This is a genomic window from Comamonas sp. 7D-2 (assembly GCF_022749555.1).
In the GTDB taxonomy this organism is placed as follows: Bacteria; Pseudomonadota; Gammaproteobacteria; order Burkholderiales; family Burkholderiaceae_C; genus Comamonas; species Comamonas thiooxydans.
Window position 1 is genome coordinate 4621873 of record NZ_CP094238.1, and the last position, 56565, is coordinate 4678437.

General features: G+C 62.5%; 51 protein-coding genes (1 of these 51 only partly in view). 30 read left to right on the top strand and 21 right to left on the bottom strand.

From position 1 onward, the window contains the following. Nucleotides 1–482, top strand: the final stretch of a protein-coding gene (locus tag MPZ60_RS21260) for an MFS transporter (RefSeq protein WP_034381291.1). It extends 688 nt beyond the left edge of the window; 482 of the gene's 1170 nt are visible here — the last part of the coding sequence; its start codon lies beyond the left edge, outside the window; it ends in the stop codon at nt 480–482. Between the two features lie 156 nt (nt 483–638). On the opposite strand, the gene MPZ60_RS21265 is transcribed toward MPZ60_RS21260, so the two are convergent. After that, nucleotides 639–1544 carry a LysR family transcriptional regulator gene (locus MPZ60_RS21265; RefSeq protein ID WP_034357779.1) on the bottom strand — a complete coding sequence of 302 codons (906 nt, stop codon included), beginning with the start codon at nt 1542–1544 and terminating at the stop codon, nt 639–641. Nucleotides 1545–1655: 111 nt separating this feature from the next. On the opposite strand from MPZ60_RS21265, the gene mdlC reads away from it, so the two are divergent. The 4 genes from mdlC to MPZ60_RS21285 all read left to right on the top strand — a co-directional run bounded on the left by mdlC (nt 1656) and on the right by MPZ60_RS21285 (nt 6364). Then, nucleotides 1656–3272, top strand: coding sequence for a benzoylformate decarboxylase (gene mdlC / locus MPZ60_RS21270; RefSeq protein ID WP_034357781.1), 1617 nt, complete (start codon nt 1656–1658; stop codon nt 3270–3272). 28 nt (nt 3273–3300) lie between these two features. Then, nucleotides 3301–4242 carry a ketopantoate reductase family protein gene (locus tag MPZ60_RS21275; protein WP_034357783.1) on the top strand — a complete coding sequence of 314 codons (942 nt, stop codon included), beginning with the start codon at nt 3301–3303 and terminating at the stop codon, nt 4240–4242. Nucleotides 4243–4345: 103 nt separating this feature from the next. Then, complete coding sequence (locus tag MPZ60_RS21280; RefSeq protein WP_034357785.1) at nt 4346–5317, top strand: tripartite tricarboxylate transporter substrate binding protein; 972 nt, start codon at nt 4346–4348, stop codon at nt 5315–5317. A gap of 30 nt (nt 5318–5347) precedes the next feature. Continuing rightward, nucleotides 5348–6364: a tripartite tricarboxylate transporter substrate binding protein gene (locus MPZ60_RS21285; RefSeq protein ID WP_034357787.1), complete on the top strand. Its 1017-nt coding sequence runs from the start codon at nt 5348–5350 to the stop codon at nt 6362–6364. 165 nt (nt 6365–6529) lie between these two features. On the opposite strand, the gene MPZ60_RS21290 is transcribed toward MPZ60_RS21285, so the two are convergent. After that, the gene (locus MPZ60_RS21290) at nt 6530–7402 is read right to left on the bottom strand and encodes a TOBE domain-containing protein (RefSeq protein WP_080745855.1); all 873 of its coding nucleotides are present in this window, start codon (nt 7400–7402) and stop codon (nt 6530–6532) included. A gap of 97 nt (nt 7403–7499) precedes the next feature. On the opposite strand from MPZ60_RS21290, the gene modA reads away from it, so the two are divergent. From modA to MPZ60_RS21335, 9 genes are all read left to right on the top strand, one after another. Further along, the gene (modA, locus tag MPZ60_RS21295; RefSeq protein WP_003075262.1) at nt 7500–8294 is read left to right on the top strand and encodes a molybdate ABC transporter substrate-binding protein; all 795 of its coding nucleotides are present in this window, start codon (nt 7500–7502) and stop codon (nt 8292–8294) included. A gap of 181 nt (nt 8295–8475) precedes the next feature. Next, nucleotides 8476–9156 carry a molybdate ABC transporter permease subunit gene (modB, locus tag MPZ60_RS21300; protein ID WP_003075261.1) on the top strand — a complete coding sequence of 227 codons (681 nt, stop codon included), beginning with the start codon at nt 8476–8478 and terminating at the stop codon, nt 9154–9156. Further along, entirely contained in the window at nt 9153–10238 is a 1086-nt protein-coding gene (gene modC, locus MPZ60_RS21305; RefSeq protein WP_034357789.1) for a molybdenum ABC transporter ATP-binding protein, read from the top strand. The genes modB and modC overlap by 4 nt, the downstream gene beginning before the upstream one ends. Before the next feature lie 57 nt (nt 10239–10295). After that, entirely contained in the window at nt 10296–11159 is an 864-nt protein-coding gene (gene fdhD, locus MPZ60_RS21310) for a formate dehydrogenase accessory sulfurtransferase FdhD (protein WP_034357791.1), read from the top strand. A 96-nt stretch (nt 11160–11255) separates the two neighbouring features. Then, nucleotides 11256–11660: a hypothetical protein gene (locus tag MPZ60_RS21315; protein WP_034357793.1), complete on the top strand. Its 405-nt coding sequence runs from the start codon at nt 11256–11258 to the stop codon at nt 11658–11660. Between the two features lie 157 nt (nt 11661–11817). Further along, nucleotides 11818–13146, top strand: a complete 1329-nt coding sequence (gene miaB / locus MPZ60_RS21320) for a tRNA (N6-isopentenyl adenosine(37)-C2)-methylthiotransferase MiaB (RefSeq protein ID WP_003071003.1) — start codon at nt 11818–11820, stop codon at nt 13144–13146. A 188-nt stretch (nt 13147–13334) separates the two neighbouring features. Beyond that, nucleotides 13335–15647: a hypothetical protein gene (locus MPZ60_RS21325; protein ID WP_034357795.1), complete on the top strand. Its 2313-nt coding sequence runs from the start codon at nt 13335–13337 to the stop codon at nt 15645–15647. Beyond that, complete coding sequence (locus MPZ60_RS21330; RefSeq protein WP_034357797.1) at nt 15629–16831, top strand: hypothetical protein; 1203 nt, start codon at nt 15629–15631, stop codon at nt 16829–16831. The genes MPZ60_RS21325 and MPZ60_RS21330 overlap by 19 nt, the downstream gene beginning before the upstream one ends. Continuing rightward, complete coding sequence (locus tag MPZ60_RS21335) at nt 16828–17535, top strand: DUF1266 domain-containing protein (protein WP_034357799.1); 708 nt, start codon at nt 16828–16830, stop codon at nt 17533–17535. Before MPZ60_RS21330 ends, MPZ60_RS21335 begins: the two co-directional genes overlap by 4 nt. Nucleotides 17536–17602: 67 nt before the next feature. Here MPZ60_RS21335 and MPZ60_RS21340 read toward each other — a convergent pair whose 3' ends face one another. Continuing rightward, the gene (locus MPZ60_RS21340; protein ID WP_034357801.1) at nt 17603–18181 is read right to left on the bottom strand and encodes a C40 family peptidase; all 579 of its coding nucleotides are present in this window, start codon (nt 18179–18181) and stop codon (nt 17603–17605) included. 308 nt (nt 18182–18489) lie between these two features. Next, on the bottom strand, nt 18490–19881 hold the full coding sequence (gene ffh / locus MPZ60_RS21345) for a signal recognition particle protein (protein ID WP_003070990.1): 1392 nt from the start codon (nt 19879–19881) through the stop codon (nt 18490–18492). Between the two features lie 493 nt (nt 19882–20374). Between ffh and MPZ60_RS21350 the strand changes: the two genes are divergently transcribed. The 8 genes from MPZ60_RS21350 (at nt 20375) to MPZ60_RS21385 (ending at nt 31357) form a co-directional block, all read left to right on the top strand. Then, the gene (locus MPZ60_RS21350; protein ID WP_034357803.1) at nt 20375–21181 is read left to right on the top strand and encodes an inner membrane protein YpjD; all 807 of its coding nucleotides are present in this window, start codon (nt 20375–20377) and stop codon (nt 21179–21181) included. After that, on the top strand, nt 21178–21423 hold the full coding sequence (locus tag MPZ60_RS21355) for a PP0621 family protein (RefSeq protein WP_034357805.1): 246 nt from the start codon (nt 21178–21180) through the stop codon (nt 21421–21423). Before MPZ60_RS21350 ends, MPZ60_RS21355 begins: the two co-directional genes overlap by 4 nt. 4 nt (nt 21424–21427) lie before the next feature. Next, complete coding sequence (locus MPZ60_RS21360) at nt 21428–23233, top strand: PAS domain-containing sensor histidine kinase (RefSeq protein WP_034357807.1); 1806 nt, start codon at nt 21428–21430, stop codon at nt 23231–23233. Nucleotides 23234–23280: 47 nt separating this feature from the next. Beyond that, a complete protein-coding gene (locus MPZ60_RS21365; protein ID WP_080746073.1) occupies nt 23281–24747 on the top strand; it encodes a sigma-54 dependent transcriptional regulator in 1467 nt (488 codons plus the stop codon). Continuing rightward, entirely contained in the window at nt 24740–25369 is a 630-nt protein-coding gene (gene ampD / locus MPZ60_RS21370; RefSeq protein ID WP_034357811.1) for a 1,6-anhydro-N-acetylmuramyl-L-alanine amidase AmpD, read from the top strand. Before MPZ60_RS21365 ends, ampD begins: the two co-directional genes overlap by 8 nt. 505 nt (nt 25370–25874) lie before the next feature. After that, on the top strand, nt 25875–28784 hold the full coding sequence (locus tag MPZ60_RS21375; protein WP_034357813.1) for a ribonucleoside-diphosphate reductase subunit alpha: 2910 nt from the start codon (nt 25875–25877) through the stop codon (nt 28782–28784). A gap of 228 nt (nt 28785–29012) precedes the next feature. After that, a complete protein-coding gene (locus MPZ60_RS21380) occupies nt 29013–30104 on the top strand; it encodes a ribonucleotide-diphosphate reductase subunit beta (RefSeq protein WP_034357815.1) in 1092 nt (363 codons plus the stop codon). Between the two features lie 179 nt (nt 30105–30283). After that, the gene (locus MPZ60_RS21385) at nt 30284–31357 is read left to right on the top strand and encodes a hypothetical protein (RefSeq protein ID WP_242899882.1); all 1074 of its coding nucleotides are present in this window, start codon (nt 30284–30286) and stop codon (nt 31355–31357) included. Nucleotides 31358–31460: 103 nt separating this feature from the next. Here MPZ60_RS21385 and MPZ60_RS21390 read toward each other — a convergent pair whose 3' ends face one another. From MPZ60_RS21390 to MPZ60_RS21425, 8 genes are all read right to left on the bottom strand, one after another. Further along, the gene (locus MPZ60_RS21390; protein WP_034354288.1) at nt 31461–32360 is read right to left on the bottom strand and encodes a carbohydrate kinase family protein; all 900 of its coding nucleotides are present in this window, start codon (nt 32358–32360) and stop codon (nt 31461–31463) included. 111 nt (nt 32361–32471) lie between these two features. Continuing rightward, complete coding sequence (locus MPZ60_RS21395; RefSeq protein WP_080746138.1) at nt 32472–33752, bottom strand: DUF3426 domain-containing protein; 1281 nt, start codon at nt 33750–33752, stop codon at nt 32472–32474. Between the two features lie 61 nt (nt 33753–33813). Then, a complete protein-coding gene (prmA, locus tag MPZ60_RS21400) occupies nt 33814–34704 on the bottom strand; it encodes a 50S ribosomal protein L11 methyltransferase (RefSeq protein WP_034355260.1) in 891 nt (296 codons plus the stop codon). A gap of 142 nt (nt 34705–34846) precedes the next feature. Beyond that, nucleotides 34847–36205 (bottom strand): acetyl-CoA carboxylase biotin carboxylase subunit, encoded by a 1359-nt coding sequence (gene accC / locus MPZ60_RS21405; protein WP_003068932.1) that lies wholly within the window; start codon nt 36203–36205, stop codon nt 34847–34849. A gap of 124 nt (nt 36206–36329) precedes the next feature. Then, nucleotides 36330–36791, bottom strand: coding sequence for an acetyl-CoA carboxylase biotin carboxyl carrier protein (gene accB, locus MPZ60_RS21410; RefSeq protein ID WP_003068934.1), 462 nt, complete (start codon nt 36789–36791; stop codon nt 36330–36332). A gap of 147 nt (nt 36792–36938) precedes the next feature. After that, nucleotides 36939–37490, bottom strand: a complete 552-nt coding sequence (locus MPZ60_RS21415) for a TlpA disulfide reductase family protein (protein WP_034354295.1) — start codon at nt 37488–37490, stop codon at nt 36939–36941. Next, entirely contained in the window at nt 37483–38085 is a 603-nt protein-coding gene (locus tag MPZ60_RS21420; RefSeq protein ID WP_003068937.1) for a hypothetical protein, read from the bottom strand. Before MPZ60_RS21420 ends, MPZ60_RS21415 begins: the two co-directional genes overlap by 8 nt. Continuing rightward, nucleotides 38082–38315 (bottom strand): hypothetical protein, encoded by a 234-nt coding sequence (locus tag MPZ60_RS21425; RefSeq protein ID WP_131324646.1) that lies wholly within the window; start codon nt 38313–38315, stop codon nt 38082–38084. Before MPZ60_RS21425 ends, MPZ60_RS21420 begins: the two co-directional genes overlap by 4 nt. Before the next feature lie 43 nt (nt 38316–38358). On the opposite strand from MPZ60_RS21425, the gene mpl reads away from it, so the two are divergent. Then, entirely contained in the window at nt 38359–39777 is a 1419-nt protein-coding gene (gene mpl / locus MPZ60_RS21430) for a UDP-N-acetylmuramate:L-alanyl-gamma-D-glutamyl-meso-diaminopimelate ligase (protein ID WP_034354299.1), read from the top strand. A gap of 144 nt (nt 39778–39921) precedes the next feature. Here the strand turns inward: mpl and MPZ60_RS21435 are convergent, their stop codons facing one another. Then, nucleotides 39922–40239 (bottom strand): hypothetical protein, encoded by a 318-nt coding sequence (locus MPZ60_RS21435; RefSeq protein WP_012839818.1) that lies wholly within the window; start codon nt 40237–40239, stop codon nt 39922–39924. 395 nt (nt 40240–40634) lie between these two features. Between MPZ60_RS21435 and MPZ60_RS21440 the strand changes: the two genes are divergently transcribed. Continuing rightward, nucleotides 40635–41006 (top strand): YqcC family protein, encoded by a 372-nt coding sequence (locus tag MPZ60_RS21440; RefSeq protein WP_012839819.1) that lies wholly within the window; start codon nt 40635–40637, stop codon nt 41004–41006. Between the two features lie 94 nt (nt 41007–41100). On the opposite strand, the gene MPZ60_RS21445 is transcribed toward MPZ60_RS21440, so the two are convergent. From MPZ60_RS21445 to rodA, 3 genes are all read right to left on the bottom strand, one after another. Next, complete coding sequence (locus MPZ60_RS21445) at nt 41101–42261, bottom strand: 3-deoxy-7-phosphoheptulonate synthase (protein ID WP_003068944.1); 1161 nt, start codon at nt 42259–42261, stop codon at nt 41101–41103. 590 nt (nt 42262–42851) lie between these two features. Then, nucleotides 42852–44312: a metalloprotease TldD gene (gene tldD, locus MPZ60_RS21450; protein ID WP_034354302.1), complete on the bottom strand. Its 1461-nt coding sequence runs from the start codon at nt 44310–44312 to the stop codon at nt 42852–42854. Between the two features lie 384 nt (nt 44313–44696). After that, nucleotides 44697–45878, bottom strand: coding sequence for a rod shape-determining protein RodA (gene rodA / locus MPZ60_RS21455; protein WP_003068946.1), 1182 nt, complete (start codon nt 45876–45878; stop codon nt 44697–44699). 178 nt (nt 45879–46056) lie between these two features. Here rodA and MPZ60_RS21460 point away from each other — a divergent pair, with 178 nt between their 5' ends. The 6 genes from MPZ60_RS21460 (at nt 46057) to ruvC (ending at nt 52223) form a co-directional block, all read left to right on the top strand. Continuing rightward, nucleotides 46057–46641, top strand: a complete 585-nt coding sequence (locus MPZ60_RS21460; RefSeq protein ID WP_034354305.1) for a YqiA/YcfP family alpha/beta fold hydrolase — start codon at nt 46057–46059, stop codon at nt 46639–46641. Nucleotides 46642–46811: 170 nt separating this feature from the next. Next, entirely contained in the window at nt 46812–48881 is a 2070-nt protein-coding gene (locus MPZ60_RS21465) for a ribonuclease catalytic domain-containing protein (RefSeq protein WP_034354308.1), read from the top strand. A gap of 29 nt (nt 48882–48910) precedes the next feature. Next, nucleotides 48911–49771 carry an energy transducer TonB gene (locus MPZ60_RS21470; protein ID WP_003068949.1) on the top strand — a complete coding sequence of 287 codons (861 nt, stop codon included), beginning with the start codon at nt 48911–48913 and terminating at the stop codon, nt 49769–49771. Between the two features lie 181 nt (nt 49772–49952). Further along, nucleotides 49953–50819 carry a shikimate dehydrogenase gene (gene aroE / locus MPZ60_RS21475; protein WP_034354311.1) on the top strand — a complete coding sequence of 289 codons (867 nt, stop codon included), beginning with the start codon at nt 49953–49955 and terminating at the stop codon, nt 50817–50819. A 14-nt stretch (nt 50820–50833) separates the two neighbouring features. Then, on the top strand, nt 50834–51562 hold the full coding sequence (mtgA, locus tag MPZ60_RS21480; RefSeq protein WP_034354314.1) for a monofunctional biosynthetic peptidoglycan transglycosylase: 729 nt from the start codon (nt 50834–50836) through the stop codon (nt 51560–51562). Between the two features lie 112 nt (nt 51563–51674). Continuing rightward, nucleotides 51675–52223: a crossover junction endodeoxyribonuclease RuvC gene (gene ruvC, locus MPZ60_RS21485; RefSeq protein ID WP_034354317.1), complete on the top strand. Its 549-nt coding sequence runs from the start codon at nt 51675–51677 to the stop codon at nt 52221–52223. On the opposite strand, the gene MPZ60_RS21490 is transcribed toward ruvC, so the two are convergent. The 5 genes from MPZ60_RS21490 to ftsZ form a co-directional block, all read right to left on the bottom strand. Further along, entirely contained in the window at nt 52217–53068 is an 852-nt protein-coding gene (locus MPZ60_RS21490) for an alpha/beta fold hydrolase (RefSeq protein ID WP_034355266.1), read from the bottom strand. The genes ruvC and MPZ60_RS21490 overlap by 7 nt on opposite strands. A gap of 174 nt (nt 53069–53242) precedes the next feature. Beyond that, nucleotides 53243–53671 (bottom strand): RcnB family protein, encoded by a 429-nt coding sequence (locus MPZ60_RS21495; protein WP_034354321.1) that lies wholly within the window; start codon nt 53669–53671, stop codon nt 53243–53245. A 202-nt stretch (nt 53672–53873) separates the two neighbouring features. Then, nucleotides 53874–54050: a hypothetical protein gene (locus tag MPZ60_RS21500; RefSeq protein WP_003068960.1), complete on the bottom strand. Its 177-nt coding sequence runs from the start codon at nt 54048–54050 to the stop codon at nt 53874–53876. Nucleotides 54051–54061: 11 nt separating this feature from the next. Then, on the bottom strand, nt 54062–54985 hold the full coding sequence (gene lpxC, locus MPZ60_RS21505) for a UDP-3-O-acyl-N-acetylglucosamine deacetylase (RefSeq protein ID WP_034354325.1): 924 nt from the start codon (nt 54983–54985) through the stop codon (nt 54062–54064). A gap of 248 nt (nt 54986–55233) precedes the next feature. Beyond that, nucleotides 55234–56427 (bottom strand): cell division protein FtsZ, encoded by a 1194-nt coding sequence (ftsZ, locus tag MPZ60_RS21510; protein WP_003068965.1) that lies wholly within the window; start codon nt 56425–56427, stop codon nt 55234–55236. Nucleotides 56428–56565 lie beyond the last annotated feature (138 nt).

Below are 56565 nucleotides of genomic sequence, written 5' to 3' on the forward strand. Positions count from 1 at the left end.
TTCTGTCCAAGCAGATGGGCTTCAGCCTGACCAAGTCGTCCATGTGGACGGCCGTCACCATCGTCGGCATGTCGCTAGGTATCTGGGTCTTCGGTCAACTGGCCGACCGCATCGGCCGCAAGCCCACTTTCCTGATCTTCCAGGTCGGCTCCGTGATCTCCGTGCTGGCCTATTCCCAGCTCACCGATGCCACGGCCATGCTGTGGGTGGGAGCCATCATGGGCCTGTGCGTCAACGGCATGATGGGCGGCTATGGCGCCGTCATCAGCGAAGCCTACCCCACCGAGGCCCGCGCCACGGCTCAGAACGTGCTGTTCAACATCGGCCGCGCCGTCGGCGGCCTGGGCCCGGTCGTCATCGGTGCGCTGGCCATGGCCTACTCTTTCCAGGTGGCCATTGCGCTGCTGGCTGCCATCTATGTGCTGGACATGCTGGCCACGGTCTTTCTGATTCCCGAGCTCAAGGGCAAGGAGCTTCATTAAAGATAGCTGCCATCGCAGACCCATCAAGCGCCAGAGCCTTAAAGCCTGGCGCTTTTTCATTGCCGCCGGGCTGTCCCAAGACAACAAGCCCCCACATGGGCGCCCGGCGCAGGGGCAGCGGCCGCACGAAGCAGGCATGTGTAGGGGCCGAGCACCTTATCTGCGCTGCCCGAACACTTCGCTGACCAGGTCCCGCAGCCACTGGTTCGCGGGCTCCTGCGCAAAGCGCCAGCTCCAGTGCAAAGAGACATCGAAAGCACTCTCTGGCAGATCGGCCTGCAGCACCAGATATCCGCCCTGTGCTTCAAAGGTCTCGGCAATCTCGGCGGGCATGATGACGGCCAGATCCGTCTGATGCACGATGGAAGGCACGGCCATGAAGTGGGCCGCCGACAGCCTCACCTGATCCTGCAACTCGAGCTTGCGCAGAATGCGCAGCGTCTCGGAATGCGAGCGCACGGCCACATAGTCGAGCCCGCGCAAATGTTCAGCGCTCAGCCTCTCGGCCTTCAAACCCCTGAGCACCGGATGCCCCTGACGCAGCAACAGGGCGTAGTGATCGGACAGCAGCACCTTCTGCTGGGTGCCCGTCACACCAGGCAGAAAGCCGATGGCGATATCCAGCGAGCCGCGATCCAGCGCATCGGCAATCTCGCCCATGGGCATGGGCAGGGTTTCGAGCTGCACATTCGGGGCCTTCTCACGCAAGGCCTGCATCAGCGGTGGCAGGAAGCGCGCCTCGCCGATGTCGCTGAGGTGAATGCGAAAGCACTGATTCGCCTGCAAGGGATCAAAACTGTGTGCCTCTGCCAAGGCCACCTCCAGCGTTGCCAGCGCAGTTCTTACCGCCTGAGCCAGCCGCTCGGCACGCGGCGTGGGGCGTACGCCCCCATGCATGCGTTCGAACAGCGGATCGCCCAGCAAATGGCGCAGCCGCGTCACCGCCTGACTGGCTGCGGGCTGGGAAAGACCCAGCTCCTGCGAAGCGCGGCTGACGCTGCCATGGCGGAACACCGCATCGAAAACACGCAATAGATTGAGATCCAGACCTGATATATCCATTAAACGAATATCTCTTAGATGATTTATTCAATTGCTGGAAATTATCTCCAAAGGCAGGATTGATGCCAACAGTGCCAAGGCCCAGTGCCTGCCCGATCCAAGGAGAATTTTTTGCCCGCCAACACCGCCCCCAATGCCCAGGCCACCGAGGTCTTCACCGTACGCCACGCCGTCATCAACATGCTGCGCGAGCTGGGCATGACGCGCATCTTCGGCAACCCGGGCTCTACCGAGCTGCCCTTGTTTCGCGACTATCCCGAAGACTTCTCATACATCCTCGGCCTGCAGGAAACCGTGGTCGTGGGCATGGCAGACGGCTATGCCCAGGCCACGCGCAATGCCAGCTTCGTGAACCTGCATTCGGCCGCCGGCGTGGGCCACGCCATGGCCAATATCTTCACGGCCTTCAAGAACCGCACGCCCATGGTCATCACTGCCGGCCAGCAGACGCGCTCGCTGCTGCAGTTCGACCCCTTCCTGCATTCCAACCAGGCCGCCGAGCTGCCCAAGCCCTATGTGAAGTGGAGCTGCGAGCCCGCGCGCGCCGAGGACGTGCCCCAGGCCCTGGCGCGCGCCTACTACATCGCCATGCAGGAGCCGCGCGGCCCGGTCTTCGTCTCCATTCCCGCCGATGACTGGGATGTGCCCTGCGAACCCATCACGCTGCGCAAAGTCGGCTTCGAGACCCGACCCGACCCACGCCTGCTGGACAGCATAGGCCAGGCGCTGGAGGATGCGCGCGCACCGGCCTTCGTGGTCGGAGCGGCCGTGGACCGCAGCCAGGCCTTCGAGGCCGTCCAGGCCCTGGCCGAGCGCCACCAGGCGCGCGTCTATGTGGCGCCCATGAGCGGGCGCTGCGGCTTCCCCGAGGACCATGCGCTGTTCGGCGGTTTCCTGCCCGCCATGCGCGAGCGCATCGTGGACAGGCTTTCGGGCCATGACGTGGTCTTCGTCATCGGCGCACCTGCCTTCACCTACCACGTCGAAGGCCACGGCCCCTTCATCGCCGAAGGCACGCAACTCTTCCAGCTCATCGAGGACCCCGCCATCGCCGCCTGGGCCCCTGTTGGCGACGCGGCCGTGGGCAATATCCGCATGGGCGTGCAGGAGCTGCTGGCCCGCCCCCTGACGCATCCGCGCCCCGCGCTCCAGCCCCGGCCCGCCATACCGGCGCCGGCGGCACCCGAGCCAGGCGAGCTGATGAGCGATGCCTTCCTCATGCACACACTGGCCCAGGTGCGATCACGCGACAGCATCATCGTCGAGGAGGCGCCTGGCTCGCGCTCCATCATCCAGGCCCATCTGCCCATCTACGCTGCCGAGACCTTCTTCACCATGTGCAGCGGCGGGCTGGGCCACAGCCTGCCTGCTTCCGTAGGCATCGCGCTGGCCAAGCCCGACAAGAAGGTCATAGGCGTCATCGGCGACGGCTCGGCCATGTACGCCATCCAGGCACTGTGGAGCGCAGCCCATCTGAAGCTGCCTCTCACCTACATCATTGTCAAGAACCGCCGCTACGCTGCCCTGCAGGATTTCTCCAGGGTGTTCGGCTACCGCGAGGGCGAGAAGGTCGAGGGAACGGACCTGCCCGACATCGACTTCGTGGCCCTGGCCAAGGGCCAGGGCTGCGACGGCGTGCGCGTCACCGAAGCCGCCCAGTTGCCCCTGGTTCTGCGGGACGCCCTGCGCAGCCCGCGTGCCACTCTGGTCGAAGTCGAGGTCGCCTGACCCGGCCCCGAGCTCTCGGAGACAAGACATGCACAACACACAAGAGTCGCGAGCGGCCACCGTCGGCATCCTGGGAGCGGGGGCCATGGGCACCCTGTTCGGCACCCGGCTGGCCCGGGCCGGCATCCCCGTCACGCTGGTGGATGTCAACGCGCAGCTGCTCCAGGCCATACGCGAGCACGGCGTGCACTGCGAGACCGACCAGGGTCCGCTGCACGCCGGCGTTCAGGCCCTGCAGGCCCATGAGCTGACGCAACCGCCCGCGCGCTGGCTGATCTTCACCAAGGCCGCCCATACCCAGGCCGCGCTGCAAAGCATTGCCCACCTGATAGGGCCCGGGACCCTGCTGCTCAGCCTGCAAAACGGCATAGGACATATCGAGACCCTGCACGGATTTGCCGATTCCCAGCAGATCGCCGTGGGTGTGACGACATGGCCGGCCCGGTTGCTGGCTCCCGGAAAAGTGAGTTCGCTAGGCAGCGGCAAGATCCGCTTCATGCCGCGCACCGGGCAGGTGGACGCCAGGTTCCAGGACTTCTGCGACGACCTCAACCGCGCCGGACTGCATTGCGAGATCGATCCCGAGGTCGAGACCGCCATCTGGGAGAAGCTGGCCTTCAATGCAGCCTTCAACGGCCTGTGCGGCATCACTCGCCAGAGCGTTGACGGACTGGCCAGCCCCCTTGGCCGCAGCCTGATCCGCGAAGTCCTGAACGAGGTCGTTGCCGTAGCTGCGGCCAATGGCATCGCCGTAGACGCTCTGCGCATCCAGGCCACGGTGGAGGACGCCCTGAACCATCATGTGGGACACCAGCCATCGCTGCTGCAGGACCTGCTGGCGGGGCGCCCCACCGAGACCGACTCCATCCACGGCGCGGTGGTGCGCGCGGGCGAGCGGCATGGCATTGCCACGCCCATGACACGCACCCTGCACCAGCTCATCAGCATGACACAGCAGCGCACGCCATAGACCCCGGACTCGGCGAAGACGCATCGAAGGCTCGGTAAAGACAGCAAAGTAAAGAAAAAGACAGCAGGGACCGAGCCCACGGATTCAATAACAAGGAGACAACATGCGCAGAACCTTTCTCAAAGCCGGCGCTGCTTGCGGTGTGCAGCTCGTGCTGGGTGCGGCCCACGCCCAGCAGGCGTCCGCCAGGCCCGTGGAATGGGTGGTCGGCTTTGCCGCAGGCGGCGGCTCGGATGCCGTGGCTCGCGGCGTAGCCGAGGCCTGGGCCAAGCCCATCCATCGCAACATCGTGGTGATCAACAAGCCGGGCGCCGGCACCAACATCGCCGCAGAATATGCGGCGCGCTCGCGCGACTATGGCAACCTGGTCTTCACCGCCGACTTCGCCACCCTGGCCGCCAACCCGTATCTGTTCCCCAAGCTGGCCTACAACGCCGAACAGGACTTCGTCCCCATCAGCCTGCTGGCGCGCTTTCCGCTGCTGCTGGTCGTCAACAACGAATTGCCGGTGCGCAGCTTCCAGGAGTTCTCGGCCTGGGCCAAGGCCAACCCCGACAAGCTCAGCTATGGATCTCCCGGGCTGGGCACCCCGCATCACCTGGCCACCGAACTGCTGGCCCAGAAGATGGGCGTGAAGATGACCCACGCGCCCTATCGCGGCGCCGGCCCGGCCATGCTGGATGTGATCGGCGGCCAGATTCCCTTCATGCTGGTGGACAGCGCCGCAGGCCTGCCCCACATCAACACGGGAAAGGTCCGCGCCATCGGCGTGGCCAGCGCGCAGCGGCTCAAGAGCCTGCCCCGCACGCCCACGCTCATCGAGCAGGGCGTGGCCGGCTTCGAGGCCTTCGCCTGGCAGGGCCTGGTCGCCCCCAGGGGTACGGATGACGCCACCATCCAGATGTGGTCCAGGACGCTGCAGGAGACCCTGAAGACGCCGGCCGTGCAGGCCCGCTTCGAAGCTCTGGCCCTGGAGCCCCTGCCCAGCACTCCCGAGCAGATGCGCGAGTTCTGGCTCTCCGAGAAGAAGCGCTGGGGAGAGGTCATCAAGACCGCAGGCATCAAGCTGGACTAATCGATATCAATGACAAGCAGGAAAACGCATATGGAGACTCCCATCACTCAACGCCCCTTTGCGCACAGGAAGCTGCGCGCCCTGATCACCAAGGGCTGGGCCAGCCTGGGCATGGCGCTTTGTCTGGCACCGGCCGCCCAGGCACAGACATGGCCGGATCGCCCCATCCGCCTGATCGTGAACTTCGCCCCTGGCGGCGCCGCCGATGTGATGGGACGCGCGATCTCGCCCACCATGAGCCAGGCGCTGGGCCAGTCCGTGGTGGTGGACAACAAGCCCGGAGCCAACGGCAATATCGGTATCAGCGAAACCGTGCGCTCTGCCAAGGACGGCTATACGCTGCTGCTGAGCAGCGGCGGCGGCATCAGCATCAATCCGCTGATCTACAGCAAGCTGCCGTTCAACCCTGAAAAGGACTTGATCCCCGTGGCGGCCGTGGCACGCGTGCATGTGTTTCTGGAAACCAACCCCAGCCTTCCTGTGAGCAATGTGCAGGACTTCATCAAGCACCTGCAGGCCAATCCGGGCAAGCTGTCCTACGGCTCGCCAGGCCCGGGCAGCTCGCCTCATCTGGCCGGTGAAATGTTCAAGCGCGCGGCCAAGGTCGATGCCAGCCATATTCCCTACAAGGGTGCCGGCCCTGCCTTGACCGATGTGCTCAGCGGTCAGCTGCAATACTGGTTCGATCCGGGCCCGGGACTCAAGCAGGTCGAGGCCGGCAAGCTCAAGCTGCTGGCCATAGGCAGCCCGCACCGCTCGCCTCTGTACCCCAAGGTACCCACGCTGGCCGAAAGCGGCCTGCCGGGCTTCGATGCCGACACACTGTTCGGCATCTACGCGCCGGCCGGCACGCCCGCACCCGTGGTGGATGCCGTGCGCGCCAGCGTGATCAAGGCACTGGAGCAAAAGAGCGTGGTCGATGTGATCCAGGGTCTGGGCGCCACGCCCGAGCCGCGCATGAGTCGCCAGGACTTCGTGGACCACCATGCCAAGGAGCGCGCCCGCTTTGCACCGCTGATCAAGGAAATCGGCTTGAAAGTGGACTAAGAAATTTCAGTTCAACGTGGGAGTCCGGTTACCCGAAAACTCCCTTTTGACCGCCCGTCTGAAAGGACCGGCGGTCTTTTTTTTGGTTTGCGCAAACAAGAATGCTCAACAGGCATGCCTGCCGACAAAGCACCGAGTCAGATCCGAACTTGCGCAAGTCGTATTTCAGTGGGAGGCCACCGCCACTACTACCGCAGACTCGGCCACCTCCAGCCAGACATTGTCATTGGCCACCAGCCCGCTCATGGCCGGCGCAAAGCCCACGATCTGAGCACCCCAGCTCAAACGACAGATGGCTTCGTCGGAAGCCAGGCTCTCTTCCGTCACCGTGGCCGCTCCATAGGTCGCGCGCTGCACCACGGCAGGCCAGATATTGATGGGCTGCGTGGACCCAGCAGGCCGCTCCTGCCCCAGCCAGACCTTGACGGCCGTGGCCTTGCACAGCGCCAGCACCTGCACACCGGGTGCCAGACCCAGCAGCTCATAGCTTTCGGGCGTGATACGCGCAGCAATCGTCCAGTCCGAGCCTGCATCGCTTGCGGCACGCAGCCAGACACGGATCTGCCCTCCTATGGACTCGACCTTGAGCACGCTGCAAGGCCACTGATTGCGCATGCTGGTCATCAGGCCCAGATTGGGTTGCCCGCCACCCGGCGTGCCGGCCTGCATGCGCTGCAGCAACTCGCTGCGCAAGCGCATCATGGCCTCGGCCGCATGCAGCAATTCCTCGCCCGCCGGCGTGATCTGTGCACCACCGCCCCCGGCGCCGCCCACGCTGCGCTCGACCAGCGGCACGCCAGCCAGATTGGTCAGGGTATCGATGGCCTGCCAGGCCGCCTTGTAGCTCACGCCCACATCGCGTGCGGCCTGAGAGATGGAGCCGCTTTGCGCAATCCCGCGCAGGATGGCAATGCGACGGTCGGCCATGTCATAGCCCAGCGCCTGGGAAACCGAGTCGGACGACAGTGCGCCACTCGGCACTACCTCGTCGCCGGCCATATCCAATTGTTCTTGTTCGAAATTTTCTGTGTCTGACATAGACCGCCATCATGCCCTGACAGCCAATTTCCCCGCTCGACCTCAGTTGTTCATTCACGTTACACTCGCTATTCCATTAATGAATAGCGAAATTTCAATGACTCAGATCACTGCCCGCTCCACCGGTTTTTCCTTTCAACTGGCTCGCTCTGCGGCCGTGATCGGCACAGTCGTGCTGGGCCTGTGGTCTGCGCAGGCGCAGGCCGCTGAAGTGGCGGTCGCCGTGGCAGCCAACTTCACCGCGCCCATGAAGAAGATTGCGGCCGAGTTCGAGAAGGATACAGGCCACAAGGCCGAGCTGTCGTTTGGCGCCACCGGCAAGTTCTACGCCCAGATCAACAACGGCGCGCCCTTCGGCATTCTGCTGGCCGCCGACGACACCACACCCGAGAAGCTGGCCAAGGAAGGCAAGGGCGTGACCGATTCGCGCTTTACCTACGCCATCGGTACGCTGGTGCTGTGGAGCCCCAAGGCCGGCTATGTGGACGACAAGGGCGATGTGCTCAAGAGCGGCGACTACAAGCACATCGCGATTGCCAATCCCAAGCTGGCCCCTTACGGAACAGCTGCCATGGAAGTGCTGAACAAGCTCGGCCTGAGCGCACAGGTGCAGCCCAAGGTGGTGATGGGCGAGAACATCGCCCAGACCTACCAGTTCGCTGCCACCGGCAATGCGCAGCTGGGTTTTGTGGCGCTGTCCCAGGTCATGGAGAACGGCAAGATCCGCGAGGGTTCGGCCTGGCAGGTGCCCGGCAACATGCATGAGCCCATCCGCCAGGACGCCATTGTGCTCAACAGCGCCAAGGACAACGAAGCCGCCGCGGCTTTGATGAAGTACCTGCGCAGCCCCAAGGCACATGACATCATCCGCTCCTATGGCTACAGCTTCTGACGCTTGACCGACAAATCCTGGAGCTCAAACCAATCCGCTCTACCCTTGGCGCTGCTCGGCTAAGCTGGGCGCTCCAAGGGTCTTTTTTTTCGACTTGCGCAAATTCGGATCGGACATGGTGCTTTGCCGATAGAAATGTCCGTTGTGCATGCTTGTTTGCGCAAGTCCTGTTTTTGATTCCATGCAACTGAATGCCGAAGACTACGCAGCCATCTGGCTCACGCTCAAGCTCGCGGGCGTGACTACCGTGCTGCTCATGCTGTTGTGCACACCGCTGGCCTGGTGGCTGGCCCATACCCGTTCGCGCTGGCGCGGCCCGATCGGTGCCGTGGTGGCGCTGCCGCTGGTACTGCCGCCCACCGTCATCGGCTTTTATCTGCTGGTCACCATGGGGCCCAACGGCCCCATAGGCAAGCTCACGCAGGCCATGGGCCTGGGCAATCTGCCGTTCACCTTTGCCGGCCTCGTGGTCGGCTCGCTGATCTACTCCATGCCATTCACCGTGCAGCCGCTGCAGCGTGCCTTCGAGGCATTGGGCCCGCGCCCCATGGAGGCTGCCGCCAGCCTGGGCGCCAGTCCGCTGGACCGCTTCCTGACCGTGGCCCTGCCGCTGGCGCGTCCCGGATTCATCACCGCCGCCGTGCTGACCTTTGCCCACACCGTGGGCGAATTCGGCGTGGTGCTGATGCTTGGCGGCAACATCCCCGGCGTCACGCGCGTGGTCTCGGTACAGATTTACGACCATGTGGAAGCCATGGAGTACGGCCACGCCCATATGCTGGCGGCCGGCATGGTGGTGTTCTCCTTCATCGTGCTGCTGGCTTTGAACTGGCTGCAACCCAAAGCGGAGCGCCGCGCATGACAGCCACCAATTTCATCGCCGCACAGCTCAGGCTGAGCCGGCCGGACTTTGAACTCGATGTGGATCTGCAGCTACCCGGCCAGGGGGTCACGGCCCTGTTCGGGCCTTCGGGCTGCGGCAAGACCAGCTGTCTGCGCAGTCTTGCCGGGCTTGAACGGGCGCAAGGTCGCGTCACCGTCAACCAGACCGTATGGCAGGACGATACCAGCCGACAATGGCTGCCCACGCACCAGCGCGCACTCGGTTATGTGTTTCAGGAGGCCAGCCTGTTTCCTCATCTGTCGGTGCAGCGCAATATCGACTACGGTCTCAAGCGCACGCCGCAGGAACGCCGCAAGGTCTCCAAGAAGCGGGCCGTGGAACTGCTGGGCATCAGCCATCTGATGGATCGCATGCCCGCCACGCTTTCGGGCGGCGAACGCCAGCGCGTGGCGATTGCAAGAGCGCTGGCCACCAGCCCCGAAGTGCTGCTCATGGACGAGCCCCTGGCCGCGCTCGACGCCCAGCGCAAGGCCGAGGTTCTGCCCTATCTGGAGCAGTTGCAGCGGCATCTGCGGATTCCCGTGATCTATGTGAGCCACTCCATGGACGAGGTTGCGCGCCTGGCCCAGCATATGGTGCTGCTCGGCGCGGGCAAGGTGCTGGCGCAGGGCTCCGTCACTGAACTGCTCTCCAGCCTCGATCTGCCGCTGGCCCATGGCGACGTGGCCTCCAGCGTGGTCCATGCCACGGTGCAGGCCCATGACGCTGCCGACCATCTGAGCACGCTGATCTTCGACGGCGGACAACTGCAGCTCGTCATGGCCAGACCGCGCGAGCCGGGCAGCACGGTGCCGCTGCGCGTGCAGGCACGCGATGTCAGCCTGAGTCTGCTCAGGCCCGAGGGCAGCAGCATTCTCAACATCCTTCCGGTGCAGGTGCTGGGCCTGCGCGAGGACGGGCCGGGGCAGGTCATGGTTTCGCTGCAGGCGGGCGGCACCCGGCTGCTGGCCAGAATCACCCGGCACTCGGCCAAGGCCTTGCAACTGCAGGCCGGCATGCCGGTGTATGCACAGATCAAGGGGATGGCACTGCTGGACTGAGCGCAGCGCATCCGCCCCTTGCCGGCAAGGGATGCGCCTGCTGACTATCATCAGCCCATGACCGAGTCCGCCTGCCCCATCCCTGCCCAGCCGATAGCACCGCTGCACACCCATGCCGTGAGCTTCTTCAACGCCGGGCAGCAGGAGCGGCAGGAGCGCGTGCTCGCGGCCGAGGTGCCGATCGCGCTGGTCTTCAACGGCATCTCGCATGCGGTGATGATGGGCTCACCCACCGATGTGGAGGACTTTGCGCTGGGCTTTGCGCTGACCGAGGGCATCATCGACAGCGCCACTGACTGCTACGGCATCGAAGCCCACCCCGTGTCTGCCGCGGCGGCCGGCCTGCCCGAAGGCATGGACGGCATGGAAGTGCAGCTCGACATCGCCTCGCGCTGCTTTGCGCGGCTCAAGGACAAACGCCGCAGCATGACGGGCCGCACGGGTTGCGGCGTCTGCGGAGTCGAGAGCTTTGCGGCGCTGGACCTGTCGTTTGATGCCCTGCCGCCCCAGGGCTGGCTGGAGCGGGTCGACGCAGCCACCGTGCTCAAGGCGATTGACGCCCTGCCGCCACACCAGATTCTCAATGCCGAGGCCGGCGCCATCCATGCCGCAGGCTGGGCCACGCTGGCGGGCGACATCACGGATGTGCTCGAAGACGTGGGCCGCCACAATGCGCTGGACAAGCTGGTCGGCCGGCTGGCGCGCACGGGCCGCCTCGGCGAACCCGGCTTTGTGCTGCTGTCCAGCCGCGGCAGCCATGAACTGGTGCGCAAATGCGCCAAGGTCGGCATCGCGGCGCTGGCCACGATTTCCGCGCCCACCGTCATGGGCGTGCGCATGGCGGAGCTGACGGGCCTGCGCTTCTGGGGGCTGTGCCGCCCGCCCAAGGCCGTGCTCTATGCCGCGGGCGGCAAAGCCTGAGCAAGCCCTGCTGCCAAGCGCCAGCCTCTAGAATCACGGCATTGCGGCCATGACTCCAGCTCTGACCGCCCCACGATCAGCCCCTGGATATACACCATGAACCGCTGCACCACCACCCGCTTCAGCCGCCGCCTTTGGGGCTGCGCCCTGTTGGTTGCTGCCGCCAGCGCCAGCCTGCCGGCCCTGACACAGGGCCTGCCCTCGGACGACACGCGCAACTTTCCGCCCACGGCGCAGTTCGGCGAACTGACGGTCACCAATTTCCCCGAAGTGGCCATTAACGGCACGACCATCCGCACCACGCCGGGCTTTCGCTTGTTCAGCCGCGAACGCAGCCTGGTTTTTGCCAGCAACTATGCAGGCCAGAAGCTGCTGGTGGGCTATGTGATCGAGCCGCAGACCCAGGGCCTGCACACGGCCTGGATTCTGACCTCGGCCGAAATCGAGAAATACAAGCCGATCCAGCCGCGCACCCTGCTGCAGCGCGTGTTCGGCAGCTGAGTCCGGTCCGCGCCGGCCGCTATTGATTGACGAGCTGCTTGCGCTTTTTCAGCAAGCTTTTCGAACTGTTTCCATATCCAAATCGAGTGATGGCAAGCGCCAGCCGCTATCACTTTGTGCTTGCAGACACTGCAGGCCCACCTGACAAGAGCGCCCCATGAGCAAGAAAGTCTTTATCAAAACCTTTGGCTGCCAGATGAACGAGTACGACTCGGACAAGATGGCCGATGTGCTGGGCGCGGCCCAGGGTTACGAGCCCACGCAGAACGTGGACGAGGCCGATCTGATCCTGTTCAACACCTGCTCGGTGCGCGAGAAGGCCCAGGAAAAAGTATTCAGCGATCTGGGCCGCATCCGCCATCTCAAGGAAAAAGGCGTGCTGATCGGCGTGGGCGGCTGCGTGGCCAGCCAGGAGGGTGCAGAGATCATCAAGCGCGCTCCGTTTGTCGATGTGGTCTTCGGTCCCCAGACCCTGCACCGCCTGCCCGAGCTGCTCAATCAGCGTGCGGCCAAGGCCAAGCCCCAGGTCGATATCTCCTTCCCCGAAATCGAGAAGTTCGACCACCTGCCGCCGGCCCGCGTGGAAGGCGCTTCGGCCTTTGTCTCCATCATGGAAGGCTGCTCCAAATATTGCAGCTACTGCGTCGTGCCCTACACACGCGGCGAGGAAGTCAGCCGCCCCTTCGAGGACGTACTGGTGGAAGTCGCGGGCCTGGCCGAGCAAGGCGTCAAGGAAATCACGCTGCTGGGCCAGAACGTCAACGCCTACCTGGGCAAGATGGGCGACAGCAGCGAGATGGCCGACTTCGCGCTGCTGCTGGAATATGTGGCCGAGATTCCCGGCATCGAGCGCATCCGCTACACCACCAGCCATCCCAACGAATTCACGCCGCGCCTGATCGAGGCCTACGCCAAGATTCCGCAGCTGGTCAGCCATCTGCATCTGCCCGTGCAGCATGGCAGCGACAAGATCCTCATGGCCATGAAGCGCGGCTACACGGCCATGGAGTACAAGAGCACCATCCGCAAGCTGCGCGCCATCCGTCCCGATCTGGCCATGAGCAGCGACTTCATCGTGGGCTTCCCCGGCGAGACCGAGGAAGACTTCCAGAAGATGATGAAGCTCATCCACGATGTGCGCTTCGACAACTCGTTCAGCTTCATCTTCAGCCCCCGCCCCGGCACGCCTGCAGCCAATCTGCACGACGACACGCCGCACGAAGTCAAGCTGCGCCGCCTGCAGGAGTTGCAGGCCGTGATCAACACCAACATCAAGGAGATCAGCGAAGAACGTGTCGGCACGGTGCAACGCCTGCTGGTCGAAGGCGTGAGCAAGCGCGACGGCAGCGAGCTGATGGGCCGCACCTATTGCAACCGCGTGGTCAACTTCCCCGGCAACGAGCGTTTGATCGGACAGATGGTGGATGTGAAGATTACCGAAGCCAAGGCCTACACCTTGCGCGGCGAAGTCCTGGTCAAGGATTGACAGCCCGACAGTCCCCAGCCTCATCCACAAAAAGCCTGCCTGCAATTCCAAGGCAGGCTTTTTTCATGACTGGTTATAAATTCTGTAACAAATGGTGATGCCTTGCCGGATGGCACACACCTCTTCAATCCGAAGCTAGGATGATGACCTATTGGGGCCAAGCTGCCTCGGATTGAACTCTGGACACCATGAACCAAACTGCCGCACTGCAGGGCGATGCCATCTACGCCCTGCTGGACCAAGCCCATGAGCTACTGAACGACTACAACGACGACAAGCCCGGCAGCATCAGCCGTCAGGACCGCATCGCTGCTGCGGTGGAGTTGATGGGGCAGCAGAACTTTGCCCCAGCCACCGTGCAGGAGCTCGAGCGCGTTCACGACTTCTGGCTCTACCTCGATCAGCCCGAAGCGGCCAACAAGCTGCTGCAGCAGCATCGCGACACCGCCCTGGCCGCTGCCGACGAACTGAGCCCCGCAGAGGCCGCGCTGCGCCTGAGCCTCAGCGACATCCAGAGCCGCATGGGTTTTGACCAGCCCTCCGCACAAGCACTGCTGAGTGCCGCAGCACAAGCCATTGCCCGGCTGCCCGAGGATGTGGACAGCGACAACTACTGGCATGGCTGGCACTGGATGGCCTCGCAGCTCCAGGCCTGGGAAGCTGCGGCCACGGGCCTTGAGCTGCAACGCGCCCAGGAGCGTCGCAACCCCGATCTGGCCGAAGATGCGGCCTACCTCGATGCCATCCTCTGCGTTCGCAAGGCGGAAATGGCTCAGAAAAGCGGCCACGCCAGCGAGTCAGCCAGCCTCGTGCAAAACGCCATCAATATATTGCGTGATGCCGCGCCCGATCAGCAGGTGGACTTTGACCGCTGGATGACGCTGGCCGACCATGTGCTGCCGCTGGCCCCGCAAAGCCTGCCCGCCCTGCTCATGGCCTGCGAGCAGCAACTGGCCGCTCTGGAGAATCCCCCGCCCTCGCAGGCCGTCAAGGCGCATCGCCAAGTCAAGATCGTGCGACTGCAAGCCCAGGCCTGTGCGCAGGCCGGTCAGCTGGAGGCAGCGCTGCAACTGGCGCCTCAGGGACACTTCGGCCTGACGGATGACTCGGGCGATCCCTTCAGCGCCTCCCAACTGGGTTGGCTGGTGCAGGCCGGCCGCTTGAAGGAGGCCGCCGATCTGGCGCTGGAAAGCGTGCTCCACGCCCGCCCCGTCTCGGCCGTGGCCGCTTTTCAACTGGCCAAGGAACAGTTCAGCAACGACCCGGCCAACGCCATCACCTGGGCGCTGGTTCTGGCCATTGGCCAGACTGACGAGGACATGCGCCAGCTGCTCGCGCAAGAAGAGATGCCACTGCATCCGGCTGATTTCTATCTGAACATGGTGCGCGCAGCCCAGCCGGCGCATCCGGTGCTGGCTCTGCTAGACGGCCTGCGTCTGGCACGCAAGCGCCAGATGGAGCAGGCTCTGCCGCTGCTGGAAATTGGCGTGGGCCAGCACCCCGAGATGGCCGACAGCGACAAGCTGCCCGCGCTCTGGGCTGCCCGCTTTGCCGCGCTGCCGCTGGAAGAAGCGCTGGCTCGGCCTTTTCCCCAGGGCCATGGCGCGCACTGGTGCTACGCCGCCGGCGTGGTCCTTGACGATGCAGACGATCTGGCTCCGCTGATGGGCGGCAAGAAGAAAGTGCCTGCGCAGGAGGTGCGCGAGCCTCTGGTCGTGCGCTACTACGAGGAGGGTCTCGCCCGCTTCGAGCATTTCTGGGCGACTGGCCAGGGCCGCTTCAAGGATGGCGACCTGCATGTGTACTCCATGCTCTGCAACAACCTGGCCATCAAGTACCGCTTCATGGACCGCTACGACGAAGCCGCCGAGCTGCACCACAAGGGCCTGGGCAGCAGCCCGTTTGCCGAGCATCACAACGGCCTGCTGTGGTGTGCCGTGGGCAAGGACGACGACGCGCAGACCGTGGTCGAGGCCGAGCGCCTGTGGCATTTCGCCCAGGAGCATGGCTACAGCCGCCATGAGCCCACACGTTACTTCTCCACCGTCGCCCTATCGCTCTACAAGCTCAACCGCGATGACGAGATCAGCATCTGGATGGAGCGTCTGGACCAATGGTTCCACGACCTGGATGAAGACGAGCAGCGCGACGTGCGCCGCAACTACCTGGCGTCCCTGATGTCCATGCTGGACTTTTTCTCCAGCACACGCCCCGAGCTGGTGCTGCCGCGCCTGCGCGCGCATCAGCAAGAAGTCATCGCGCTGCAGGACTGCTATCCGCTGCGCCGCCTGGCCTGTGCGCTGGAAGCCTACCCCGAGCTGCTGGAAGAATCCGTGGCACTGCACAAGCAGGCCAACAGCTATCTGGACAAGGATGACGACGAGGACGAGCGGCGCATGTCGCAGTCCGGCATAGAGCGCGCCGAGCGCAAGCTGGCCGAACGCGACGCCCAGGCCGGCGCTGAGGCATCGGGTCGCAAACCATGGTGGAAATTCTGGTGAATCAGGTCGTCGAAAAAGCCGCTGCCGCCAGTGCCTACAAGGCGCGCGATGTCGTCAACGCCCCGGCCATCAAGCAGCGCATCAAGGAGCGCAGCGCAGAGCGCGGCGACGCAGCCGATGTCGCTGCCTGGCTGGGCAACCACTTCTACCGCCATGTGGTGGGCAATCTGCAGGCCGACGAGCCTGACGTGCTGCGCATTGCCGACGTCCGGCAGTTGCAGGAGCTGGCCGGCCGTCAGCAGCCGCCGGCCTGGGCGCTGGAGCGGCTGGAGCGCAGGCAGGCCGGCTTCGAGCTGCCCGAGCTCTGGTGGGTGCAGCCCGACAGCGCCGCCCTGCTGGCGCTGGAGACACGGCTGGTGGAATTTCTCTCCACCCGCAAGGGCACCTCTCTCGAAGGCAAGCTGCAGCGCGTGAACTGCCCGCAGGCGCTGGCGCGCTGGACGCTGGAGCATCTGGCTTTCGAGAAAAAGCAGAACAGCGGCCGGGTCGAGCACAGCTCGAGCGCCGTGCACGGGCTGCTGCGCGGCCAGCACGGTACCTTTGTGGAGTTTGACGGCACAAGTGCGCAGATGCGCCAGGAAATGGCCTATGAAAGCCAGATGATGGGCCACTGCGTGGGCCAGTTTGCCAACCGCAAGTCCTTCAGCGGCGGCTATGGAGAACATTACGCCGAGGGTCTCGAGTCGGGGCGCATGCGGCTGTTCAGCTACCGCACGGGCACGGCCCAGCCCCGCATCACCGTCAATGCCTATGTGCAAAAGGACGGCAAGCTTCAGATCGAGCAGATCAAGGGCAAGCAGAACCGACCGCCGATTGCGCGCTATATGCCCGATGTGGTGACTCTGCTCAATCATCTGCCGCTCAATGACGAGGTGCCCGAGGACGCGCTGTCCATGGGCATTGTGCGCCGCCCGCCCGAGCTGCTGAAGTCCCATCCGGGGCTGGCGCCCTGGTGCTCGGTGCAGGAGCTGCAGACCGACGACGAGCAACTGTGGCTGATGCAGCAGCACCCCGCCCTGCTGCCCCGGCTCAATCTGCAGTCACCGCTGATGCAGTGGATGGTGGCGGCACGCAAGGACTCGCTGGACAGCGAAGTCATTGAACGCATGCCCAAATCCGCCGCACTGAAACAGAGCTTGCTGATGGCCAGAAAGCGTCCCGGTCGCCCAGGAGTTCGCACATGAGCGGATGGACGATCTTTCTACTCATCGTGGCCCTGGTCTACTGGGTGCTGCGCGGCGGCTTCAAGCGCCTCAAGGAGGCCAGGCAACGCGGCGACATCATCAGCTACCAGGCGGGCAGCCAGGAGCGCAACTGGGCCCTGGCCCTGGCCCACCCCATGGCCTACCACGCCATGCAAGGCGGCTTTGCCAGCGATCTGCATGGCGCTGACGATGCGCTGGCCAGGCAGCTGCGCCCCATGATCCTGCACCATCTTGGCCTGCGCACCGACCTCAGCGACGAACAGGTGCGCCAGCAACTGCCCGACGCACTGCGCCAGCGCTGGTTCATGCTGGATCTGCAGCGCCTGCAGCGCAGCGACGACGTGCGCGCCGCAATGGCGTTTGCCTGCGCGCGCGTGACCTTTTTTGTGCGCAGCGCCAGGCTGCTGGAATGGACGGACGAAGCCCTGCATTGGGATATCCTTCAGCTCAACGCCCAGCGCGCCCAGCAATGCTTCGACAGCTGGCTTGCTTTCGGTCAGGCCTATGCACAGGGCCGCGCACAATGGCTGGCACAAGGCCGCAGCGATGTACTGGGCAAGGCCTTCACGTCCGAAGAAGTGGCGCAATGGGTGACGCAGGAGCAGCACCCCTGGCATGCGATGAGCTGGAATCTGCCGCTGACCGGCGATGAGGCAAAGCCCGCCTCCGAGCCTGCGGCATAAGTGCGGGACACCCGCAAAAACCGAGGGACTGCCAGGCAGTCCCTTTTTACATCCGCGGCGCGGGCATTCAGGCAAAGATACTTCGGGCTTCCGTGAATCGCTTGGCGAAGTACACATTGTCCATGCGTACCCGCTGCACCGTTCCGCCGCTGGACGGCGCGTGCACGAACTGTCCGTTTCCCACAAAAATTCCCATATGGGAATAGCGCCCGCCCAGAGTGTTGAAGAACACGAAGTCGCCGCGCATCAGATCGCGTCCGTCCACCGGGTTGCTGGCCTGCGCCCATTGCGATGTGGTGCGGGGCAGGCGCATTTCCGTGATGCCCCCCACGGCCCACTGAATCAGACCGCTGCAGTCAAAACCGCCTTCAGGCGAGTTGCCGCCATAGGTGTAAGGCGTGTTGACCACCAGCATGGTTCGCGCCAGCAGCGACTCGCGCAGCTCTGCATCCAGACTCAGGGCATTGGCCGGGCGCACGGAAGATCCGCCTTGCGCAGCAGGCCGGGGCTTGTCTTTGGTGGTGGAACACCCGGCCAGCACCGCAAGCAGCGAGCCCGCCAGCATCAGCGCGCCGCGGCGCTCCAGACATTGAGGCAGAGGTTGCCGCTGACCCGCCTCCACGAAAGTCCTGTCTTGTAGCTTCATGGAAAGGCATGTTCTCAGAAAGCCGCCCATACAGCCACCTTCTACCCCCAATTACTGCGCTTCTTTACAAAAAAGTGAGCTGCTCTCGCTTGTCATTCCTTTGATTTAGATGCATTTCTCATCAAAACCCATAAACAACAAGCGCAAGCAGCTCACTTTTTATAGATCGCTGATCTCAAACCAAGCACCCCCCAACTCAGGGACAGCGAGCAAGCGCCTATGCCGGCCGCGCCGCCGCGCAGCGAGGCTGTCGTCCCCCTTGGGGGCGCCCGGCCAGGGGAAGCCGCGCAGCGGCTCAGGGGGAGCTATCAGAACGGCAGCTTGGGCATGCCGCCGCCGCCCATCATGCCCTTCATGGCCTTCATGCCGCCCATCTTCTTCATCATCTTCATCAGACCGCCGCCCTTGAACTTCTTCATCATGGTCTGCATCTGCTCGAACTCCTTGAGCAGGCGGTTGACTTCCTGCACCTGCACGCCGGCGCCGTCGGCAATACGCTTTTTGCGCGTGGCCTTGATCAGGGCGGGGTTCTTGCGTTCCTTGAAGGTCATGGAGCAGATGATGCCTTCCTTGCGCTTGATCTCGCGCTCGGCCTTGTCCATATCGACCTGACCGGCCTTGCCGGCCAGCTCGGCGGGCAGCTTGTCCATCAGGGTCGAGAGACCGCCCATCTGCTTCATCTGCTGCAGCTGGGCCAGAAAGTCGTTGAGGTCGAAGCCGTCGCCGCTCTTGAGCTTCTCGGCCATCTTCTGCGCGGCTTCCATGTCCACGCCCTTGGTGACCTGCTCGACCAGGGCCACGATGTCGCCCATGCCCAGCACGCGCTGTGCGTGGCGGTCGGCATCGAAGACTTCCAGGCCGTCGATCTTTTCCGAGACACCGGCGAACTTGATGGGCGCGCCCGTGATCTGGCGCACCGACAGCGCAGCTCCGCCGCGCGAATCGCCATCGAGCTTGGTCAGAACGATACCGGTCAGCGGCAGCGCTTCCTTGAAGGCCTTGGCCGTGTTGACCGCATCCTGGCCCTGCATGGCATCGACCACGAACAGGGTTTCGACGGGCTTGAGCGTGGCGTGCAAATCCTTGATTTCGGCCATCAGCAGCTCGTCGATGGCCAGACGGCCGGCCGTATCCACCAGCAGCACATCGAAGAAATGCTTTTTGGCGTAGTCGATCGCGGCCACGGCGATATCGTGGGGCTTCTGGTCGGGCGTGGAAGGGAACCACTCGGCGCCAGCCTGGGCCGTCACGGTCTTGAGCTGCTCGATGGCCGCGGGGCGATAGACGTCTCCCGAGACCGTGAGCACCTTTTTCTTGCGCTTTTCGATCAGATGCTTGGCCAGCTTGGCCGTGGTGGTGGTCTTGCCGGCCCCTTGCAGACCCGCCATCAGAATGACGGCGGGAGGCTGGGCATTGAGGTTGATGTCGGCCACGCCTTCGCCCATGGTCGCCGCCAACTCCTTGTTGACGATGGACACCAGCACCTGGCCGGGCTGCAGCGAGCTGATGACTTCCTGGCCCAGCGCCTTTTCCTTGACGCGGGCAATGAAGTCGCGCACCACGGGCAGGGCCACGTCGGCCTCCAGCAAGGCCATGCGCACTTCGCGCAGCATGTCCTGCACATTGGACTCGGTGATGCGGGCCTGGCCGCGCATCTCTTTGACAAGGCGCGAGAGTTTATCGGTGAGTGCGGAGGCCATAAGCAAAAAGCATTCGAAAGTTATGGATGGACGGGAGTCGTGCGCGAGCGCGCAGCACGGCTCCGGGCAGCTTGCGGACCCAGCCCAGGCGAGGCGAAGCTGCATGAACAGGCATTTTACCCGCTGCCCTTGATTGACGATGCCCCGCAGGCTTGTCCGTGATCTGCCTCAGGCGTGCAAGGTCGCTGCGCCCTGCCTCACAACTCCCTCGAAAGAGACCAGGCCGGTCCTGAATGGACCTTAATGGACCTGAATCGAGCTCTCCTGCAAGTCCTTGCTCGTGGCCCAAGACTGGCCGGCTGGGCGGGAAGACTGGAGACATCGCCCGGCTGAAGAAAATCATTGAAGAACGGGCTCAAAAGTCGACGATCTGCTCGCAAGCGCTCAAACCCACGCTCATGACCGGGTTCAGGCAGTGCTTTATGCACAAAATTGCCGGACGGCAGCGGCCTGCAAAAGATGAGTGCGGGCCAGCGGCACTATCATAGAAAGCATGCTCTCCCAACCGCTCACCGCAGCTGGCCCCATTGGCTGGATCCTGGCCATGGCCGCAGCCATTGCCTACGCCATTCCTGCACTTGCCACCCAGCACCTGCAAGAAGCCGGTGCCCGTCGCTGCCTGCGCCTGGCCTGGGCACTGCATGCCCTGCTGCTGGGCTGGGGTCTGCTTGGCGAGCTGCCGCACTTCGGCTTTGCTCCTGCACTCTCTATCACTGCCTGGCTGGTGCTGACCGTCTATGTGGTGGAGCAGCAGCTCTATCCGCAGCTGCGCTCGCGCTGGCCGCTGTCCATGCTGGGCAGCGTGGCCGTGCTTCTGGCCGTGGTGTTCCCCGGCACTCCGCTGCACGTCAACGCCTCGCCCTGGCTGCCGCTGCATCTGGCTCTGGGTATTGCTTCCTACGGCCTGTTTGCCGCAGCCGTCGTTCATGGCGCGCTGATGAGCCATGCCGAGCGGCAGATGCGCCAGGGCGGCGACCATGACAGCGGACTGCCGCTGCTGACGCTGGAGCGGCTGACCTTCCGTTTTGTCGGAGCGGGCTTTGTGCTGCTGACCGCCACACTGGCCGCAGGCTGGCTGTTTGGCGAGCAGCTCTACGGCAAGGCCTGGGTGTGGAATCACAAATCCATTTTCTCCCTGCTGTCCTGGCTGGCATTTGCCGTGCTGCTGTTCGGCCGCAAGCGATTCGGCTGGCGCGGCCAGAGCGCCGTACGTGTTCTTTATATCGGCGCCATCTTTTTGCTGCTGGCCTATGCCGGCTCGCGGTTTGTGATTGAAGTCCTGCTGGAGCGCGCAGCATGAAGTATTTGCTGGTCCTGCTGGTCGTGGTGGTGGCTGTCGGAATCTGGCGCAGCAAACGCCGCGCTGAAGTGGCCGATCAGACCAGGCCTGCCAGCACCCCCAAGCAGGCACAGACCATGGTAGCTTGTGCTCACTGCGGCCTTCACCTGCCGCAAGCAGATGCTGTCAACGACGCCTCGGGCAAGATCTTCTGCAGCGCGGAACACCGCCGCCTGGCCCAGCAAGACACTGCCCGCCACTGACCGCATGGTGAACTCCGCCTCGCCCTGGCAGCACACCGCCATCCCGCTCGATGAAGCCATCAGCCGGCGCGCGGACGCCAGTCTCAACGCCCCGTTCGTGCGCCTGTGGCAGGCCTTCCTCAGCGGCCGCGTGCTTCTGGCGCTGGCCCTGGTGCTGCTGCAGACGCTGAATCTGCAGCTGCAGAACATCAGCTCCCCCCTGGCCTGGCTGATCTGCTTCACCTATCTGACGCTGACCGTCGTGCTGCGCCTGGCTGCCGGACGTCATTTGCCGGCGCCTCGCGCAGCCCTGCAATGGCTGCCCGTGATCGGCGTCGACATTGCGGTGATCTTTCTGCTGCAGATCTTTCAGGTCGGCTCGCTCAACTACACCGCGCTGCTGGCCATTCCCGTCCTGATTTCCTCGGCGCTGGGCGGACTGATGCTGGCCTTTGGCACCACGGCCAGCATCACGCTGCTGACGCTGGCCTATACCTTCTGGCAATACCATGGCGGGCTCAACGACGGCGCCCAGTCTTACTACCAGACGGCTTTTTCCTGCGCCGGCTATTTCTGCGTGGCCTATCTCACGCACGAGCTGGCCAAGCGTGTCCGGCGCGAGCGTTCCCAGGCACTGTTCAACCGCTTGCGCACCCAGACCCAGGAGCAGGTCAACAGTCTGGTGATCAACCACTTCTCCGACGGCGTGCTGGTGGTCGACTCGAGCTTGCTGGTTCTGCAGGCCAACCCAGCTGCCTTGCAGCTGCTGGGCCTGCCCATAGATCACCCCCAGCCTTTTTCCCTGCAGGCCCACAGCTGGTGGGAGCCGCTGGCGCATTCAACACAAGCCAGCTTTGCCCATGCCCGCCCGCTGTCCGCCACGATTCACCTGCAGGCCCATGAACGACACGGCGCCACGGGCATGCATGTGCGCACACGCATCACCGAAGTTTCGGCGCCCTATCTGGACGAAGGGCCGCAGGCGCAAGCCAGCCATTCGCTTTGCGTCATGTTTCTTCACGACCTGCGCGAAATGGAAGCGCAGCTGCGCACCGAAAAGCTGGCCTCCATGGGCCGTATGTCGGCTGCCGTGGCCCATGAAATACGCAACCCGCTGGCCGCCATCACCCAGGCCAATGCGCTGCTGGCCGAAGACCTGGCGAGCCAGCCCGGCCCCCAACAGCTATGCCGGATCGTGGGGCAGAACGCCGACCGACTGGCCCGCATCGCCGAAGAAATCCTCAACCTGGCACGCGTGCAGCAGGGCGCAGAAACCCATCAGGGCCAGTCGCTGCCGCTGGACACCCTGCTGGCCCAGATCAGCCATGAATGGCGCATACAGGCCGCTCCGCCGCGCCAGCTTCTGCTGCGGCTCAATGCAACGGCCCGCCACATCCTGTTCGATGAAGAGCATCTGCGCCGCGTGCTGATCAACTTGCTGGACAATGCCCAGCGCCACCGCAGCCATGCCGGCAATGAGGCAGGCCTGCAGTTGATCAGCGGCCACGGGCCCTTGAACGGTCAGATCCAGGGTCTCGCACCGCAGGACGACACCTGCTGGTTCATGGTCTGGAGTGATGGGGCACCGCTGGAGTCCAGCGTCGAGCGCCATCTGTTCGAGCCGTTCTTCTCCTCTCAAAGCCGCTCCAGCGGCCTCGGACTCTATATATGCCGCGAGCTGTGCCAGCGCTACGATGCCTCCATCAGCTATCAACGCCTGGCTCGCAGCACACCGCAAGGCGAGGTGAACGGCAATGCCTTTATCGTGACTCTGCGCAGCGGCCCTTCATCCCTCGCGAGCCACTCCCTGTTTGACTCGATCATGGTGTAAGCCCAGTGACATCATCGCCTCACTCATCCGCAGCGGCCAGCATTCTCGTGGTCGATGATGAACCGGATCTGCGCACGCTCTACGAGCTGACCTTGCTGCGGGAAGGCTACCGCGTGGAAACCGCGGGCTCGGTCCAGGAAGGCATGACTCAGTTGCAAGGCCGCAATTTCGATGTCTTGATTACCGATATGCGCCTGCCCGACGGGATCGGCATGGAGCTGCTGCTGCAACTGCGCGATCAGTCGCGCAGCGAGCGCTGCATCGTCATGACGGCCTACGGCTCTGCCGAAAACGCCGTCGAGGCCCTGCGCGCGGGTGCGTTCGACTATCTGACCAAGCCCGTGGATCTGCGCCAGTTCCGTCAGGTCGTGGCTTCGGCTGTGCAAGGCATTGGCGCGGTGCCCAAGCCCGGCAACCCGCAGACCAGCGACAGCTCGGCCGCCAGCGGCACTGGTGCGGGAACGCCAGCTGGCGCCCTGGAGGCTCTGGTTGGCAGGTCTCAGGCCATGCAACTGGTCAAGCAGCGCATTGCCAAGGTCGCCAAAGGCATGGCTCCCGTGCTGATCCACGGTGAATCCGGCACGGGCAAGGAACTGGTGGCACGCGCCCTGCACGGCTGCAGCCAGCGGGCCGGCGGACCCATGGTCGCGGTCAACTGCGGTGCCATCCCGGAAAGCCTGCTCGAAGCCGAGTTCTTCGGTGCCCGCAAGGGCTCCTACACCGGTGCCACGCAGGACAGGCCCGGCTACTTCCAGGCCGCACAGGGCGGCACCTTGTTTCTCGATGAAATCGGCGACCTGCCCCTGGCCATGCAGGCCAAGCTGCTGCGCGCCATTCAGGAGCGCAAGATTCGTCCACTGGGCAGCACCCAGGAAGAAGCCGTCGATGTGCGCATCGTCAGCGCCACCCACCGCGATCTGGGAGCGGAAGTGCAGGCAGGCAATTTCCGCCAGGACCTGTTCTACCGCCTCAACGTCATCGAAATCGAGCTGCCCGCGCTGCGCGAGCGCCGTGAAGACCTGGGCCAGCTATGCCAGGCTTTGCTGCAAAAGCTGGCCCGCGAATCCGGACTGGCTACGCCGGAGCTGGACGACATCAGCCTGAGCCAGATAGCCCGGCTCCCGCTGCCTGGCAATGTGCGCGAGCTGGAGAACGTGCTGCACCGCGCCATTGCACTGGGCGAGGAGGGCCCGCTGCGTCTGCCCGAATCCGGCGTGCCAGCCGAGTGCGATGGCGTGGCGGTAGCGGCTTCCTCGGGCGCTTGGGCATCGAGCGCACCGCCGCCGCAAACTCAGCACGCAGGCAGTCCGGCCATGCTGCCGGAGGATCTGCAAGGCTGGCTTGATGAGCAGGAGCGCAGCATCCTGGTCAGAGCCCTGCAGGACAACGGCTTCAACCGCACAGCCACGGCGGCCAGACTGGGCATCAGCCTGCGCCAGATTCGCTACCGCATCGACCGTCTGGGCATAGACCTGCCGGCCGAAGGCAGCAAACACCAGAGCGACAATGTCTGATTCCACGCCCCTTTCCTCCTCCCTGACCCAGCCCTGGCAGGCCGGCTGGTATGGTGCGGCGCGTCAGCTGAGATCTCCCAATTTCGGCCCTCGCCCCGAGGATGCGCAGATCGATCTCGTCGTCATCCACTCCATCAGCCTGCCTCCGGGCCAGTACGGCACAGGCGCGGTGCAGCAACTGTTCACCAATCAGCTGGACTGGAACGCCCACCCCTATTACCAGGGCATTCGCGGCCTCGAAGTCTCGTCACATTTCTTTATCACGCGTCAGGGCGAGATCTGGCAGTTCGTCAGCTGCGACGACCGCGCCTGGCATGCCGGTGTCAGTCAGTGGCGCGGGCGCGAGCGCTGCAACGACGACTCCATCGGCATCGAACTCGAAGGCCTGGAAGGCCTGAGCTTTGAAGTTCCGCAGTACCAGGCCCTGCAGCAGCTTTGCATGGCCATCGCGGCGCACTATCCGGTGCGCTACATCGCCGGACACGAGCACATCGCGCCTGGGCGCAAGCAGGACCCCGGACCCGGTTTCGACTGGCAGCGGCTGCAGCAGCAGCTGGCCAGCACAGACGGCACGCGCAGCTGGGAATTCCCCCCCAATCCTGCAGCCTCAGGCGCAGCCTGAAATCTTCATAGCACCTACTGCCTTTCAGCACTCGATTTCATACATATTCGCAGCTGAAATCTTTTATTCGCAGGCGCCATGTGCTCCTCATTTTGAGAATCCCAATCATCCATCGTTGCGGGGCGTCGAAACGGCATGTCAATGGCGCGCGCGCAACAACTGTCGCCTGCATCAAACACGCAAATTTTTTACATATTTCCGGCCCGATCTGCCGCCGCGCGCAACCGCGCCACAGGCCTTTATTCATGCGGGATGAAGTCATTTTTGCGGCTGTCAAGCGGCGCTCGAAATGCCAGATTCAGTAGTTTCATCAGGTCGCTCGGATTTAAGCGCGATACACTACCGGTAGTGTTTTAAAGAGCCTCAGACCCCATATCTAGTGTTTACAAGTTGTGCACACCCTGTGCAAACCATGTGTAAACCGAGGCGCCGAATCGTGTTTTTGATGGCCTGCCCACAGTGCAGGCCTTTGTCTGCCTATCCACATACTGACTCAGAGGAACTTATGCAAGAAGCGTTGAACTCACTGCCTTCTGCCGCGCCTGCCGGTGCAGCCAATTCTTCCTCCCCCAATGACAGCTATCAGATCATCCGCCGCAGCGGCGATGTGGTGGCTTTCGCGCCCCAGAAGATTGCCGTGGCCCTGACCAAGGCTTTCCTGGCTGTGCGCGGCGCGCAGGGCGCGGCGTCTGCCAGCGTGCGCGACACCGTCAACGAACTGACCGAAGGCGTGGTGCGCGCACTGGTGCGCTCGCGTCCCGATGGCGGCACCTTCCATATTGAAGATGTGCAGGACCAGGTCGAGCTGGGCCTGATGCGCGCCGGCCACCAGGACGTGGCCCGCGCCTATGTGCTGTACCGCGAGCGCCGCAACCAGGAACGTGCCGAGCAAAAGAAGGCCGCCGAAGTGGCCGCCGCTGCCGCCGCCAAGCCCGTGCTGCATGTGACCGACAACGGCCAGCGCGTGCCCCTGGACCAGGAGCGTCTGGAGGCTCTGATCGTCGCTTCCTGCCGCAATCTGAATGCCGACATCCAGTCCGCGCCCATCGTGGCCGAGACCCTGCGCAATCTGTACGACGGCGTGCCTCTGGCCGAGGTCTACAAGGCGTCCATCCTGGCCGCCCGTACGCTGATCGAAAAAGACCCCGACTACACCTACGTCACCGCTCGCCTGCTGCTGCACACCATCGTGCGCGAAGTCATGGGCCGCGACGTGCAGCCCGCAGAAATGCAGGCGGCCTATGCCGACTACTTCCCCGGCTTTGTGCAAAAGGGCGTGGACAACGAGCTGCTCAACCCCGAGCTGCTGAGCTACGACCTGCCCCGTCTGGCCAAGGCCCTGAAGGCCGAGCGCGACGAACAGTTCGACTACCTGGGCCTGCAGACCCTGTATGACCGCTACTTCCTGCACGTGCGCAAGACCCGCATCGAGCTGCCCCAGTCCTTCTTCATGCGCGTGGCCATGGGCCTGGCGCTGAACGAGCCTGACCGCAATGCACGTGCCATCGAGTTCTACGAGCTGCTGTCGTCCTTCGACTTCATGTCGTCCACCCCGACGCTGTTCAACAGCGGCACGCTGCGCTCGCAACTGTCGTCCTGCTACCTGACCACCGTGCCCGACGACCTGGACGGCATCTACGAATCCATCAAGGAAAACGCTCTGCTGTCCAAGTTTGCTGGCGGCCTGGGCAATGACTGGACCCGTGTGCGTGCCCTGGGCTCGCGCATCAAGGGCACCAACGGCGAATCGCAAGGCGTGGTTCCCTTCCTCAAGGTGGTCAACGACACGGCCGTCGCCGTGAACCAGGGCGGCAAGCGCAAGGGCGCGGTCTGCACCTATCTGGAATCCTGGCACCTGGACATCGAAGAATTCCTGGAGCTGCGCAAGAACACCGGCGACGACCGCCGCCGCACCCACGACATGAACACGGCGAACTGGATTCCCGACCTGTTCATGAAGCGCGTGATGGAAAAAGGCCAGTGGACCCTGTTCTCGCCCGCCGACGCTCCCGATCTGCACGATCTGTACGGCGAAGCCTTCGAGAAGGCCTACACCGCCTATGAAGCCAAGACCGACAGCGGCGAGCTCAAGCTGTTCAAGCGCGTGCCTGCCGTGGACCTGTGGCGCAAGATGCTCTCGATGCTGTTCGAGACCGGCCATCCCTGGATCACCTTCAAGGACCCCTGCAACATCCGCTCGCCCCAGCAGCACGTGGGTGTGGTGCACTCGTCCAATCTGTGCACCGAGATCACGCTCAACACCAGCGACACCGAAACTGCGGTCTGCAACCTGGGTTCCGTGAACCTGGTCCAGCACATCAAGGACGGCAAGATCGACCACGACAAGCTGCGCAAGACCGTGAACACGGCCATGCGCATGCTGGACAACGTGATCGACATCAACTACTACGCCGTGCAAAAGGCCAAGGACTCCAATCTGCGCCACCGCCCCGTGGGCATGGGCCTGATGGGTTTCCAGGACGCGCTGTATGAAATGCGCACCGCCTACGCCAGCCAGGGCGCCGTCGAGTTCGCCGACGAAGCCATGGAAGCCATCTGCTACTACGCTTACTGGGCATCGACCGAGCTGTCCAAGGAACGCGGCACCTACTCCACCTTCAAGGGATCGCTGTGGGATCAGGGCATCCTGCCTCCCGACACCCTGAAGCTGCTGGAAAAGGCCCGCGGCGGCTATGTGGAAGTGGATCGCTCCGCCAAGCTGGACTGGGATGCCCTGCGCGCCAAGATCGCCCAGGACGGCATGCGCAACTCCAACTGCGTGGCCATTGCGCCCACCGCCACCATCTCCAACATCGTGGGTGTGGATGCCTCGATCGAGCCTTCGTTCGGCAACCTGTCCGTGAAGTCCAATCTGTCTGGCGAATTCACCGTCATCAACCAGTACCTGGTGCGCGACCTCAAGCGCCTGGGCCTGTGGGACGACGTGATGGTCATGGACCTCAAGCATTTCGACGGCTCGCTGCGCGCCATCGACCGCGTGCCGCAAGAGATCAAGAACCTCTACGCCACCGCGTTCGAAGTCTCGCCCGAATGGCTGGTGGAAGCCGCCTCGCGCCGCCAGAAGTGGATCGACCAGGCCCAGAGCCTGAACATCTACATGGCCGGTGCATCGGGCAAGAAGCTGCACGACACCTACATGCTGGCCTGGCTGCGCGGTCTGAAGACCACCTACTACCTGCGTACCACCAGCGCGACCAATATCGAGAAGTCCACCGTGCAAAGCCGTGTGCTGAACGCCGTGTCCTCCGGCGCTCCTGCCGCTTCGGCGGCTCCTGCTGCCAAGCCTGCGGTGAGCGCACTCGAAGCCGCTGCCGCCGCTGCCCGTGCCCAGGCCCCCGCCACGGACATCAAGTTCTGCGCGATCGACGATCCAGGCTGCGAGGCCTGCCAGTAATTGACTGGCTCCCCCTGAGGCGCTTGGCCTAGGCGGCCCCCGCGCCTTCCCCCTCTCTGGCGCTGAGCGCCGGAGGGGGACGACACCCTCGGTGCGCGGCGGCGCTTCCTCGGTGTCTCTCGCTTTAGAGTGCGCCAGTATTTGAGTGGCGCCACTCCATCAATAAATGACTGAAAAGCTGGATGTCGATTGCATTGCACCCAGCCTTTTCCCCCTCAAGGAATAAATATGCTGAGCTTTGACGACGACACCTTTGCCCCTTCCGCCACCAGCGCAGAAGCCGGCGCGTCCACCAGCACCCACAAGCGCGTGAATGCCGCCGACAAGCGCATCATCAACGCCAAGACCGACGTGAACCAGCTGGTCCCCTTCAAGTACAAGTGGGCCTGGGAAAAGTATCTGGCCACCTGCGCCAACCACTGGATGCCGCAGGAAGTGAACATGACGCGCGACATCGCGCTGTGGAAGGACCCCAACGGCCTGACCGAAGACGAGCGCCGCATCGTCAAGCGCAATCTGGGCTTCTTTGTGACGGCCGACTCGCTGGCCGCCAACAACATCGTGCTGGGCACCTACCGCCACATCACGGCGCCCGAGTGCCGCCAGTTCCTGCTGCGCCAGGCCTTCGAGGAAGCCATCCACACCCATGCCTACCAGTACATCGTGGAATCGCTGGGCCTGGATGAATCGGAAATCTTCAACGCCTACAACGAAGTCCAATCCATCCGCGACAAGGACGAGTTCCTGATCCCCTTCATCGAAGCGATCATGGACCCCAACTTCCACACCGGCACGCCCGAAACCGACCAGACTCTGCTGAAGTCGCTGATCGTTTTTGCCTGCCTGATGGAAGGTCTGTTCTTCTACGTGGGCTTCACGCAGATCCTGGCCCTGGGCCGCCAGAACAAGATGACGGGCGCCGCCGAGCAGTACCAGTACATCCTGCGCGACGAGTCCATGCACTGCAACTTCGGCATCGATCTGATCAACCAGCTCAAGCTCGAGAACCCCCATCTGTGGACGGCCGAGTTCAAGCAGGAAATCACGGAGCTGTTCCAGAAGGCTGTGGAACTCGAATATCGCTATGCCGAGGACACCATGCCACGCGGCGTGCTGGGCATGAATGCATCCATGTTCAAGGGCTATCTGCGCTACATCGCCAACCGTCGCGCCACGCAGATCGGTCTGGAGGAACTGTTCCCCGGTGAAGAAAATCCCTTCCCCTGGATGAGCGAAATGATCGATTTGAAGAAAGAACGTAACTTCTTTGAGACACGAGTGATCGAGTATCAGACCGGAGGCGCACTTTCTTGGGATTAATTGCTTCTAAGCAGGCACAATGCGAGTCATGACTTGCTTCACTTCATTGCTACAAAAAACTGAGATTTTTGGCGTGAAGCAAATTTGTGTTCCTAGCGATGCGTAACTCCACATCGCTTTGAATCGTCCGGCACCGCAAGGAACCGGACGTCTTATGCAAATCAACGAAGGAGAAAATGATGGCAACTGCGAAGAAGACGGCCGCCAAGGCCACAACCGAGAAAAAGACACCTGCCAAGAAGGCGGCCGCGCCCAAGGCTGAAGCTGTGAAGAAGGCAGCTGCAACCAAGACCGCAGCCCCCAAGGCCGCTGCTCCTGCAAAGGCTGCACCCAAGAAGGCTGCCACCGCTGCCAAGGCTGCTGCTCCTGCAAAGGCTGCACCCAAGAAGGCTGCAACCGCTGCCAAGGCTGCAGCTCCTGCAAAGGCTGCGCCCAAGAAGGCTGCAACCGCTGCCAAGGCTGCTGCTCCTGCAAAGGCTGCACCCAAGAAGGCTGCAACCGCTGCCAAGGCTGCTGCTCCTGCTAAGGCTGCACCCAAGAAGGCTGCAACCGCTGCCAAGGCTGCTGCTCCTGCAAAGGCTGCACCCAAGAAGACTGCAACCGCTGCCAAGGCCGCTGCTCCTGCGAAGGCTGCACCCAAGAAGGCTGCAACCGCTGCCAAGGCCGCTGCTCCTGCAAAGGCTGCACCCAAGAAGGCTGCAACTGCTGTCAAGGCCGCTGCTCCCAAGAAGGCTGCAACTGCTGCCAAGGCCGCTGCCCCCAAGAAGGCTGCAACTGCTGCCAAGGCCGCTGCTCCCAAGAAGGCTGCAACTGCTGCCAAGGCCGCTGCCCCCAAGAAGGCTGCAACTGCTGCCAAGGCCGCTGCTCCCAAGAAGGCTGCAACTGCTGCCAAGGCCGCTGCCCCCAAGAAGGCTGCAACTGCTGCCAAGGCCGCTGCCCCCAAGAAGGCTGCAACTGCTGCCAAGGCCGCTGCTCCCAAGAAGGCTGCAACTGCTGCCAAGGCCGCTGCCCCCAAGAAGGCTGCGACTGCTGCCAAGGCCGCCGCTCCTGCAAAGGCTGCCCTCAAGAAGGCTGCAACTGCTGCCAAGGCCGCTGCCCCCAAGAAGGCTGCAACTGCTGCCAAGGCCGCTGCTCCCAAGAAGGCTGCAGCAGCACCCGCTCCTGCCGCAGTAACCGAAACCGCTGCACCCGTGGCACAGACCCGCCTGGCACCTCAAGCCGCCTGGCCCTTCCCCACAGGTAACAAGCCCTGATCGGTCCGCTGACCTGCACGCCATAAAAAAGCCCGGCCTCTCTTGCGAGAGTCGGGCTTTTTTACATGCCTGATATCAGTGCCCTCAGGGCACGGACACCAAATCAGGGCTGAAAGTCCAGCTGATAGTTCTGCGGGCCGCGATGCGCAACCTTGAGCGCACCCATGCGGTTTCCCAGTTCGGCGCAACGCACCAGATCCCAACCACGCTCCAGACCAAACAGGAAGGCACCACGCCAGGCATCGCCGCAACCTGTGGGATCGACCACGGCAGCGGGCTTCACCGGAGCAACCAATGTCTTTTCGCCCTGCTGCCAGACTTCGCAACCTTCGGCGCCCAGGGTCACGACCAGGCCACGCACCTTGTGCGAGATCTCGTCAAAGCTCAGGCCCGTGCGCTCGCTGAGCATCTTGCCTTCATAGTCGTTCACTGCCACCCAGTCGGCCTGCTCGATAAAGGCCTTGAGCTCGTCGCCATTGAACATGGGCAGGCCCTGGCCGGGATCGAACACAAAGGGAATGCCTGCAGCTTTGAACTGGGCGGCGTGCTCGATCATGGCTTGACGGCCATCGGGAGCAACAATGCCGATCTTGACATCGGCAGCCATGTCGGCAGTGATGCGATTCTCGTGCGCCTGCATCATGGCGCCTGGGTGGAAAGCGGTGATCTGGTTGTTGTCATGGTCGGTCATGATCATGCACTGCGCCGTATGCGTGCTCTGCAGCTGACCCACATGACGGGTCTCAATGCCCAGTTCCTTGAAGCGCTGCACATAATCCGCACCGTCACTGCCCACCATGGCCATGGGGTGCGCATCGCCGCCGAGCAGCTTCAGGCTATAGGCAATATTGCCGGCACAGCCACCAAAGTCGCGGCGCAGCGTGGGCACCAGAAACGATACATTCAGTATGTGCAGCTGGTCGGGAAGAATCTGGTCTACGAAACGACCTTCAAAGGTCATGATGTTGTCGAATGCCAGCGACCCGCAGATCAAAGCGGCCATGGTGCGTTCTCTTTCAGAAATGAATGAAGAGGGGCTTGCGCCAACAAGGATGTACAACGGGCATTTCTATTGGCGAAACACCTTGCCTGATCCGAATTGGCACAAGCCGTATTAGGGATAAAAAACCAGCGCCCGGTAACCCGCCACTGCGGCGCCGAGGTCCTGCACCTGCACAGGAACGTTCACGCTCCACTCCTGACGGGCATGCAGCTGCTCCGGGGCACCCAGCAGCCTCAGATCGATCACACGGCGCAGCAAAGGCCTGTCCTGTGCATCGGTCAAGGTCAGCTCGGCCATGGGCATGGCCACTGGCACATCGGAGCGGTTCTCCAATGTCAGGCTCCACTGGTACTGATGGTCATCGGCAAGTTGCTTGAAGCCCGAGCCACTGATCACCACATCGGCAATCGCGCGGCGGGCCTGCAGCTCGCAACCCGCCAGACTGCAGGCCTTGGCCAGCACAGGGGCCAGCGCCGGATATTGCGCAGCCAGCACATCGCGTTGCAGCCAGGCATATTGCCCAACGGCACCGGCTACGGCTACCAACGAGCCCAGCACCAGCGCCACACGCATGCCTGCCGAGTGCCAGAACGCCTGCCGGCGGGCCTGACGCACAAAGCCAGGTTCATCGCCAGCAATGGCAACAACCTCATCCTGATCCGCATCCGTGACAGCCTGCGCCCGGTCCCTTGCGGGTTGTATAGCGCCGATATCAGCATGCAGCAGCGCCTCCTTCGAGACAGCTTCGGCCTGGGCCTCATCCTTGAGGCCCTGCGCGGCCTCGGCCATCAGGACCTCGCTCGACGGCGGCTGCACAAGCAGCTCCGGCTCCGGCTCGGCGGGAGCGGGAATATCACCAGACTTCAGCCTATCCTCCGGCTCGCTCGCGTCCGGATGAGGATCATGCTGAGCAGCTGCTGCATCCTCTTCAGTCAGAGGACGCGCCTGATCGACAAACGAGGGCTGTGCATCCGCCATCCCGGGCATGGACGACTCGGATTCGGAAACCACATCGGCAGGCTCTGCTGCCGGGGCGGCTTCTGCGGCCTGGGCAACAGTCGGTGCCGCGTCCACCGAATCCGATGCCAACTCCTGCAAGGCCTCAGCCTTCTGCGTATCGGGGGCGGGAGCATCCGCGGCATCCTGCTGCGGCCAAACCGGCGTCCGCTGTTCTCCGGCTTCCGTCGGCTGCACCTCCTGCACGGCAGGCTTCTGCGGCGCATCAGCTGCTTCCGGCTGCAGCAGCTCGTCGGGCACGGACTGCAAATCCTGCGAGGCATCAAAGACGCTTTGGCACATCCCGCAGCGCACCCAGCCCTGCGAGATGCGCAGTTGGTCGGCGACCACTTTGAAGCGGGTTCCACAGGAGGGGCAACGGGTGACTTGGCTCATCAGGGTTCAATTGTAGGCAGCAACAACCCGCACACCTGCTGGCTGCGGGTTTGCATCGCAATCAGGCTGCTCGCTGTGCAGTCATGAGAATCCAGCCGTCTTCGCTGTCGGCCACCTCCAGCTTGAGATAAGGCGCATAGGCCTCCTTCAGCTCGTCGGCCTGGCGTTCCAGAATGCCCGCCAACACCAGATTGCCGCCAGCTTGCACACGACCGCACAGCAGCGGCGCCAGCACCTTGAGCGGCGTAGCCAGAATATTGGCCAGCACGGTCCGGTACTCGCCGCCAGCCGCATCTGGCAGGCCGGCCCTGACTTCCACATGGTTGGCACTGGTGTTGTAGTTGGTCGATTCCACGGCCGCGGGATCGATGTCCACCGCATCCACATCGGTCGCGCCGAACTTGGCGGCACCAATGGCCAAAATGCCCGAGCCACAGCCATAGTCCAGCGTGCGTCCCAGGGTACCCTTGGGCTGGCGTGCAATCCAGCGCAGACACATGCGAGTAGTGGGGTGGGTGCCGGTACCGAAAGCCAGACCAGGGTCCAGACGGATGCTGACCTTGGCCTGCTCGGGCAGTTCATGCCAGGTGGGCACGATCCAGAACTCGGGCGTGATATCCACGGGCTCGAACTGCGACTGCGTCAGGCGCACCCAGTCCTGCTCGGGCACGGGCTTAAGGGCCAGAATCTTGCAGCCCTCAAAAAAGTCCTGCGGCAGCAGTAGATCACGCGCCTCGGTGGCCGCAGCTTCGTCGGGATAGAGGGCGATCACGCGGCTGCGGTTCCAGCCTTCCTTCGGTGCGGGCATGCCAGGCTCGCCGAACAGTGCCTGCTCGGCTTCGGTCTGCGCATCGGCATCTTCTACGGACACGCTCAATGCATCGAGTGCATCCAGCGCTTCGCTAATGGTTTCGACCCGATCTTCGGGGCACAGCAGGCTCAGCTCGAACATGGCCATCCTTTCTAGCAACTGCGTCTCCATGCCAGGTCAGCCCTGATGGAGAGAACGCACTTGTACTTTCCTGAAAAACGAAAATGCTGGCCTCCGTTGCCAGAGGCCAGCATGGGAACTCAGAGCAGCAAGGCTCCTGATCTCATCGCTTGTTGGGCGTGCGATGCGTCAGCCACTCTTCCAGATAGTGGATGTTGGTGCCGCCTTCCATGAACTTGGAGTCGACCATCAGATCCTGGTGCAGCGGAATATTGGTTTTGATGCCTTCCACCACGGTCTCCAACAAGGCCGTGCGCATGCGGGCCATGGCCTGCTCGCGGGTATCGCCATAGGCAATGATCTTGCCAATCATGGAGTCGTAGTTGGGCGGCACGAAGTAATTGTTGTACACATGGGTGTCAACACGTACGCCAGGACCGCCGGGAGCATGCCACATGGAGATGCGGCCGGGCGAAGGGATGAACTTGTACGGATCTTCGGCGTTCACACGGCACTCGATGGCGTGCCCCTTGAACTCGACCTGGCGCTGGGTGAAAGGCAGCTTCTCGCCGGCAGCGATCATGATCTGGGTGCGCACGATGTCGATGCCCGTGATCAGCTCGGTGATGGGGTGCTCCACCTGCACGCGGGTGTTCATCTCGATGAAGTAGAACTCGCCGTTCTCGTACAGGAACTCGAAAGTACCCGCACCGCGATAGCCGATCTTCTTGCAGGCCGCAGCGCAGCGCTCGCCGATCTTCTCGATCAGACGACGGGGAATGCCGGGAGCCGGAGCCTCCTCGATCACCTTCTGGTGGCGACGCTGCATGGAGCAATCGCGCTCGCCCAGATACACGGCGTTCTTGTGCGTATCGGCCAGCACCTGGATCTCCACGTGACGCGGATTCTGCAGGTACTTTTCCATGTAGACGGCAGGATTGCCGAAAGCAGCGCCGGCTTCGGCCTTGGTCATCTGCACGGCATTGATCAGCGCAGCTTCGGTGTGCACCACACGCATGCCGCGACCGCCGCCGCCGCCCGAGGCCTTGATGATCACGGGATAGCCGATGGTCTTTGCAATGCGCTTGATGAGCGCGGGATCATCGGGCAGTTCGCCGTCCGAGCCGGGCACGCAAGGCACACCGGCCTTGATCATGGCTTGCTTGGCCGAAACCTTGTCACCCATGGTGCGGATGTTCTCGGGAGTCGGGCCGATAAAGGTGAAGCCGCTCTTTTCCACTCGCTCGGCAAAGTCGGCGTTCTCGGACAGGAAACCGTAACCGGGATGGATGGCTTCTGCATCGGTCACCTCGGCAGCCGAGATGATGGCCGGCATATTGAGGTAGGACAGCGGAGAAGGAGCTGGGCCGATACAGACGGCCTCATCGGCCAGCTTGACGTACTTGGCATCACGGTCGGCTTCGGAGTACACCATCACCGCCTTGATACCCAGCTCACGGCAAGCGCGCTGGATGCGCAGGGCGATCTCGCCCCGATTGGCAACCAAAATTTTCTTAAACATGAAGTTCCTCGCAGCTTGGTGCCTGTGCCGCAGCACAGACTACTGCCAATGACTCAGTCGCGCAGCCAGTGGCTAGCGCACCTCGGCGCTGCCATGCGAACTGCACGCAACGCCTCATGATCTATCACTCGATCACGAACAGAGGCTGGCCGTATTCCACAGCCTGGCCGTTTTCACCCAGAACGCGAACAATGGTGCCGGTCTTGTCGGCTTCGATTTCGTTGAGGATCTTCATGGCTTCAACGATGCAGATGGTTTCGCCTTCCTTGACCTGGCTTCCCACATCCACAAAGGGCTTGGCGCCGGGGCTGGAGGCACGGTAGAAGGTACCGACCATGGGCGACTTCACCACATGGCCTTCAGCAGCAGCAGGGGCTGCGGCCGCCACGGGAGCAGCGGCAACGGGAGCTGCCGCCAAGGGGGCAGCCATCACAGGAGCGGCTTGCACGGGGGCAGCAACGTATTGGTGAACCACACCTTCGCTCTTGACGATACGGACCTTGCCCTCTGCTTCGGTGATCTCCAGTTCCGACACATTCGATTCGGACACCAGATCAATAAGGGTCTTGAGTTTTCGCAAATCCATGGGAGCTCCAGCGACGTATTTCTAAACAGGGCGCGAATTTACCTCAAATTCGGCCTTCTGCGTGCATTGGCAGATATTTTTCACTAACGTCGCCATGGAATTTAGTTACCTACACTTTTCTGACGACAAGAGCAATGTTCATTCGCTCTATTTGCTCCAATCTGTCAGATCTTCGCTGGAAAGCTCGCCTATTTTACGTTGCCGCACTTGCCCCTTGGCATCAAACAGAACCGTGAATGGCAGGCCTCCCTGCAAGTTACCCAGACTTCTGCTCAGTCCCAATCCCCCTTGCATGGCGATGGCTACCGGGAATTGCACAGGCTGACGCTGCAAAAAACGCAGCACGGCTTCGGATTTGTCGACCGCGAGGCCAACGACCTGAATACCTTTTGCACCCTGCTGCGCCGCAAATTCGCTGAGCATGGGCAGCTCCTTGACACAGGGCGGGCACCAGGTGGCCCAGAAGTTGACCAGCAAGGGCCGCCCCTGGAAGCCTGCCATGGCAAAAGGCTTGCCATCGGGCGTTTCAAAGGTCTGACCCCACAGTTGCGCCTCGGCGCCGGGGCCCATGGCCCGAGGCTGACTGCGCCACCAGGCCACGCCGGCGCCGCCCCCGGCCGCCACTGCGGCCACTGCGCCGGTCAGCCACATGCGGCGCGAGCCATTGGTCGACTTGTTCTCAGAGGTGTTTTCACTCATCGCAGCTCTCCTGCAGCAGCTTGCGCAAGGCCTTGGCATCACCACGCGGGCTGCGGCCATGGCTGTCGGGCTTCATGGCACCGCGCATATCATCATGGTCATAGACCAGCAGATGCACGCCCACGGTTTCATTGATCGGCTTGCACAGTGCATGAATGGAAAGTGCCTCGACTGGCTTGCCCTGAAAGCCTGTGACCGTGCTTGGCTCGTATTGCACATGGTTGTTGATGAGCGCTATTTCGGCAGACTTGGGATCATCGCAGAACAGTTGCAGATAGATATCCGACAGCCGCGTGGCCGTGCCGCGCCAGACTGCTCCGGCCAGATGCGGGCGAAACTCCTGCAGCCTGTCCATCCAGACCAGGGCCAGCTCGCGCAGTGCCTGCAACTCCTGCGGCTGGGTGTCGCCGCAGAACAGCTCTATATATTCACGCACCGCTTCTTCAAGCTGGTCGTTGTCGGGCAGCGCCGTGCGGCCGGGCAGGCCGAGCTGACGCACGGCCCGTTGCTTGGCCGGACCCCATTCGAGGCCTTCCTCCACCACCAGGCGGGCCGCTGTCTGAGCGATTTCAGCAGTCACGTTATCCAAACTCATAGCGCTATTTCATCACGCCCGCCGCAGCAGGCGCGGCAGATCATGCTCGCATTGTGACCCAGATGAATGACCGCACTTTGACCTGGACCGTACAGACCAAGGTTTTGATAGCTGCTAGCACCCGTTTCGTATCGAACTGAAAGTAAAAACACATTTAAATCCATATAGATCATGCGCAACCAGCTATCAATTTGGTAAGAAAGGTTACCGTCAGCGCTCAGGCAGGCCATGGCTTGCCTCCAGGTCATGCAGGCAAACGTAGAATCCCCGGCCATGCACATACATATTCTGGGCATTTGCGGCACCTTCATGGGGGGCCTGGCCGCCTTGGCACGAGAAGCCGGTCACAAGGTGACGGGCTGCGATTCCGGTGTTTACCCGCCGATGAGCGATCAGCTGCGCCAGTTGGGCATCGAGCTGATCGAGGGCTATGGCGCCGACCAGATTGCGCTCAAGCCCGATATGTATGTGGTCGGCAACGTCGTCAGCCGCAAACGTCTGCCCGACGGATCGCCCAAATTCCCGCTGATGGAAGCGATTCTGGACACCGGCGCCGCCTATACCAGCGGCCCGCAATGGCTGGCCGAGCATGTGCTGCGCGGTCGCCATGTGCTGGCCGTGGCCGGCACCCACGGCAAGACCACCACCACATCCATGCTGACCTGGGTGCTTGAGTGCGCAGGTCTGCAACCCGGTTTCCTGGTCGGCGGCGTACCGCTGGACTTTGGCGTCTCCGCCCGCCTCGGTGCGGCCCAGCGCCCCGCCGCTGGTCCTGGCCCCGTCGGTGACGAACCCGTGTTTGTGATCGAAGCCGATGAGTACGACACCGCCTTCTTCGACAAGCGCAGCAAGTTTGTGCACTACCGCCCCCGCACGGCCGTGCTCAACAACCTGGAATTCGATCACGCCGACATCTTTGACGATCTGGCAGCCATCGAGCGCCAGTTCCACCACCTGATACGCACCGTGCCGTCGACCGGCCGTGTGGTGAGCAACGGCCTGGAAGAGAGCCTGACCCGCGTGCTGGCCGAGGGCTGCTGGAGTGAAGTGCGGAGCTTCGGCTCGGCTGTCAGCGATTTCAGCGCCGATGGCGATCCCAGCGACTTTGCCGTGCTGCACCGCGGCAAAAAGGTGGCGCAACTGCGCTGGAGCCTGACCGGCGTGCACAACCAGCTCAATGCACTGGCCGCCATCGCTGCCGCCGACCATCTGGGCGTTAGTGCCGAGGTGGCTTGCGAAGCCCTGTCGCGCTTTCAGAACGTCAAGCGTCGTATGGAACTGCGCGGCACGGTCAACGGCATCGAGGTCTATGACGACTTCGCCCACCACCCCACAGCCATCCGCACCACCCTGGACGGCCTGCGCCGCAAGCTCGGGGCAGAGGCCCGCATCCTGGCAGTGTTCGAGCCTCGCAGCAACACCATGAAGCTGGGCACCATGAAGAGCCAGTTGCCCTGGTCGCTGGAAAGCGCCGATCTGGTCTTCTGCCACACTGCAGGCCTCGACTGGGATGCCGCCGAAGCCCTGGAATCCATGGGCGTAGGCCCCGGCCAGCGCGCTCAGGTAGCAGGTGATATCGAGACCCTGATAGCGCAGATCAGCGCCGTCGTCCGCCCTGGTGACCATATCGTCTGCATGAGCAACGGCGGCTTTGGCGGCATCCACGCCAAGCTGCTGGAAGCGCTGAAATAAGCCCCGATAAAAGCAAATGCCCGCTCTACGCGGGCATTTTTCATTGCTCTGGAACAGACCAAGCCAGAGACGCCAAGCAAGGGCCGCCCCGCAGCAAAGGCGTCGTCCCCCTGGGGGGAAGCCGCAAAGCGGCTCAGGGGGGGATCAATAGCTTATCGACATCGCAGGCACATCCACCCGGATCAAGGGCTTGGACAGCACTGCATGCGCTGCCAGGGCATAGCTGTTGCGCCAGTCTTCGTTGTCAAACAGCTCGGGGCGATTGCGCGCCTCCCGCGCCACCACCACCAGCTTGTCAGCCAGCAACACCTTGCCGGTGGCCCGCAAAGGCTCGCACTCGAGCGAGACAAACTGCTGATCCAGCCAGCGTCGGCCTTCGTCCGAACTGATAGGGGACAGCGACTGGGTATCGACCCGGTATTCACGGTCGCCATCCAAAACCACGATTACTTCACTACGCATAAATCTCCTCTGACCTGGTGACTCTTGCACCATTCGTTGTCGTGGCCACAGCTTAATAGTGACCGCGGTGCTGAAGACGCTGCAAGCTGACGGCTTGCAAACAGCTGCGGCAACCAATGCATGGCCTGAAAGACTTGCATCAAGCATCACAGTGGTTACAGGAACATGGCATGCAAAGCAATGAAAAATCTTTAAATTTCATAGCATTGCTCGCATGCTTGGCAAGAATATAAGGGCAAAACCGTCTTTTTCAAGTGTCATTACGGACTCGTAACCCGCCAGTTATCTCCATCCAGGCTCCTGCCTTGAAAATGTGATGAGAGGACTTACATACTGCATAAATCTTTGACGAATACCAGTTTGCAGGCCTTGCAACGCCTTCAGGAAACATCACCATGACCGCTGAGAACATCCACCAAGAAATACGCGAGCATCTGCTGCAGCTGGAAGCCGAACTTCAGGTCCAGAAGCTCTGGTCCGCCGTAGCCCCAGACCCCAAGGCACTGGAGTCCACCACGCCTTTCATGTACGACACGCTCAAGCTGCACGAGTGGCTGCAATGGGTGTTCATCCCGCGCCTGCGCGCCGTGATCGATGCCAAGGGCAGCCTCCCCCACCAAAGCCATGTCTATCCGCTGGCCGACCACGAGTGGCAGCAGCGCACCGACTTTGACAAGCAGCAGTTGCTGCGCCTGCTCAACCGCATCGATGCCACCCTCAATGGATGCGAAATGACACCGGCATCAACGCCGGACACCAAACACTGATCGAGCAGGCAAGCAGCCCATTCCCATATAGAAAAACAAACAGGCCACAGGAAATACTCCCTGTGGCCTGTTTCGTTCACGCCCGCTTTATCTATCAGGCGAGCACTTCTGCTTCCTGCTTGCTGGCGAGCGCAGCAGCGCGGCGCTGGCTCACGGCCTGCGACAGCTCTTGCAGCGTTGCCAGAGAATCATCCCAGCCCAGGCAGGCATCGGTAATGCTCTGGCCGTAGGTCAGATCGCAGACTTCGTCCTTGCCGGGCGTGAACTTCTGCGCACCGCCGACCAGATGACCTTCGATCATCACGCCGAACACGCTGCTGGAGCCTCCGGCGATCTGAGCCGCGATATCACGGGCCACATCCTTCTGGCGCTCATGCTGCTTGTTGCTGTTGGCGTGGCTGCAGTCCACCATCAGCGAAGGCGTGAGGCCCGCTGTCTCCAGATCCCTACAGGCGGCCGCCACATGCTCGGCATCGTAGTTGGGCGTCTTGCCACCGCGCAGAATCACGTGACAGTCCTGATTGCCGCCCGTATGCACGATGGCGACCTGGCCGTTCTTGTGCACCGACAGGAAATGGTGGCCTCTGCTGGCCGACTGAATCGCGTCGGTGGCAATACGGATATTGCCGTCCGTGCCATTCTTGAAGCCAATCGGCGCCGAAATGCCCGAAGCCAGTTCACGATGCACCTGGCTTTCCGTGGTGCGGGCACCGATGGCGCCCCAGCTGATCAGATCACCGATGTACTGGGGCGAGATCACGTCCAGGAACTCGCTGGCCGCTGGCACACCCAGGCGGTTGATGTCGATCAGGAGCTGGCGCGCAATGCGCAGGCCTTCGTCGATGCGATAGCTCTGATCCAGGTAGGGATCGTTGATCAGCCCCTTCCAGCCCACGGTGGTGCGGGGTTTTTCGAAATAGACGCGCATCACCACTTCCAGCGTGTCCTTGTACTGCTCGCGCACCACGGCCAGACGGCGGGCGTAGTCCAGGGCAGCAGCCGGATCGTGAATGGAGCAAGGGCCGACGATGACCAGCAGACGGTCGTCCTGCGCACGCATGATGTTGTGGATGCTGCGGCGGGTGTCGCTGATCAGCGTCTCCACGGCAGTGCCGCGAATGGGGAAGAAGCGAATGAGGTGCTCTGGAGGGGGTAACACTGTGATTTCCTTGATACGTGCGTCGTCGGTCTGGCCTGTCTTGGGAGAGCCGGCGCGATACCAGGAATCGGTGGCGGAAGTGTTCAGAGCAGTCATGGCAATCTTTCGTGAGGTGTTTGATCGTTGAAAACCGGGGGTGCTGAAACGTAGGGGTGAAAAAAAACCGCCGGGCTTTGCAGCTTCGGCGGTTCTTTGGGAGGTGTTTGCAGGGTGCGCGCGTTTACCTCTCAGCCGCCGGGGGCGAGAACCAAAAGTAAAAGAAATAGGCGCGTTGCGTTTGCATGTCTTTCAATGTAGCACAGCTCTTTTGCATTGCAACATCAGCAGCTCGCACCGCCGTTCTGTCAAAAACAGGTTTTCCCTCTGAAATGACGCATTTTTCAAAATTTACTCTTGCGCAGTATTTTTGCGTTTTTTCTTATTTTTAAGAATTTTATTGACTTGAATCTCAATTTACCCAGAATCAGTGCAATTTTTCAGCGTATCAGCAATATTCAGGGCAAGGCCACCAAACGCCATGAAAAAAACCCTGCTGCCAGGCGATCTACAGCGGTTTGCCACAAGCTTTTTTGCCGTAAGCGGTCTGTGGCGAATGGTCTGCAGCACACTGAAATGAAAAACCCCCGCTCTGCCATGCAAAGCGGGGGTTGGTGCTCACGACGGGCAGACCCGCCATGAAACCTCTATCAGGCCGTGCCGCCAACTGTCAGGCCGTCAATGCGCAGCGTAGGCTGGCCCACGCCCACAGGCACGCTCTGGCCTTCCTTGCCGCAAGTGCCCACACCCGAGTCCAGGCGCATGTCGTTACCTATCATGCTGATGTGCTTGAGCGACTCCGGGCCGCTGCCGATGATGGTCGCTCCCTTGACGGGGTACTGGATCTTGCCGTTTTCCACCCAGTAGGCTTCGCTGGCAGAGAACACGAACTTGCCGCTGGTGATGTCCACCTGACCGCCGCCGAAGTTGGTGGCGTACAGACCCTTCTTGATGGATCCGATGATCTCCTGCGGATCCTTGTCGCCACCCAGCATATAGGTGTTGGTCATGCGCGGCATGGGGATGTGGGCATAGCTTTCTCGACGGCCATTGCCCGTGGGCTTGACGCCCATCAGGCGCGCATTCATGGAGTCCTGGATATAGCCCTTGAGAATGCCGTCCTCGATCAGCACATTGCTCTGGCTGACATGGCCTTCGTCGTCCACGTTCAGAGAGCCACGGCGATCGGCAATCGTGCCGTCGTCCAGCACGGTCACGCCCTTGGCGGCGACGCGCTGACCGATGCGGCCGCTGAAGGCGCTGGAGCCCTTGCGGTTGAAGTCGCCTTCCAGGCCGTGGCCCACGGCCTCGTGGAACAGCACGCCGGGCCAGCCAGAACCCAGCACCACGGTCATCACACCGGCCGGTGCGGGACGCGATTCGAGGTTGACCAGGGCTGCATGCACGGCCTCGTCCACATACTGGCTGATCTGCTCGTCGCTGAAATAGGCCAGACCGAAGCGACCGCCACCACCGGAGGAGCCCACCTCGCGGCGGCCCTTTTGCTCGGCGATCACCGTCACCGACAGGCGCACCAGCGGGCGCACGTCAGCGGCCAGCGTGCCGTCCGCACGGGCCACCAGCACCACATCGTATTCACTGGCAAGACCGGCCATGACCTGCACCACGCGCGGGTCCTTGGCGCGGGCCAGCTTTTCCACCTTGCCCAGCAACTCGACCTTGGTCGTGCTGTCCAGCGTGCTGATGGGGTCCAGCTCAGGATAGAGCGAGCGGCTTTGCGCAATCTTCTGCGCACCCGCCTTGACGCGGCGCGTCTGGGTTGCGCTGGAGATGGAGCGCACGGTACGTGCGGCATCCAGCAGCGAGGCTTCGGAAATGTCGTCGGAATAGGCAAAAGCCGTCTTCTCGCCGCTGACCGCCCGAACGCCTACTCCCTGATCGATGGAGAAGGAGCCGGTCTTGACGATGCCTTCCTCCAGACTCCAGCCTTCCGCGCGGGTGTACTGGAAGTAGAGATCGGCGTCATCCACCTGGTGCGAGCGAATTTCGGCAAGCGCACGCGCAAGATGGGTTTCGTCCAGGCCGAAGGGCTCAAGCAGCAACTGACGGGCCGTGGCCAAGCGTTCGATGGTGGGTTCGCGGGAAATCATGAGAGCATTGTAGAGATAGCTGCAAGCCCTGACTTGTCTCGGGCTGCGCATAAAAAAGAGCGGAATGTTGCCCCACCAGGCTGAACAACATTCCGCTCCGTTCACTTAGCTTCGCACTTGCCGGGTTCCGCCCTGCCCGCTTTGCATTGCAGAACCCCACCTGGGTCTTTGCCGCTCCCGCTTGATCGGTCTTCTGACCCCCCAGAACCGTTTGTAAACGCTGTTTACAGTCGAAGCAAGACCTTGGACGGAACTACTGACATTTTTCAACGATCTAAGCCCGCCGCCCCGGCACGCAGTTTCACATAAAACCATTACTCAAGGCTTGCAAAGCATAGAATTGAAGCTCTCCTTTTAAGAGCATCCAATCCCAATCACGGGTCTTCACGCATGGGGAATATGCCCATCACCGCCGGGTAGTTGCCGCTGCGCCCGCGACACCGACATCAGCACGCCCAGCGCCAGGCCCAACGTAACCATGGCCGTGCCGCCATAGCTGATGAAAGGCAGGGGCACGCCCACCACCGGCAAAATGCCGCTGACCATGCCCATGTTCACGAACGCATAGGTGAAGAAGATCATGGCCACGGCGGCTGCCATCAGTCGGCCGAACAGCGAGTTGGCATTCATGGAAATGGCCAGCCCGCGCCAGACAAGCAAGAGAAAGCCGACGATGATGAAGAGATTGCCTATAAGGCCGAATTCTTCGGAATAGGCGGCAAAGATGAAGTCGGTGGTGCGCTCGGGAATGAATTCCAGGTGGGTCTGCGTCCCAGCCATAAAGCCCTTGCCCCAGACACCGCCCGAACCGATGGCGATCATGCCCTGAATGATGTGAAAGCCCTTGCCCAGCGGGTCGCGCGTGGGGTCCAGCAAGGTGCAGACGCGTGTACGCTGATAGTCATGCAGAAAATACCAGCTCACGCCATCGGCACAGAGCTGGGGTTCAAACCAGACGATGAGGAAAATGCCGACCAGGGCCAGCAGCACCGGCGGCACGATGAGTTTCCAGGGCAGGCCGGCAAAAAAGATCACGGACAGGCCGGCAGCCATCACCAGCAGCGAGGTGCCCAGATCGGGCTGCTTCATGATCAGGCCCACGGGCACCATCAGCAGCACAAAGGCGATGACAAAGTCCGATGCGCGCAGATTGCCCTCGCGGCGCTGGAACCACCAGGCCAGCATCAGCGGCGTGGCGATCTTCAAAAGCTCGGAGGGCTGAATCACCACTCCCACATTCACCCAGCGCGTGGCCCCCTTCTTGGTGATGCCGAACAGCGCCACCGCCACCAGCAACACCACGCCCAGGGTGTAGAGCGGCACGGCCACCTTCATCAATTGCTGGGGGGATATCTGGGCCAGCACGAACAGCAGACCCGCCGCAATCAGCATATTGCGGCCGTGGTCCACAAAGCGCGTGCCGTGATCGAAACCCGCCGAGTACATGGCCAGCAGCCCCGCACCCGCCAACATGGCGATAAAGAGAAGCAGCAGGAAATCAAAGCCGCGAAACAGCGGAACAATGCGTTGCAGCAGCGAGGGCTTATCGAATTCGATGGCGGACATGGGCCGCAATTATCGTGGGAGCCGACTGCCGTGCAGCTTGCAGGGTTGAGCTTTGCTGACGACTCAAGTCGGCCCACGCTCATTCCCCCCGCCATAGGCCTTCTCCCCTGATAGTCTTGGGGCAGACAGTCCACAATGACCGCGACAGAAGTGTTTTTTACCAGAGGAGATTGCCGCTATGACGACCACCCACCTGCTGTACCTGCACGGCTTTCGCTCCTCCCCCCAGTCCAACAAGGCACGCATCATGGCGGACTATGTGGGCGCCAGGCATTCCAAGGTACGCTGGTGGTGCCCGCAGTTGCCGCCCTCGCCGCGCGAAGCGGCGGCCGTGATCGTCGAGGGCATAGCCAACTGGCCACGCCAGAACATGGCCGTCATGGGCTCGTCGCTAGGCGGCTATTACGCCAGCTGGGTGGCCCAGCTGGCGCGCTGCAAGAGCGTGATGATCAACCCTGCCATCAACCCGGCCCGCGACCTGGAAAAATACATTGGCGAGCAGTCCAGCTGGCATGACCCCGAGGAAACCTTCTTCTTTCGCCCCGAATACATTGAGGAATTGCGCCAGCTCGACACCCGCACCATGACGCCGGCAGCACCCGAGATGGTGTTGATCGCCCAGGGCGACGAGGTGCTGGACTGGAACGAGATGAGCGAGCGCTACCCTCACGCACTTCAATTGGTGCAAGAAGGCGGCGACCACGCCCTGAGCAACTTTGCCGAGTATCTGGACCGGATCGACGAATTTCTGGCCTTGGCCTGATGCCCTTGGCGACTCCAGGCGCCACCCCAGGAAACGGCTGTATTGCAGCAACGTGCCCCCTGTTCACGGCCCTGACCGCGCGGGGGCCACGTCTGATATTGACCGACCTCAAGCATGAACTGAATCACTTCTGAGCGCCGAATGTTCGGCTCGTGGGAAAATGCGCGGTTATGCACGCACTGTTTGAAGAAGCCGGCAAATTTCTGGCCGGGCGCATCCTCTCCGAAGCCGAATCCTCTGCCCAAGTCGAGCTGGACTCGGGCAAGCGGGTCAAGGTCAAGGCCGCCAATATCCTGCTCAAGTTCGAGAAGCCGGCACCTGCCGAGTTGGTCGCTCAGGGCCAGGTCCAGGCCGCCGAGATCGATCTTGATCTGGCCTGGGAATTTGCGCCCGAGGAAGAGTTCGGCTTTGCCGACCTGGCGCGTGACTATTTTTCCGAATCCGCGACGCTGGCCCAGCAGGCCGGTGCGCTGTTCTGCCTGTACGACGCACCGCACTATTTCCGTCGTGCGGGCAAGGGCCGCTTCAAGAAGGCTCCTGCAGAAATCCTGCAGCAAGCCCTTGCCGCCATCGAGAAGAAAAAGCAGATTCAGGCACAGATCGACGCCTGGGCCGAGGAACTGGGCCGCGGCGAATGCCCGCAGGCAATCCGCGAACAGCTCTACAAGATTCTGTTCAAGCCCGACAAGAACGCTGCCGAATACAAGGCCGTGGTCGATGCCAGCCGCGCCACCAAGCTGGCCCCGTTGGAGCTGCTGCACCGCGCAGGCGCCATCGACTCGTCCTACCAATTCCACTGGAAGCGCTTCCTGTTCGACAACTTCCCCAAGGGCACAGGCTTCCCCGCCGTGCAGGCCCCTCAGCCGCCGGCCGATCTGCCCGTAGCCGATGTAAAGGCTTTTTCCATCGACGACTCGGCCACCACCGAAATCGACGATGCGCTGTCCGTCACGGGCCTGGGCACGGGCACCGTCACCGTGGGCATCCACATTGCCGCCCCCGGTCTGGCCATCACGCCCGGCGGCGAGCTGGACAAGCTGGGCCGTGCCCGTCTGTCCACCGTCTACATGCCCGGCTACAAGATCACCATGCTGCCCGACGACGTGGTGCATATCTACACGCTGGATGAGGGCCGCTCCAACCCCGCGGTCTCGCTGTATGTGCAGATCAACGAGGAGACGCTGGAGACCATCTCCAGCGAAACCCGTCTCGAGCGCGTCCCCGTGGAAGTCAACTTCCGCTACGACAAGCTCGATCACATCGTCACCGAGGAATGGCTGACTGACTCCTCGATCGAGGTTGAAAACACGCCTGATTCATTGTTGGGCAAGCGCAAGGAGCTCACCTTTTTGCAGCGCTGGTCCAAGTTCCTCAAGGCCAATCGCGAAGTGGTGCGCGGCAAGCCCGAGAACTTCAACCGCCCGGACTACAACTTCCGTCTCGTCGGCAACGACGGCGCCGAGCCCAATGGCAGCGAGCAGGTGCAGATCACCGTGCGCAAGCGCGGCGCGCCGCTGGACCTGATCGTGGCCGAGGCCGCCATCGTGGCCAACAGCACCTGGGGCCTGATGCTGGCCGAGCACGGTGTGCCCGGCATCTACCGCAGCCAGGCCAGCCTGGCACCCGGCGTCAAGGTACGCATGAGCACCAAGGCCTTGCCCCATGCCGGCATAGGCGTGAAAGCCTACTCCTGGGCCACCTCCCCGCTGCGCCGCTATGTGGATCTGGTCAATCAGTGGCAGATCATTGCCTGCGCCCGCCATGGCAAGACGGCTGCCCTGGCAGCGCCCTTCAAGCCCAAGGACGCCGAGCTGTTCGGCATCATCAGCAGCTTTGACGGCGCCTACAGCGCCTACAACGGCTATCAGGCCGGCATGGAGCGCTTCTGGACGCTCAAGTATCTGGAGCAGAACGACATCAGCGAACTGACGGCCAGCGTGTTCAAGGAAGGCCCCAACGGCTCCTTCCTGGTGCGCGCCGACAATCTGCCGCTGGTACTGCCCGTGCTGGGTGCGCAGAACCTGCCGCGCGGCGCCCATGTGCGCGTCAAGCTCGGCGAGATCGACGAGATCTCGCTGGACATCTCGGGCACGCTGATCGAACGCCTGGATGCAGGAGCCGAGGCCGAAAGCGAAGGCGAGGACAGCGGCGAGGACGATGACGACGCCGTGGCCGGCCCCATCTCCATTGCGGTGGACATGAACGACGCCGATCCCGCAGCAGACCAGCCCAAGTCCTGATCTCCACATCTCATCGCCCTGACGCTGCCGTGAAACTGCCCACCTCTCTTCGACGACTGAGTACGCTGCAGCTGGCGCTGGGCGTTTCCATCGCCGTCCATGCCGTGTTGCTGACAGTCCGCTTCGTGGACCCGGAACGCTTTGAGCGCGTGTTTCAGGACACGCCGCTGGAAGTGATTCTGGTCAATGCCCGCGCCAACGAGACGCCGGACAAGGCCCAGGCCATCGCCCAGACCTCGCTGGCCGGCGGCGGCGATGCCGACCAGGGCCGGGCCACCAGTCCCATGCCCTACTCGGCCCTGACAACAGTGGGCGACGATTTCGAGGAAAAACAGCGCCAGCTTGACGCCATGCAGGAGCAGCAGAACCAGTTGCTGACCCAGCTGCGCCAGCAAGTGGCCGCGCTGCCCCCGATAGACCCGCGCCTGAGCGCTGACAACAAGGCCCTGGAGGCACAGGAAGAAAAGCGCTTGCAGCTCATCAAGCTGCTGGCGGAGATTGAAAAGCGTATCAACGCAGAAAACGCCCGCCCCAAGAAGCGCTATATCAGCCCCGCCACCAAGGAGGCCGTGTACGCCGTCTACTACGATGCGCTGCGCCGCAAGGTGGAAGACAAGGGCACGGAAAACTTCCCCGAGAACAAGGGCAAGAAGCTGTATGGCGAGCTGGTCATGATCCTGACTGTGAATCATGACGGCCGCGTGCTTTCCACCGAGGTTGTGCAGGGCTCGGGTAACCGCATGCTCGATACCCGTGCCGAGGCCATTGCCCGCGCCGCAGCCCCTTACGGCCACTTCGGCCCGGCCATGCGCACCAAGGCCGATCAGATCGCCGTCGTCTCGCGCTTCAGGTTCACACGCGAGCAGACACTGGAAACAGACATAAGGTGACCCCCTGTGCCACCTTCGGCGTCTTCCCCCGCTCTCGCATCGCTTCGCTTGCAGGCGGGGAACGCAGCCAGCGCGGCGGGACGGCCCTTGTGCGGCTGCCTTGGCTTAGGCTGCGCCGATCTCGCCGGCCACTGCCCCAACGCGTACCCAACTCTGCTCAGCGATTTCCTTCAGCCTTTTTATGACAAATACGCTTGATGCCTACTGCGTCATGGGCAACCCCGTTGCCCATAGCCGCTCTCCCTGGATTCATGCCCGCTTCGCCGAGCTGACCGGCCAGCCCGTCAGCTATGACCGCGCCCTGGTGCCGCTGGATGGCTTTGCCGACTTTGTGCGCGACTTTGCCGCGCGCGGCGGCAAGGGCTGCAATGTGACCGTTCCCTTCAAGCTGCAGGCGGCCGAGCTGGCCACCAGCACCAGCGAGCGCGTGCGGCTGGCAGGTGCTGCCAATACGCTGGTATTCGGTGCCAACGGCATTCATGCCGACAACACCGATGGCCTGGGCATCGTGGCCGACATCACCCGCAATGCCGGTGTGCCCATCGCCGGGCGTGATGTGCTGCTGCTTGGCGCGGGCGGCGCCGCTGCTGGAGCCCTGGGCTCTTTGCTGGAGCAAAAGCCCCGCCGCCTAGTCGTGGTCAACCGCACTCATGCCAGGGCTCAAACGCTGGTCCAGCAGCATGCGGCCATTGCCACACTACATAACGTAGAGCTGGTAGCACTTGAAAGGCAAGTGCTTGAGACTGATCTGACCCAAAATTTCGACATCATCATCAATGCCACAGCCAGCAGCCTGGCTGGGGCTGAGGTGCCCGCGCCCGCCAGCGTGCTGCACGCACGCAGTCTGGCCTACGACATGATGTACGGCCCCGCCGCCCAGAATTTTCTGAATTGGGCCAGCAGCCACGGCGCGCTGGCGCGTGATGGTCTGGGCATGCTGGTGGAGCAGGCTGCCGAGTCCTTTGCACTATGGCGCGGCGTGCGTCCGCCCTCTGCACAAGTCTTGGCCGAACTGCGCGCTCTGCTGCACGCCGAAGCCGCTCACTAAAACCTCGCCCAACCATGAAAGCTCTTGGCCGACTGCTGTTGCTGGTGCTTTGCGCCACCCTGCTGCTGCAATTGTTTTTTGTAGCACGCATCGCAGTCATGGCATGGCTGGATCCAGAGTCCACCAGCTATCAGCGCTCCGAAGCCTGGCAGCTTGCACACAGCAGCGAGGGCCTGCGCTGGCGCCAGCAATGGGTGGACTACGGCCAGATCTCCAGCAACCTCAAGCGCGCGGTGATTGCCTCCGAAGATGCCGGCTTCATGGACCACCACGGCGTGGAATGGGATGCCGTTCAGAGGGCCTGGCAGCGCAACGCAAAAGCCGAGGCCAGGGCCATGCAGGCCGAAAAAGCCGGAAGCAGCAGCAAGCCAGCCAAGGTCTATGGCGGCTCCACCATCACCCAGCAACTGGCCAAGAACCTGCTGCTGTCGGGCGAACGCAATTTTCTGCGCAAGGGGCAGGAGCTGGTGCTGGCGCAATTGCTGGAGCTGATGCTGAGCAAGCAGCGCATTCTGGAGATCTATCTCAACAATGTGGAATGGGGCCTAGGCGTGTTCGGCGCCGAGGCCGCCGCCCGGCATTACTTCCGCAAGAGTGCCGCCCAACTCAATGCGGCTGAGGCAGCACGACTTGCCGCCATGCTTCCGGCACCCAAGCGCTTCGAGAAAATGCCGCAATCGCGCTATCTGGCGCAACGCAGTCGCACGATTACGCGCTATATACCGATGGTGACACCCCCCTGAGGCGCTTCGCCAGGGCGGCCCCGTGCCTTCCTCCGAGAGGGACGCGAGGCGGCTCTTGCTTGCTGTCACCCGCATGGAGCGTGAAGGTTTTGTACGTGGATAATCGACAGCCATGCGAATTCTAGGAATCGACCCTGGCCTGCAGACCACGGGCTTTGGCGTCATCGACATGGAAGGCCAGCGCCTGTCCTATGTGGCCAGCGGCACCATACGCACCAACAAGATGGAACTCGGCGACCTGCCGGGCCGTCTCAAGGTGCTGTTCGACGGCATCTCCGAAGTCGCCTCACGCTACCAGCCCGAGGTGGCTGCCGTGGAAATCGTCTTCGTCAACGTCAACCCCCAGTCCACGCTGCTGCTGGGCCAGGCCCGTGGTGCGGCGCTGACGGCCCTGGTCAACGCCAATCTCGCGGTTTCCGAATACACCGCCCTGCAGATGAAAAAAGCCGTAGTCGGCCATGGTCGCGCAGCCAAGAGCCAGATCCAGGAAATGGTCAAACGGCTGCTGCAACTGCCCGGCCTGCCCGGCACCGATGCCGCCGACGCGCTGGGACTGGCCATCACCCATGCCCATGCTGCTGCCGCCATGGGGCTGATGGCCAAGTCCACCGATCTGCACCGCAAGCAACATGCCATGTACCGGGGCGGACGGGTCTATTGATCCAGTACGGACCTGAGCCTGATCCACTGCGCGATCCTGGGAAACACATCGGATTGCGCATTGCCGGACATCAGCAACCGACTGTGGCTGTAGTCCTCCGCAAAGCCTGCGGCCTTGCCGCATAGCAGAAACTCCACATCAGGCCCTGCGAAGGCCCTGGCAAGGGCTTCGCAGCCCCGCCAGGGAGCGATCACACGGTCCGCAGATCCTGCCAGTGCCAGAACGGGAATCCGAACCTGGGCCAGGCTGCTCGGATAATCCATGCCGTCCTTCCCGACAAAGCTGCGGCGCAGGTTCCAATGGCACCACTGCCGCATCAGGCGAGCGCTTTCCCTCTCGGGGCCCACCATTGAGCTTGCGATCAACCATTGCCTACGGTCTATCCAGGCCCTGTACCCGTGGATTGCGATCCGCGCTGAAAAGGTTGCAGCTGCATGGGTCGTCTGAGCGGCCAGCAACACGAGACCGGCCAGATGCGCCTGCGCACGCTCGGGCTGGCGCGCTGCCCAGATGGCCGCTGCAATGCCCCCACCACTATGCCCGATGAATACCATGGGGCGACCTTGCTCCTGGCGGAGAATCTCTTGAAGAGCGCTGTCAACGTCATGCTCGGCCACAGTTTCCAGGTCGTAATCGTGGCTGACTGACTGATTCAGCCCATGTCCTCGCCAATCGAAAAGCCAGACGCCAAAACCCTGCGCAGCGAGGAATCGACCCAGCCTCTGGCATGAGGATGCGCTGGAAAACGTGCCGTGCGTCACGACCACCACCGCCCCCCGCGCGGGGCCGATGCGTGTCAGCACGATGGAATGCCCATCCCTGGTCGGTACATCGACTCTTCGCATATAAGGCCAACCCTCCGTGATCCGCTCCCGATCTGCATTGCAGTGCGTCCGCAGAATGTTCGGCCAGATTCTGGGGATGGTCAATTGCATGACCCAAACTGAGCCTGCTTTACAGGACTCCTTTACATACAAAAAAGCCGCGGCAGGCCACGGCTTTTCGAGAGGTTTCACGGTTTAGTAATTGCTCAGCACCATGGAGGCGATCACGCCTGTGGCAATGGCAACCAGCAGATAGTCGCCGCCGTTCTGAATCCAGTGATAGCCACGCGGCGGCGCCGACAGATGGTGGCCGCGCCAGTCATTCACCACATAGTGCTGGCTGCGGTATTGCGGCGGCACGCGACTGCCCTTGTACCAGTTATGGTCGGGACCACCGCCACGGCGACCATTGTCGTGATGATCGGCACGTCGGTCGTCGCGCCTGTCATGGCGCTGCTCATGCCGACCACGATCATCATGGCGACCGCCATGGCGCATGTCCTGCGCTCCATGTCCATTGCCGCGGCCGGGTGGCGGGCCGGGCTGAGCCTGAACGGCCAGACTGCCCAGACCCAGGCAGGCGGCAATGGAGGCAGAAAGAATGCGGGTAGTCAAACGGGACATGGGTACTCCTTTGTCGAATTGTTTCGGTCAACAAGGTGTGCGGCCGGTCATGGCAGCCGCAGCAGATCCATCTTTACCCAATTTCGGCGCCGCAAGAAGTGAGCAACTGCCGATTTACCACTTTTTGCGCGCTGTTTACAGAACAGAAACCTATGAAACGCCAAGCCGGATTTGGCAAGCCGCTATCAATATTCATTAGTTCTCAGATGATGCGTCCGACAAACATCACGGCAAAAAAGGCCAGACCGGCAATCACCGTCCACTTGAACAGCAAAAAGCCCAGGCGCTTGTAGTGCGCCTTGCCGGTTCCCAGATAGAAGGCAAAGCTCAATGCCGAAGCCAGAATCAGCAAGGTGGCCAGCCAGCGAAAGATCAACATGGAGGTCTCGCTCACCAGGCCTGAGCGGGCATGGCAAAGCCCTGAGGAGCCTGGCGCTCGCTCTCGAAGGTCACGAGCTCCCAAGTCTCGGGCTGCTCGGTCATTGCGCGCAGCAGCTTGTTGTTGAGGCCGTGACCCGAGCGAAAGGCGCTGTAGGCACCGAGAATGGGCTTGCCGATCAGGTACAGGTCGCCGATCGCGTCAAGGATCTTGTGCTTGGCAAACTCGTCGTCATAGCGCAGGCCGTCGCTGTTCAGGACCTTGTAGTCATCCATGACGATGGCGTTGTCCAGCCCGCCGCCCAGTGCCAGGCCATTGTTGCGCAGCATTTCCACATCCTTGGTGAAGCCGAAGGTGCGGGCGCGGGCGATGTCGCGTGTGTAGTTGTCCAGACCCATGTCGAACTCCACGCACTGCCCCGTGGAGTCCACGGCTGGGTGAGCGAAGTCGATCTCGAAGCGCAGCTTGAAGCCATGGTAGGGATCGAAGCGCGCCCACTTGAGGTTCTGGCCTTCGCCCTCGCGCACCTCGATCGGGCTCTTGATGCGGATGAAGCGCTTGGGCGCTTTCTGCAACTCGATTCCGGCGCTTTGCAGCAGAAAAACGAACGAGGACGAAGAGCCATCGAGAATCGGCACTTCTTCGGCAGTGATGTCCACGTAGAGGTTGTCGATTCCCAGACCGGCGATGGCCGACATCAGGTGCTCTACCGTATGCACCTTGGCTCCGCCGCTGCCGATGGTCGAGGCCATGCGCGTATCGGTCACTGCCTCGGCGGAAATGGGGATATCCACAGGCTCAGGCAAGTCCACGCGACGGAACACGATGCCGGTATCAGGCTGGGCAGGGCGCAGCGTCAACTCGACACGCTGGCCGCTGTGCAGGCCCACGCCTACGGCACGGGAAATGGTCTTGATGGTACGTTGCTGAAGCATGCTGGTATTTTAAATGGGACAACCCCGAGCCGGCTTACGCCGACCCAGGGTTGTCTTAATCGCTGCGATACAGCGAACTGATGGGCCATCAGTCCTTAACGAACCAAAGGCCTTTGCGGCTGACTCTCAAGCGCTGGCGCACTCGGAGGCAGAGACACCGAGGAAGGGCTGCCCCGCACCGAGGGTGTCGTCCCCCTCCGGCGCAAAGCGCCAGAGAGGGGGAAGCGGCAAAGCCGCTCAGGGGGAGCTTAATCAGCCTGCTTGCGCAGAAACGCCGGGATCTCCACATCGTCCATGCCGCCAGACGCCAGCGCGCTCACGCGCTCCGAAGCCTGGGTGCGGTTGGTGCGCCAGACGCTGGGCACATTGGTGTTGGCTGTGCCGTAGTCCATGCCGCCCAGGGGAGGCAGACCCACTGCCACGTTGTCGGTACCGGTACGCAGACCGCCCTGCACCACCTGGATGTTCTGGCGACGCACATTGGGACGCGACAGGCCGGTGGCCACCACGGTCACACGGATTTCGTCGCCCAGCGAGTCATCGTAGGCAGCGCCGTAGATCACATGCGCATCGGGAGACGCATAGGCGTTGATGGTGGACATGGCCAGACGCGACTCGGACAGCTTGAGGCTACCCTTGGCTGCAGTCACCAGCACCAGCACGCCCTTGGCGCCGGACAGATCGATGCCTTCCAGCAGCGGGCAGGCCACGGCCTGCTCGGCAGCGATACGGGCACGATCGGGACCGGCGGCCTTGGCCGTGCCCATCATGGCCTTGCCGGGCTCGCCCATCACGGTGCGCACGTCTTCGAAGTCGACGTTCACATGGCCGTACTCGTTGATGATTTCGGCAATGCCGCCCACGGCGTTCTTCAGAACGTCATTGGCATGGGCAAAAGCCTCGTCCTGGGAGATATCGTCGCCCAGCACATCGAGCAGCTTTTCGTTGAGCACAACGATCAGCGAGTCCACATTCGCCTCCAGCTCGGCCAGGCCGGCGTCAGCGTTCTGCATGCGGCGACCGCCTTCCCACTCGAAAGGCTTGGTCACCACACCCACCGTCAGAATGCCCATTTCCTTGGCCACTCGTGCGATCACTGGCGATGCACCGGTACCCGTACCACCACCCATGCCTGCCGTAATGAAGAGCATGTGCGCGCCTTCGATGGCAGCGCGAATATCTTCCACAGCAGCTTCCGCAGCATCGCGGCCCTTGTCGGGCTTGCTGCCGGCACCCAGGCCGCTGCCACCCAGATGGATGGTGCGGTGAGCGCGGCTGCGCAACAGAGCTTGAGCATCGGTATTGGCCGTAATGAATTCGACGCCCTGAACGCTGCGTTCAATCATGTGGTCGACGGCGTTGCCGCCGCCGCCGCCGACGCCGATCACCTTGATCTGCGTGCCTTGGTTGAATTCTTCGGTTTCAATCATGTCGATAGGCATGGTGGTGCTCCTGTTCTCTAGTGGTGGTTTGTCGCTGCTGTGGAAAAGAAATTTCGAACTCTTGAGGTCTTCGCGGTCTTCGTCGTCGATACCGCGAAAAATCCATCTGTGGTGGTCCGGTGATGAACATGCGATAAG

What these genes read in the sequence shown, in the direction of transcription:
- MPZ60_RS21415 (WP_034354295.1), bottom strand. Translation starts at nt 37,490, where the DNA reads ATGAGTGAAAACACCTCTGAGAACAAGTCGACCAATGGCTCGCGCCGC.
- MPZ60_RS21275 (WP_034357783.1), top strand. Translation starts at nt 3,301, where the DNA reads ATGCACAACACACAAGAGTCGCGAGCGGCCACCGTCGGCATCCTGGGA.
- MPZ60_RS21285 (WP_034357787.1), top strand. Translation starts at nt 5,348, where the DNA reads ATGGAGACTCCCATCACTCAACGCCCCTTTGCGCACAGGAAGCTGCGC.
- MPZ60_RS21340 (WP_034357801.1), bottom strand. Translation starts at nt 18,181, where the DNA reads ATGAAGCTACAAGACAGGACTTTCGTGGAGGCGGGTCAGCGGCAACCT.
- MPZ60_RS21325 (WP_034357795.1), top strand. Translation starts at nt 13,335, where the DNA reads ATGAACCAAACTGCCGCACTGCAGGGCGATGCCATCTACGCCCTGCTG.
- MPZ60_RS21335 (WP_034357799.1), top strand. Translation starts at nt 16,828, where the DNA reads ATGAGCGGATGGACGATCTTTCTACTCATCGTGGCCCTGGTCTACTGG.
- MPZ60_RS21315 (WP_034357793.1), top strand. Translation starts at nt 11,256, where the DNA reads ATGAACCGCTGCACCACCACCCGCTTCAGCCGCCGCCTTTGGGGCTGC.
- accB (WP_003068934.1), bottom strand. Translation starts at nt 36,791, where the DNA reads ATGGATTTGCGAAAACTCAAGACCCTTATTGATCTGGTGTCCGAATCG.
- MPZ60_RS21395 (WP_080746138.1), bottom strand. Translation starts at nt 33,752, where the DNA reads ATGAGCCAAGTCACCCGTTGCCCCTCCTGTGGAACCCGCTTCAAAGTG.
- MPZ60_RS21385 (WP_242899882.1), top strand. Translation starts at nt 30,284, where the DNA reads ATGGCAACTGCGAAGAAGACGGCCGCCAAGGCCACAACCGAGAAAAAG.
- prmA (WP_034355260.1), bottom strand. Translation starts at nt 34,704, where the DNA reads ATGTTCGAGCTGAGCCTGCTGTGCCCCGAAGATCGGGTCGAAACCATT.
- MPZ60_RS21380 (WP_034357815.1), top strand. Translation starts at nt 29,013, where the DNA reads ATGCTGAGCTTTGACGACGACACCTTTGCCCCTTCCGCCACCAGCGCA.
- MPZ60_RS21290 (WP_080745855.1), bottom strand. Translation starts at nt 7,402, where the DNA reads ATGTCAGACACAGAAAATTTCGAACAAGAACAATTGGATATGGCCGGC.
- miaB (WP_003071003.1), top strand. Translation starts at nt 11,818, where the DNA reads ATGAGCAAGAAAGTCTTTATCAAAACCTTTGGCTGCCAGATGAACGAG.
- ruvC (WP_034354317.1), top strand. Translation starts at nt 51,675, where the DNA reads ATGCGAATTCTAGGAATCGACCCTGGCCTGCAGACCACGGGCTTTGGC.
- mtgA (WP_034354314.1), top strand. Translation starts at nt 50,834, where the DNA reads ATGAAAGCTCTTGGCCGACTGCTGTTGCTGGTGCTTTGCGCCACCCTG.
- MPZ60_RS21440 (WP_012839819.1), top strand. Translation starts at nt 40,635, where the DNA reads ATGACCGCTGAGAACATCCACCAAGAAATACGCGAGCATCTGCTGCAG.
- tldD (WP_034354302.1), bottom strand. Translation starts at nt 44,312, where the DNA reads ATGATTTCCCGCGAACCCACCATCGAACGCTTGGCCACGGCCCGTCAG.
- MPZ60_RS21330 (WP_034357797.1), top strand. Translation starts at nt 15,629, where the DNA reads ATGGTGGAAATTCTGGTGAATCAGGTCGTCGAAAAAGCCGCTGCCGCC.
- ampD (WP_034357811.1), top strand. Translation starts at nt 24,740, where the DNA reads ATGTCTGATTCCACGCCCCTTTCCTCCTCCCTGACCCAGCCCTGGCAG.
- MPZ60_RS21495 (WP_034354321.1), bottom strand. Translation starts at nt 53,671, where the DNA reads ATGTCCCGTTTGACTACCCGCATTCTTTCTGCCTCCATTGCCGCCTGC.
- MPZ60_RS21355 (WP_034357805.1), top strand. Translation starts at nt 21,178, where the DNA reads ATGAAGTATTTGCTGGTCCTGCTGGTCGTGGTGGTGGCTGTCGGAATC.
- MPZ60_RS21265 (WP_034357779.1), bottom strand. Translation starts at nt 1,544, where the DNA reads ATGGATATATCAGGTCTGGATCTCAATCTATTGCGTGTTTTCGATGCG.
- MPZ60_RS21420 (WP_003068937.1), bottom strand. Translation starts at nt 38,085, where the DNA reads ATGAGTTTGGATAACGTGACTGCTGAAATCGCTCAGACAGCGGCCCGC.
- MPZ60_RS21460 (WP_034354305.1), top strand. Translation starts at nt 46,057, where the DNA reads ATGACGACCACCCACCTGCTGTACCTGCACGGCTTTCGCTCCTCCCCC.
- lpxC (WP_034354325.1), bottom strand. Translation starts at nt 54,985, where the DNA reads ATGCTTCAGCAACGTACCATCAAGACCATTTCCCGTGCCGTAGGCGTG.
- MPZ60_RS21375 (WP_034357813.1), top strand. Translation starts at nt 25,875, where the DNA reads ATGCAAGAAGCGTTGAACTCACTGCCTTCTGCCGCGCCTGCCGGTGCA.
- rodA (WP_003068946.1), bottom strand. Translation starts at nt 45,878, where the DNA reads ATGTCCGCCATCGAATTCGATAAGCCCTCGCTGCTGCAACGCATTGTT.
- MPZ60_RS21280 (WP_034357785.1), top strand. Translation starts at nt 4,346, where the DNA reads ATGCGCAGAACCTTTCTCAAAGCCGGCGCTGCTTGCGGTGTGCAGCTC.
- MPZ60_RS21425 (WP_131324646.1), bottom strand. Translation starts at nt 38,315, where the DNA reads ATGGCCTGCCTGAGCGCTGACGGTAACCTTTCTTACCAAATTGATAGC.
- modA (WP_003075262.1), top strand. Translation starts at nt 7,500, where the DNA reads ATGACTCAGATCACTGCCCGCTCCACCGGTTTTTCCTTTCAACTGGCT.
- MPZ60_RS21390 (WP_034354288.1), bottom strand. Translation starts at nt 32,360, where the DNA reads ATGGCCGCTTTGATCTGCGGGTCGCTGGCATTCGACAACATCATGACC.
- modB (WP_003075261.1), top strand. Translation starts at nt 8,476, where the DNA reads ATGCAACTGAATGCCGAAGACTACGCAGCCATCTGGCTCACGCTCAAG.
- aroE (WP_034354311.1), top strand. Translation starts at nt 49,953, where the DNA reads ATGACAAATACGCTTGATGCCTACTGCGTCATGGGCAACCCCGTTGCC.
- accC (WP_003068932.1), bottom strand. Translation starts at nt 36,205, where the DNA reads ATGTTTAAGAAAATTTTGGTTGCCAATCGGGGCGAGATCGCCCTGCGC.
- modC (WP_034357789.1), top strand. Translation starts at nt 9,153, where the DNA reads ATGACAGCCACCAATTTCATCGCCGCACAGCTCAGGCTGAGCCGGCCG.
- MPZ60_RS21465 (WP_034354308.1), top strand. Translation starts at nt 46,812, where the DNA reads ATGCACGCACTGTTTGAAGAAGCCGGCAAATTTCTGGCCGGGCGCATC.
- fdhD (WP_034357791.1), top strand. Translation starts at nt 10,296, where the DNA reads ATGACCGAGTCCGCCTGCCCCATCCCTGCCCAGCCGATAGCACCGCTG.
- ftsZ (WP_003068965.1), bottom strand. Translation starts at nt 56,427, where the DNA reads ATGCCTATCGACATGATTGAAACCGAAGAATTCAACCAAGGCACGCAG.
- mpl (WP_034354299.1), top strand. Translation starts at nt 38,359, where the DNA reads ATGCACATACATATTCTGGGCATTTGCGGCACCTTCATGGGGGGCCTG.
- MPZ60_RS21435 (WP_012839818.1), bottom strand. Translation starts at nt 40,239, where the DNA reads ATGCGTAGTGAAGTAATCGTGGTTTTGGATGGCGACCGTGAATACCGG.
- ffh (WP_003070990.1), bottom strand. Translation starts at nt 19,881, where the DNA reads ATGGCCTCCGCACTCACCGATAAACTCTCGCGCCTTGTCAAAGAGATG.
- MPZ60_RS21350 (WP_034357803.1), top strand. Translation starts at nt 20,375, where the DNA reads ATGCTCTCCCAACCGCTCACCGCAGCTGGCCCCATTGGCTGGATCCTG.
- MPZ60_RS21490 (WP_034355266.1), bottom strand. Translation starts at nt 53,068, where the DNA reads ATGCGAAGAGTCGATGTACCGACCAGGGATGGGCATTCCATCGTGCTG.
- MPZ60_RS21445 (WP_003068944.1), bottom strand. Translation starts at nt 42,261, where the DNA reads ATGACTGCTCTGAACACTTCCGCCACCGATTCCTGGTATCGCGCCGGC.
- MPZ60_RS21360 (WP_034357807.1), top strand. Translation starts at nt 21,428, where the DNA reads ATGGTGAACTCCGCCTCGCCCTGGCAGCACACCGCCATCCCGCTCGAT.
- MPZ60_RS21500 (WP_003068960.1), bottom strand. Translation starts at nt 54,050, where the DNA reads ATGTTGATCTTTCGCTGGCTGGCCACCTTGCTGATTCTGGCTTCGGCA.